General features: G+C 62.6%; 54 protein-coding genes and 2 pseudogenes (1 of these 56 running past the window's edge). 10 read left to right on the top strand and 46 right to left on the bottom strand.

Annotated elements, in window-relative coordinates:
* Both JANGC3_RS0120450 and JANGC3_RS0120445 read right to left on the bottom strand, forming a co-directional pair.
* Window positions 1–28 carry the start of a thioredoxin family protein gene (locus tag JANGC3_RS0120450; protein ID WP_017878357.1) on the bottom strand. The gene continues 473 nt to the left of window position 1, outside the view, so only the first 28 of its 501 coding nucleotides appear in the window; its start codon is at window positions 26–28; the stop codon falls past the left edge of the window.
* Between the two features lie 14 nt (window positions 29–42).
* Window positions 43–750, bottom strand: a complete 708-nt coding sequence (locus tag JANGC3_RS0120445) for a cytochrome c biogenesis CcdA family protein (RefSeq protein ID WP_017878356.1) — start codon at window positions 748–750, stop codon at window positions 43–45.
* A 391-nt stretch (window positions 751–1,141) separates the two neighbouring features.
* On the opposite strand from JANGC3_RS0120445, the gene JANGC3_RS0120440 reads away from it, so the two are divergent.
* A complete protein-coding gene (locus tag JANGC3_RS0120440; protein WP_017878355.1) occupies window positions 1,142–1,483 on the top strand; it encodes a proline racemase family protein in 342 nt (113 codons plus the stop codon).
* 9 nt (window positions 1,484–1,492) lie between these two features.
* The gene (locus tag JANGC3_RS0120435; RefSeq protein WP_017878354.1) at window positions 1,493–2,407 is read left to right on the top strand and encodes a delta(1)-pyrroline-2-carboxylate reductase family protein; all 915 of its coding nucleotides are present in this window, start codon (window positions 1,493–1,495) and stop codon (window positions 2,405–2,407) included.
* 29 nt (window positions 2,408–2,436) lie between these two features.
* Here JANGC3_RS0120435 and JANGC3_RS0120430 read toward each other — a convergent pair whose 3' ends face one another.
* Window positions 2,437–2,640 carry a SlyX family protein gene (locus JANGC3_RS0120430; RefSeq protein WP_017878353.1) on the bottom strand — a complete coding sequence of 68 codons (204 nt, stop codon included), beginning with the start codon at window positions 2,638–2,640 and terminating at the stop codon, window positions 2,437–2,439.
* A 228-nt stretch (window positions 2,641–2,868) separates the two neighbouring features.
* Complete coding sequence (locus JANGC3_RS0120420) at window positions 2,869–4,929, bottom strand: UvrD-helicase domain-containing protein (RefSeq protein ID WP_017878351.1); 2,061 nt, start codon at window positions 4,927–4,929, stop codon at window positions 2,869–2,871.
* 249 nt (window positions 4,930–5,178) lie between these two features.
* On the opposite strand from JANGC3_RS0120420, the gene JANGC3_RS0120415 reads away from it, so the two are divergent.
* Window positions 5,179–5,661, top strand: a complete 483-nt coding sequence (locus tag JANGC3_RS0120415) for an SRPBCC family protein (RefSeq protein ID WP_017878350.1) — start codon at window positions 5,179–5,181, stop codon at window positions 5,659–5,661.
* 56 nt (window positions 5,662–5,717) lie between these two features.
* Here JANGC3_RS0120415 and JANGC3_RS0120410 read toward each other — a convergent pair whose 3' ends face one another.
* The gene (locus JANGC3_RS0120410; RefSeq protein WP_081611922.1) at window positions 5,718–6,845 is read right to left on the bottom strand and encodes an HD-GYP domain-containing protein; all 1,128 of its coding nucleotides are present in this window, start codon (window positions 6,843–6,845) and stop codon (window positions 5,718–5,720) included.
* A gap of 159 nt (window positions 6,846–7,004) precedes the next feature.
* A complete protein-coding gene (locus JANGC3_RS0120405; RefSeq protein WP_026133258.1) occupies window positions 7,005–8,444 on the bottom strand; it encodes a dihydrolipoyl dehydrogenase in 1,440 nt (479 codons plus the stop codon).
* A gap of 139 nt (window positions 8,445–8,583) precedes the next feature.
* Here JANGC3_RS0120405 and JANGC3_RS0120400 point away from each other — a divergent pair, with 139 nt between their 5' ends.
* Window positions 8,584–9,483: an ArgP/LysG family DNA-binding transcriptional regulator gene (locus tag JANGC3_RS0120400; RefSeq protein ID WP_026133257.1), complete on the top strand. Its 900-nt coding sequence runs from the start codon at window positions 8,584–8,586 to the stop codon at window positions 9,481–9,483.
* 79 nt (window positions 9,484–9,562) lie between these two features.
* On the opposite strand, the gene JANGC3_RS0120395 is transcribed toward JANGC3_RS0120400, so the two are convergent.
* Window positions 9,563–11,584 (bottom strand): primosomal protein N', encoded by a 2,022-nt coding sequence (locus JANGC3_RS0120395; RefSeq protein ID WP_017878346.1) that lies wholly within the window; start codon window positions 11,582–11,584, stop codon window positions 9,563–9,565.
* A 981-nt stretch (window positions 11,585–12,565) separates the two neighbouring features.
* Window positions 12,566–13,648 (bottom strand): uroporphyrinogen decarboxylase, encoded by a 1,083-nt coding sequence (gene hemE / locus JANGC3_RS0120390; protein ID WP_026133256.1) that lies wholly within the window; start codon window positions 13,646–13,648, stop codon window positions 12,566–12,568.
* Window positions 13,649–13,974: 326 nt separating this feature from the next.
* On the opposite strand from hemE, the gene JANGC3_RS0120385 reads away from it, so the two are divergent.
* The 5 genes from JANGC3_RS0120385 to yiaA all read left to right on the top strand — a co-directional run bounded on the left by JANGC3_RS0120385 (window position 13,975) and on the right by yiaA (window position 23,474).
* The gene (locus JANGC3_RS0120385) at window positions 13,975–15,921 is read left to right on the top strand and encodes a S9 family peptidase (protein ID WP_026133255.1); all 1,947 of its coding nucleotides are present in this window, start codon (window positions 13,975–13,977) and stop codon (window positions 15,919–15,921) included.
* A 48-nt stretch (window positions 15,922–15,969) separates the two neighbouring features.
* A complete protein-coding gene (locus tag JANGC3_RS0120380; protein WP_017878343.1) occupies window positions 15,970–20,139 on the top strand; it encodes a DEAD/DEAH box helicase in 4,170 nt (1,389 codons plus the stop codon).
* A gap of 83 nt (window positions 20,140–20,222) precedes the next feature.
* On the top strand, window positions 20,223–20,708 hold the full coding sequence (locus tag JANGC3_RS0120375; RefSeq protein ID WP_017878342.1) for a hypothetical protein: 486 nt from the start codon (window positions 20,223–20,225) through the stop codon (window positions 20,706–20,708).
* A 136-nt stretch (window positions 20,709–20,844) separates the two neighbouring features.
* The gene (locus JANGC3_RS0120370) at window positions 20,845–22,752 is read left to right on the top strand and encodes a DUF885 domain-containing protein (RefSeq protein ID WP_017878341.1); all 1,908 of its coding nucleotides are present in this window, start codon (window positions 20,845–20,847) and stop codon (window positions 22,750–22,752) included.
* 284 nt (window positions 22,753–23,036) lie between these two features.
* Window positions 23,037–23,474: an inner membrane protein YiaA gene (gene yiaA / locus JANGC3_RS0120365; protein WP_017878340.1), complete on the top strand. Its 438-nt coding sequence runs from the start codon at window positions 23,037–23,039 to the stop codon at window positions 23,472–23,474.
* Window positions 23,475–23,570: 96 nt separating this feature from the next.
* Here the strand turns inward: yiaA and tatC are convergent, their stop codons facing one another.
* The 30 genes from tatC to JANGC3_RS0120215 form a co-directional block, all read right to left on the bottom strand.
* Window positions 23,571–24,326, bottom strand: coding sequence for a twin-arginine translocase subunit TatC (gene tatC, locus JANGC3_RS0120360; RefSeq protein ID WP_017878339.1), 756 nt, complete (start codon window positions 24,324–24,326; stop codon window positions 23,571–23,573).
* Entirely contained in the window at window positions 24,327–24,806 is a 480-nt protein-coding gene (gene tatB / locus JANGC3_RS0120355; protein ID WP_017878338.1) for a Sec-independent protein translocase protein TatB, read from the bottom strand.
* A 53-nt stretch (window positions 24,807–24,859) separates the two neighbouring features.
* Window positions 24,860–25,090 carry a Sec-independent protein translocase subunit TatA gene (gene tatA, locus JANGC3_RS0120350; RefSeq protein WP_017878337.1) on the bottom strand — a complete coding sequence of 77 codons (231 nt, stop codon included), beginning with the start codon at window positions 25,088–25,090 and terminating at the stop codon, window positions 24,860–24,862.
* Between the two features lie 142 nt (window positions 25,091–25,232).
* On the bottom strand, window positions 25,233–25,604 hold the full coding sequence (locus JANGC3_RS0120345) for a histidine triad nucleotide-binding protein (RefSeq protein WP_017878336.1): 372 nt from the start codon (window positions 25,602–25,604) through the stop codon (window positions 25,233–25,235).
* A 12-nt stretch (window positions 25,605–25,616) separates the two neighbouring features.
* Window positions 25,617–25,988, bottom strand: coding sequence for a phosphoribosyl-ATP diphosphatase (locus JANGC3_RS0120340; RefSeq protein WP_017878335.1), 372 nt, complete (start codon window positions 25,986–25,988; stop codon window positions 25,617–25,619).
* Window positions 25,985–26,425, bottom strand: a complete 441-nt coding sequence (gene hisI, locus JANGC3_RS0120335) for a phosphoribosyl-AMP cyclohydrolase (protein WP_017878334.1) — start codon at window positions 26,423–26,425, stop codon at window positions 25,985–25,987. Before hisI ends, JANGC3_RS0120340 begins: the two co-directional genes overlap by 4 nt.
* Window positions 26,426–26,460: 35 nt before the next feature.
* Window positions 26,461–27,222, bottom strand: coding sequence for an imidazole glycerol phosphate synthase subunit HisF (hisF, locus tag JANGC3_RS0120330; protein ID WP_035787857.1), 762 nt, complete (start codon window positions 27,220–27,222; stop codon window positions 26,461–26,463).
* Window positions 27,223–27,333: 111 nt separating this feature from the next.
* Complete coding sequence (gene hisA, locus JANGC3_RS0120325; protein ID WP_017878332.1) at window positions 27,334–28,104, bottom strand: 1-(5-phosphoribosyl)-5-[(5-phosphoribosylamino)methylideneamino]imidazole-4-carboxamide isomerase; 771 nt, start codon at window positions 28,102–28,104, stop codon at window positions 27,334–27,336.
* Window positions 28,105–28,161: 57 nt separating this feature from the next.
* Complete coding sequence (hisH, locus tag JANGC3_RS0120320) at window positions 28,162–28,800, bottom strand: imidazole glycerol phosphate synthase subunit HisH (protein WP_081611921.1); 639 nt, start codon at window positions 28,798–28,800, stop codon at window positions 28,162–28,164.
* Between the two features lie 52 nt (window positions 28,801–28,852).
* Window positions 28,853–29,443 (bottom strand): imidazoleglycerol-phosphate dehydratase HisB, encoded by a 591-nt coding sequence (hisB, locus tag JANGC3_RS0120315; protein WP_017878330.1) that lies wholly within the window; start codon window positions 29,441–29,443, stop codon window positions 28,853–28,855.
* Window positions 29,444–29,463: 20 nt separating this feature from the next.
* Entirely contained in the window at window positions 29,464–30,555 is a 1,092-nt protein-coding gene (gene hisC / locus JANGC3_RS0120310; RefSeq protein ID WP_017878329.1) for a histidinol-phosphate transaminase, read from the bottom strand.
* 13 nt (window positions 30,556–30,568) lie between these two features.
* Window positions 30,569–31,495, bottom strand: coding sequence for a DNA-methyltransferase (locus JANGC3_RS0120305; RefSeq protein ID WP_017878328.1), 927 nt, complete (start codon window positions 31,493–31,495; stop codon window positions 30,569–30,571).
* Window positions 31,492–32,826, bottom strand: a complete 1,335-nt coding sequence (hisD, locus tag JANGC3_RS0120300) for a histidinol dehydrogenase (protein ID WP_017878327.1) — start codon at window positions 32,824–32,826, stop codon at window positions 31,492–31,494. The genes JANGC3_RS0120305 and hisD overlap by 4 nt, the downstream gene beginning before the upstream one ends.
* A gap of 16 nt (window positions 32,827–32,842) precedes the next feature.
* Entirely contained in the window at window positions 32,843–33,523 is a 681-nt protein-coding gene (gene hisG, locus JANGC3_RS0120295; protein ID WP_017878326.1) for an ATP phosphoribosyltransferase, read from the bottom strand.
* A gap of 4 nt (window positions 33,524–33,527) precedes the next feature.
* Window positions 33,528–34,778: a UDP-N-acetylglucosamine 1-carboxyvinyltransferase gene (gene murA, locus JANGC3_RS0120290; RefSeq protein ID WP_017878325.1), complete on the bottom strand. Its 1,251-nt coding sequence runs from the start codon at window positions 34,776–34,778 to the stop codon at window positions 33,528–33,530.
* Window positions 34,779–34,784: 6 nt separating this feature from the next.
* The gene (locus JANGC3_RS0120285; RefSeq protein ID WP_017878324.1) at window positions 34,785–35,021 is read right to left on the bottom strand and encodes a BolA family protein; all 237 of its coding nucleotides are present in this window, start codon (window positions 35,019–35,021) and stop codon (window positions 34,785–34,787) included.
* Between the two features lie 176 nt (window positions 35,022–35,197).
* Complete coding sequence (locus JANGC3_RS0120280) at window positions 35,198–35,959, bottom strand: ABC transporter permease (protein ID WP_017878323.1); 762 nt, start codon at window positions 35,957–35,959, stop codon at window positions 35,198–35,200.
* Window positions 35,956–36,870: an ABC transporter ATP-binding protein gene (locus JANGC3_RS0120275; protein WP_017878322.1), complete on the bottom strand. Its 915-nt coding sequence runs from the start codon at window positions 36,868–36,870 to the stop codon at window positions 35,956–35,958. The genes JANGC3_RS0120280 and JANGC3_RS0120275 overlap by 4 nt, the downstream gene beginning before the upstream one ends.
* 219 nt (window positions 36,871–37,089) lie before the next feature.
* On the bottom strand, window positions 37,090–37,410 hold the full coding sequence (locus JANGC3_RS29705; protein WP_017878321.1) for an STAS domain-containing protein: 321 nt from the start codon (window positions 37,408–37,410) through the stop codon (window positions 37,090–37,092).
* A gap of 16 nt (window positions 37,411–37,426) precedes the next feature.
* Window positions 37,427–38,068, bottom strand: a complete 642-nt coding sequence (locus tag JANGC3_RS0120265; protein WP_017878320.1) for an MlaC/ttg2D family ABC transporter substrate-binding protein — start codon at window positions 38,066–38,068, stop codon at window positions 37,427–37,429.
* 31 nt (window positions 38,069–38,099) lie between these two features.
* Window positions 38,100–38,957 carry an MlaA family lipoprotein gene (locus JANGC3_RS0120260; RefSeq protein ID WP_017878319.1) on the bottom strand — a complete coding sequence of 286 codons (858 nt, stop codon included), beginning with the start codon at window positions 38,955–38,957 and terminating at the stop codon, window positions 38,100–38,102.
* Window positions 38,954–39,424 (bottom strand): outer membrane lipid asymmetry maintenance protein MlaD, encoded by a 471-nt coding sequence (mlaD, locus tag JANGC3_RS0120255; protein WP_026133252.1) that lies wholly within the window; start codon window positions 39,422–39,424, stop codon window positions 38,954–38,956. Before mlaD ends, JANGC3_RS0120260 begins: the two co-directional genes overlap by 4 nt.
* Window positions 39,425–39,478: 54 nt before the next feature.
* Window positions 39,479–40,264: a lipid asymmetry maintenance ABC transporter permease subunit MlaE gene (mlaE, locus tag JANGC3_RS0120250; protein WP_017878317.1), complete on the bottom strand. Its 786-nt coding sequence runs from the start codon at window positions 40,262–40,264 to the stop codon at window positions 39,479–39,481.
* Window positions 40,261–41,064, bottom strand: coding sequence for an ABC transporter ATP-binding protein (locus JANGC3_RS0120245; protein ID WP_026133251.1), 804 nt, complete (start codon window positions 41,062–41,064; stop codon window positions 40,261–40,263). Before JANGC3_RS0120245 ends, mlaE begins: the two co-directional genes overlap by 4 nt.
* A 245-nt stretch (window positions 41,065–41,309) precedes the next feature.
* On the bottom strand, window positions 41,310–42,554 hold the full coding sequence (locus tag JANGC3_RS0120240) for an ROK family transcriptional regulator (protein ID WP_017878315.1): 1,245 nt from the start codon (window positions 42,552–42,554) through the stop codon (window positions 41,310–41,312).
* Between the two features lie 176 nt (window positions 42,555–42,730).
* Entirely contained in the window at window positions 42,731–43,186 is a 456-nt protein-coding gene (locus JANGC3_RS0120235) for an RbsD/FucU family protein (RefSeq protein WP_026133249.1), read from the bottom strand.
* Complete coding sequence (locus tag JANGC3_RS0120230) at window positions 43,179–43,970, bottom strand: ATP-binding cassette domain-containing protein (RefSeq protein ID WP_035788861.1); 792 nt, start codon at window positions 43,968–43,970, stop codon at window positions 43,179–43,181. The genes JANGC3_RS0120235 and JANGC3_RS0120230 overlap by 8 nt, the downstream gene beginning before the upstream one ends.
* Before the next feature lie 5 nt (window positions 43,971–43,975).
* Complete coding sequence (locus tag JANGC3_RS0120225) at window positions 43,976–44,935, bottom strand: ABC transporter permease (protein WP_026133248.1); 960 nt, start codon at window positions 44,933–44,935, stop codon at window positions 43,976–43,978.
* A 94-nt stretch (window positions 44,936–45,029) separates the two neighbouring features.
* Window positions 45,030–46,022, bottom strand: a complete 993-nt coding sequence (locus JANGC3_RS0120220) for a sugar ABC transporter substrate-binding protein (protein WP_017878311.1) — start codon at window positions 46,020–46,022, stop codon at window positions 45,030–45,032.
* 176 nt (window positions 46,023–46,198) lie between these two features.
* Complete coding sequence (locus JANGC3_RS0120215; RefSeq protein ID WP_198292085.1) at window positions 46,199–47,395, bottom strand: carbohydrate porin; 1,197 nt, start codon at window positions 47,393–47,395, stop codon at window positions 46,199–46,201.
* An 871-nt stretch (window positions 47,396–48,266) separates the two neighbouring features.
* Between JANGC3_RS0120215 and JANGC3_RS31815 the strand changes: the two are divergent.
* Window positions 48,267–48,452 (top strand): annotated as a pseudogene (locus tag JANGC3_RS31815) (transposase); the annotation flags it as partial.
* A gap of 147 nt (window positions 48,453–48,599) precedes the next feature.
* On the opposite strand, the gene JANGC3_RS32910 reads toward JANGC3_RS31815, so the two are convergent.
* From JANGC3_RS32910 to JANGC3_RS0120185, 8 genes and pseudogenes are all read right to left on the bottom strand, one after another.
* Window positions 48,600–49,322: a hypothetical protein gene (locus JANGC3_RS32910; protein WP_157406782.1), complete on the bottom strand. Its 723-nt coding sequence runs from the start codon at window positions 49,320–49,322 to the stop codon at window positions 48,600–48,602.
* Window positions 49,323–50,132, bottom strand: coding sequence for a DUF2345 domain-containing protein (locus tag JANGC3_RS33920; RefSeq protein ID WP_017878309.1), 810 nt, complete (start codon window positions 50,130–50,132; stop codon window positions 49,323–49,325).
* Between the two features lie 21 nt (window positions 50,133–50,153).
* A complete protein-coding gene (locus JANGC3_RS33915; RefSeq protein ID WP_017878308.1) occupies window positions 50,154–50,441 on the bottom strand; it encodes a type VI secretion system Vgr family protein in 288 nt (95 codons plus the stop codon).
* 46 nt (window positions 50,442–50,487) lie between these two features.
* A complete protein-coding gene (locus tag JANGC3_RS31810; protein WP_026133246.1) occupies window positions 50,488–51,501 on the bottom strand; it encodes a PoNe immunity protein domain-containing protein in 1,014 nt (337 codons plus the stop codon).
* Window positions 51,502–51,784: 283 nt separating this feature from the next.
* Window positions 51,785–52,897, bottom strand: a pseudogene (locus tag JANGC3_RS29695) (transposase).
* Window positions 52,898–53,064: 167 nt separating this feature from the next.
* The gene (locus JANGC3_RS32900; protein WP_157406780.1) at window positions 53,065–53,787 is read right to left on the bottom strand and encodes a hypothetical protein; all 723 of its coding nucleotides are present in this window, start codon (window positions 53,785–53,787) and stop codon (window positions 53,065–53,067) included.
* The gene (locus JANGC3_RS32895) at window positions 53,788–55,209 is read right to left on the bottom strand and encodes a hypothetical protein (protein WP_157406778.1); all 1,422 of its coding nucleotides are present in this window, start codon (window positions 55,207–55,209) and stop codon (window positions 53,788–53,790) included.
* A gap of 188 nt (window positions 55,210–55,397) precedes the next feature.
* A partial coding sequence (locus JANGC3_RS0120185) for a DUF2345 domain-containing protein (protein ID WP_026133245.1) occupies window positions 55,398–56,204 on the bottom strand: 807 nt, incomplete at its 5' end.

Here is a 56,204-nt window from a genome sequence, read left to right as displayed (position 1 = left end):
GCGCGGCCGTGGTCAGCAGGGTTTTCATCAGGGATGAGCATGTCAAAGTCCTTTCAGGGTCGACGATACGTCGGCGAGCCAGGCGTATGCCAGCACGTCGTATTGGAAATAGATGGCACAGGCGCTTAGCAGCACCAGCAGGCCGAAGAACTGTTGCAGCCGCCCGGTGTGGCGCGCCAGTTGGCGCACCCGGCCGCGCATAAACTGGCCGCCGTAGGCGATGACCAGCATCGGAATGCCGGCGCCTACCGCGTACAGCAACAGCAGCAGGGCCGACCAGCTGACGTCCTGCGCCCGCGCCACCAACGCCAGGATCGAGGCCAGCACCGGGCCGGCGCAGGGCGTCCATACCGCGCCCAGCGACATGCCCAGCAGGAAGCCGCCGGCCTTGCCCGGCCCGGCGTTGCCGCCGCCGGCGCCCAAGCGCTGCAAGGGGCCGTCCACGCGCGCCATCAGCCAACGGTACGGCCGCGGCCACAGTTGGAACAGGCCGGACAGGGCCAGCATGGCGATGCCGACGTTGCGCAGCGCCTCGTGGGCCAGTTCGATACGGCTGGACACCACGCCCAGCAGCATGCCCAGCGCCGCGAACGTCAGCACGAAGCCGGCCACGATGAACAGCGGGCGCACGCGGCTCGATTGCGCCACCGCCGTGCCGAGCAGTATCGGCAGTATCGGCAGTACGCAGGGCGAGGCGATGGTGAAGACGCCGGCCAGCAGGGCCAGCGGCGCTTCGATCAGGTTGTGCATGGTGGAACTCCGTGAATGCGTTGGGATGGGAGTATTGGAACCGGCCAGCGTATCTGCCGTGTGTCTCCCTGCCGCCCCAGTGCAATGTTTTGTATCAGGCCCGCGGGCGGATACACGGTGATACAAAGCGCGCGCCAACTTCGGCTATAACGCAGGCATTGCCAAGCAAGGCGTCCCGTATGTTGAAGCACTTGTTCGGCGTTTTGTTCATCGTGTATCAGTAGTGTGTCAGCCGCAGCCAACGCGCATTCGCCGTGGACGAGCATGTCTAGGCGGCTCCGCCTCGTCATTGGAGCGACGCCCGTAGACGTACAATACGAGCAGATATTTGAACGATGTTCAACTTCCCGCATTCTCTCCACCACTGCGACCGATTGCTTAAAAGACGGCCATGCTCAGCTATACACGGACCATCCACACCATCGACGCGCACACCGGCGGCGAGCCCCTGCGCATTCTCGTCTCCGGCATGCCGCCGGTGCCGGGCGCGACCATTCTCGACAAGCGCGCCTGGCTGAAGGCAAACCGCGACGACCTACGCCAATTCCTGATGACCTTCGTCAACGGCAGTATCGTCGGCAGCAGTGTCGAGGTGCGCGTCACCGACACGCTGCAAGTCGGCGCCATCGACGCCGCAATCACCGAAGTGAGCGGCCACGCCCACATCGCCGGCTTCAACCAGTGGGTGCTGGAAGATTCCGATCCCTTCCCCACCGGCTTCTTCCTACGTTAGGCGCATTCCATGCAACTATTCGATCCCACTCAAACGGCGGCCGCGCTGCCCTATTCCAGACTGGTCCCGGCGCTGGCCCGGGCGGCGCAAGAACTGGCCGCCAGGGCCATCCTGGCGCCGGAACGGCTGGTCGTTCCCGTCGACGCCGCCAGCGTGCTGTTGTGCATGCCCGCCGTCGCCGCCGACATCAGCGTGACCAAGCTTGTGACGGTACACCCTGACAACGCCCGCCACGCGCTGCCGGTGATCCAGGGCGAGGTCGTAGTGTTCGACACCGCGACCGGGCGCCGGCTGGCCCTGCTGGACGGGCCGACCGTGACGGCGCGCCGCACCGCCGCGATGACGCTGCTCGGCATCGCCACCCTTGCCCCGTGCAGACCGGCGTCCGTGCTCATCATCGGCACCGGCGCCCAAGCCGCGGCGCACGTCGACGCGCTGGTACAGTTCTTCGGCGTGGCGCGCTTTTGCGTCGCCGGTACCAGCGCGGCCGGCGCGCAGGCGTTTTGCCAGGCTTTGCGCGGGCGCCACGCCGGCGTCGAGGCCATTGCGCTGGAGGCCGCCTCGCTGCGGCACGAGCTGCCGGAAACGGACGTCGTGATTGCGCTGACGACATCGAAGACGCCGGTGATTCCAGTCGATATTGGCGCGCATACGCTGGCGGTCGGCGTCGGCGCATTCAAGCCCGACATGGCGGAGTTTCCGCCGGAACTGCTGCGGCGCCGGCAAATCGTGGTCGACGACCTCGCCGGCGCACGGCACGAGGCCGGCGATTTGATCCAGGCCAAGGTCGACTGGAACGGCGTCGTCGAACTGGCGGCGCTGCTGTCCGGCCAGCGCCCGCGTCCGGCGCTTGTGCCGGTTTTCAAGACCGTGGGACAGGCGGCGTGGGACTTGGCCGCCGCCCGGGTGGCGCTCGGCGGATAGGCCCGCCCGGCGGCCGGTTACCGCGGTGATTAATAGTGCGGCGGCTTGTCGTTGACGGGGTTCGCGCCGCCGTCGGAATTGTCGCGGATGCGCTGGGCCAGCGCGCCGCACATCGCCTCCAACTTGTCCATGCGTTTTTGCTGTTCGTAGACCAGCTGGTTCAGCGATTCGACCATGTCTTCCTGGTGCGCCAGCTTGATTTCAATGTCGATAAAACGGTCTTCGTTACCCACGGCGTGCTCCTGGCGATAAAGCAGGCATTTTAACGCTACGCGGTCGCGGTAGCTTGCCAATTATGCTGGAAGCAGCCCTCCGCCGGCCTCTGCGCCAGCGCTATTCCAGATAAACGCCGCCGCAGACGATGATGTCGTCGAGCGCTTGGCAATACATGGCTTTCTTGCCGATCATCTTGGCGTTCGCGCCGTGGCACGGTGCTTGCCGGACGGACGGCATGACGTGCGCTACACTTTCGGCGCGGCCAACAGCGCCTTCATGCGCGCCAGGCGCTCCTTCGGCGAAATGGTCTCGGCCTCGGTCGGCACGGCGTCGCCGACGTCGAGCTGCATTTCCTTGATGAAGCGCGAGACGTCGCAATGGACCTGCTCGCCGGCGCGCTTGCGCTTTTTGCACCAGGTGATGCGCAGCGTGCGCTGGGCCCGCGTGATGCCGACGTACATCAGGCGCCGCTCTTCCTCGATGCGCGCGCCCATGCTCTCGGCCGGCGCGTCCGGGTCGCCCTTGTGCGGCAGGATGCCCTCTTCGACGCCAACCAGGAAGACGTGCGGAAACTCCAGCCCCTTCGAGGCGTGCAGCGTCGACATGCGCACCGCGTCGGGCTCCTCGTCCTGGCCCTCCAACATGGTCATCAGCGCCACCATCTGCGTCAGTTCCAGCAGGTTTTTCTCCGGCCCGGACTTGTCCTTGCCGCCGCAGCCGCGCTCCTTGAGCCACATCGTGAAGTCGAGCACGTTCTGCCAGCGGCTTTGCGCCTGGCGGTCGTCGAAGCAGTCGTACAGATACGATTCGTAGTTGATTTCCTTCATCATGTCGTCGAGCACGGCGGCGGCGTTCTCGCCGCTGCCGGACGGGCCGGGGCGGCTGGCGCGCGACTCAAGCTGGTTGATGAAGGTGCAGAACTGGCGCAGCGGCAGCAACTGGCGGTCCGGCAACAACGCTTCCAGGCCGCCCTTGAAGGACGCCTCGAACAGCGAGCAATTCCATTGCTTGGAAAACGCCCCCAACACTTCCAGCGTCGACATGCCGACCCCGCGCTTGGGCGTGGTGACGGCGCGGATGAAGGCCGGGTCGTCGTTTTCATTGGCCAGCAGGCGCAGGTAGCTGATGATGTCCTTGATTTCGGCTTTGTCGAAGAAGCTCTGGCCGCCGGAAATCGTGTACGGGATGCGCTCCTTGCGCAGGCATTGCTCGATCACGCGGGCCTGGTGGTTGCCGCGGTACAAAATCGCATAGTCGGAATACTTGTTCTTGCGCTCGAAACGGTCGGCCGAGATCATGATGGCGACCTGCTCGGCCTCCTGGTCGTCGTTCTGCATGCCCAACACCTTGATCGGCTCGCCCAGACCGTGCTCCGACCACAGCGATTTTTCAAACAGCTTCGGGTTGTTGCCGATGACGGCGTTGGCGGCGTTCAAGATACGCATGGTCGAGCGGTAATTCTGCTCCAACTTGATGACGCGCAGGTCGGGGAAATCGACCTCCAGCGTCTTCAGGTTTTCCACGGTGGCGCCGCGCCAGGCGTAGATGGCCTGGTCGTCGTCGCCCACGGCGGTAAACATCGGTTTTTTGCCGATGCCGGTGACCATCAGCTTGACCAGCTCGTACTGGCAGGTATTGGTGTCCTGGTATTCGTCGACCAGCAGGTAGCGCAGGCGCCGCTGCCAGCGGTCGAGCACCGCGTCGTTGTTGCGGAACAATTCCACCGGCAGACGGATCAGGTCGTCGAAATCCACCGCCTGGTAGGCCGACAGCGTCGCCACGTAGCTGCGGTAGATGCGCGCCGACTGGGCCTCGTCCTCGTCCTTGGCCTGGTGCAGCGCGGTGTCCGGGTCGATCAAGCCGTTTTTCCACAGCGACATGTCGTTCTGTATGCGCCGGATCAACTGCTTGTCGGTGGTAATCGCCAAGTCCTGCACCAGCGCAAAGCAATCGTCGCTGTCCATGATCGAAAAACGGTCCTTCAGGCCGACCCCGTTGGCCTCCTGGCGCAGGATTTTGACGCCCAGCGAGTGGAAGGTCGACACCGTCAGCTGCTTGGCCTGGCGCGGTTGCTTGAGCAGCTTGGCGATGCGCTCCTGCATCTCCAGCGCGGCCTTGTTGGTGAAGGTCAGCGCGGCGATCGAGCGCGGATCGTAGCCGCGGTCCTCGATCAGATGGGCGATCTTCTGCGTGATCACGCGCGTCTTGCCCGAGCCGGCGCCGGCCAGCACCAGACAGGGGCCGTCGAGGTAGGTCACGGCTTCGCTTTGCGGAACGTTCAGGCCGAACTGGGGTGCTGTGGACATCGGGAGGGGTTTTCGGGGACGGAGGACGACGCCCCATTGTATCAGCAGCAAAACCGCGCGCGCCAAGCTGGAGCTAGGTCAAGCGGCACCCGGCCGCCATTGATAAAATCGACGTTGGGCGGATATCCTCTACATTGAGCATGCCATTGAACATGCAAATTGAGCGCTTTGCTAACGGCCCGGCGCGCCGGTGCGTTACCATTGTCCCCGACGGGCGCTGCGCGCTTCCACTTATTTGACGGCAATCCAATGAAATTTGAACACCTGATCGAGATTAACGACCCCATGAACCCGCTGATCGACACCCTCAGCGACCAGCAATTGTGGCGCGGCCTGGTGCTGCGCGCCGAGTCGCCCAAGCTGTTCGTGCCGCATTTGGACGAGTGCGAGATCAGCGCGCGCGACGACAGCGGCTTCAAGCGCAGCCTGCGCTACGGCGAGTTGGTCATCCAGGACCGCGTGCAGCTGTCGCCGCCGCACCAGGTGCGCTACGAGGTGGCGCCGCAGAAGGACATCAGCGCGTCGAGCCTGGTGATGACGATCGAGGCGCCGACCGCCGACACGCTGTGGGTGCGCTTCCAATACGACGACGGCCAGGACGAGGCGACCGACTCGGCCAACGCGATGTACAACGATTTCCGCCGCTCGGCCTACCAGGAGTCCGATATCGACACCATCCGCATCTTGCGCGAGCTGGCCGAGCAGGGCCGCCTGGACGGGCTGCTGAACTAGGCGAAGTGAGCGAGCGCCGCTGCGGAGCATGTCGGATTACGCTGCGCTCATCCGACCTACACGCTGGCCGAGCGCCCCCACAACTGGTCGAGCCGGAAACTGAGCGCCGCCTGGTCGCCGCCCAGCACCTCGCGAATCGCATGGCGGTCGATCTTGGTGTCGCGCCGCAGCGGCACGTCGAGCTTGCCGCCCCAGGGGTTGATCAGCGACAGCACGTGCGGCGTGGTTGAATTGAGCCCCTTGCGCGTGACGATGCCGATCTCGCCGCTGAGCAGCTTGACGAAGGTGCCGATCGGATAGATGCCGAGTTCGCGCAGCAGCACCGACGCCAGTTGCGCGTCCACCGTTTCCTTCCCCTCCAGCAAAATGTCGCGTAGCGCCGCGTTCGGCAGCATGGCCTTGCGGTAGCTGCGCGCCGACACCCGGGCGCAGTAGCGGTCGGCCAGCATGACGATCTTGGCGGCGACGCCGATCTGCGCCGAGGTCTTGCCGTGCGGGTAGCCGGTGCCGTCCTCGTTCTCGTGGTGCTGTAGCACGCAGGCGAGCCAGTCCTCGTCGTCGACGCCGGCCGCCCGCAGCAGCGCGACGCCGGCCTGCGGATGCCCGCGCAGATAGGCCAGGTCGGCCCCGGCCAGCGGCGCCGCGGTGTGCTGGAAGCGCTCGTGGTGTTGCAGCATGCCCACGTTCATCGTCAGCGCGGCCAGGGCCACGCTCGCCACCCGCTCCGGCGGCATTTTCAGCGCGCGCGCCATGACCATCGCCACCACGGCGGTGTCGACGCTGTGGCGCGTCGCGTACTCGCCGACGTCCTGGTTGAGCAGGATGCAGGCCAGCGCGACGTCCTGGTCGACATCGATGGCATCGGCGATCAAGGCGACGACATCGTCGAGCTTCTCGCGCACAGTGGCCTGGCCGTTGAGGATATCGACGAGCGCCACGTGCAACTGCGCGCGCGCCAGGTTGAGCATGCGCAAGGTCGACGGCGGCTCCTGGCAAGTGCTTGGGACGGACCCGTCGTCGACCTCGATGAAGCCGCGTTCGAGCAATAAATCCATTTGCGTGTCGCTGGCCACCACATGGCCCCGCTTCACCAGCAAACCGCCGCTTTCACCGTGCACGTCCCATTGCAGCGGCTGCCCTACCGCGAGCTCGCTGGTGGTAATGCGTCGTATTTGTAGTGTCATCTCTGGTCCCGGCCCCGCCTGCGCTCGTGGCTGCGCTTATTTTTAAGATACGCCGCGGGGCAAGGTGTGCAATGTTTAATGATACTTACCCACAATCAATATTGTGTCGTCTCCAGATGATCGTCGAAAGCGGGGCCGGCGTCTACCCGCCCGTGTGTTTTACGCGCCGGGCGTGCAATCCTGACACAATTGCTCGGCGCCATCCTTGGACAAATGGCTGGCCAGCTCGCGCAGCGCGGTGCGCACGCCCTCCTCCACCACCGGATGGTAAAACGGCATGTCGAGCATGGCCGCCACGGTCAGCCCGGCCTGGCAAGCCCAGGCCAGCAAATGGCCGATGTGCTCGGCGCGCGGACCGACCATCTCGGCGCCGAGGAAGCGGCCGCTGCCGAATTCGCCGTAGACCCGCAGCATGCCGCGGTTTTGCAACATGACGCGGCTGCGGCCCTGGTTCTCGAACGACACAGCGCCAACCGCGAATTTGCCGGCGTGGCTGTCGCACAAGTCCCTGTGGCGCGCGCCGACGCTGGCGATCTGCGGTTCGCAGAAGGCCACCGTCAGCGGCGTGCGGCGCAGGCCGGGCCGCACTTGCGGGTAGCGGGCGGCGTTGTCGCCGGCGATACGGCCCTGGTCGGCCGCCTCCGGCAAGATCGGCAGCTCGTCGTCGGCGTCGCCGGCGATGAAAATGGCGCTGTCGCCGCATTGCATGGTGCCGCCGTCATACAGCGGCACGCCGCGTTCGTCGAGCGCCAGCCCGGTCAATTCCAGGCCGAGCCGGCCGACGTTCGGGCTGCGGCCGATTGCCGCCAGCACATAGTCGAAACGCTCGCTGCGCTGCTTGCCGGCGCTGTCGACGCTGCTTACCAGCGCCGCCGCGCCATCGGCGGCGACGCCGGTGACGCGGGTTTGAAAGCGCAGGTCGAGCTCCTCCGACAGGGTGCGCGCGGCCGTTTGCAGCACCAGCGGATCGCTCAACTGGGCCACGCTGGAACCGCGCGCGAACAGCGTTACGCGCACGCCGAGACGGTGCAGCGCCTGGCCCAGCTCCAAGCCGATGACGCCGCTGCCGACCACCGCCACCGATGCCGGCAAATCGGTCCAGTCAAACACATCGTCGCTGATAATCACCCTATCGCCGGCCTTTTCCCATTCCGGCGGCACGCTCGCGGTGGAACCGGTGGCGATCACCACGCTGCCGGCCTCGACCACGGTATGCTGGTCCACCTGCAGGCGGCGCGCGTCCAGGAAGCGGGCGTAGCCGCCAATTTTATCCTCGGCCGGAATGCCGTCTATGCTCTCCAGCACGAAGCCGACAAAGCGGTCGCGTTCGCTGCGCACGCGCGCCATCACCGCCGCGCCGTCGATCCGCGCCGGGCCGGCATGGACGCCGAAGGCCGGCGCGGCGGCCACGGCGTGGGCCGCCTCGGCCGCGGCGATCAGCAACTTGCTGGGCATGCAGCCGACCCGCGCGCAGGTGGTGCCGTAAGGGCCGCCCTCGATCATGACGACGCGTTTGCCGTGGGCGCGCGCGGCCCGGTACGCCGTCATGCCAGCCGTTCCGCCGCCTATCACGGCGACATCCACTTGTATGGTCTTCATTGCATTTCCTTGTGTCAAGCCGCGTCGTAGCGCCGGTTTCCCCCGATGAATATTACTCTTTTGCGTTACATTACGTTTTACTTCCCGGCAACGATGTATTAGCATGGCTAATCATTAATAAATTTTATAAGCGCAGCTTATGCCACAGTTAGATTATCGGGCGCTCGCCGTATTGGAAGCGGTCGCCGGCCACGGCAGTTTCGAGAAGGCCGCGTTGGCCCTGGGCATCACGCAGTCGGCGGTATCGCAGCGCATCAAGGCGCTGGAAGACGCCAGCGGGCGGCTGTTGATCGTACGCGGCCAGCCGGCCGTACCGACCGGACTGGGCCAGCGCCTGATCGTGCACCACCGCAACGTGAAATTGATGGAGGCGGCGCTCGACATCGACCTGGGCAACAGCGTCAGCATGCCGGAAATCACCCTAGCGCTCGACGCCGACAGCCTGGCGACGTGGTTCCAGGACAGCCTGCCGGCGCTGCTGTCGCCGCCGCGCTGCCAGCTCGACGTGCGCCTGGCCGACAGCGACAGCGCGCTGCGGCTGGTGCGCGAAGGCAGCGTGTTCGGTTGCATCGCGGGCGCGCCCGAAGTGTCGGCCGACAACGCCGCCGGCACCAGCGTGACCGCGCTGGGCCTGATGCGCTACGTCTGCGTGGCCACGCCGATGTTTGCCGGACACTGGTTCGGCGACGGCTTTTCGGCCGAGGCGGCGCAACTGGCGCCGGCCGCCGTCAGCGACCGCCGTCTGCTGGCGCGCTTCCTGCATCAGGAACTCGACATGCGCGGCCAGTTTCCGCACCACACCGTGCCGGTGTCGGCGGCGCTGAGCGACTGCATCCTCGGCAGCATGGCCTACGGCTTGATACCGCAGAAGCAGGCCAACGCCGCGCTGGCCAGCGAGCGCCTGGTGGATTTGCGACCGGGGCGCACGCTGGACGTGCCGCTGAGCTGGCACGCGTGGACGCTGGACGCGCCGTTCACCAAATTACTGTCGGAACAAATCATCGGCAGCGCGCGGCGCTACCTGGTACAGCCGGGGTAAAGTGACGTTCAGTTAGCCTGTCGCCAACGTTGTCGGGTTACGCCGTCCCGGCTCACCCGACCTACGACATCGCGCTAACTTAAATATCGAGGGGGTCCACTTCCAGCGACCACTTGACGCGGCTTTTCATGTCGCGCAGCGCCGCCAGCCATTCTTTCAGGAACGCTTGCAACGCCGGCCGCGAGGCGGACTCCACCAGCAACTGCGCGCGGTCGACGTTGTAGACCCGCGTCATGCTCATCGGTATCGGATCGTTGATCGTAATGGCCGGGTGCGCGACGCAGCCCTGCGCCAGCTTCAAAAACGCGATCGCGGTGTCCAGCTCGGGCGCCTCGGCCCGCAGCAGCGCCTGGAACAGATAAGGCGGCAGCGCCGCCTGGGCGCGCTCCTCCAGCAGCGACGTGGCGAAATGGTCGTAGTCGTGGTTGACCACGGCGTCGTACAGCGGATGGCGCGCGTAGCGGGTCTGGATCAGCACCTCGCTCACGCTGCCGCCCTCAGTCTGCGCGGCGCGCCCGGCCCGGCCCGCCACCTGCATCAATTGCGCGAACAGCCGCTCGCTGGCGCGGTAGTCCTGCGAAAACAGCGCCGTGTCCGGGTTCAAGATGCCGACCAGCGTCAGCTTCTTAAAGTCATGCCCCTTGGCCACCATCTGCGTGCCGATCAGAATGTCGACCTCGCCCCGGTGCACCGTATCGAAGGCTTCCTGCGCGCTGCCCTTCTTGCGCGTCGAGTCGGCGTCGATGCGCAGGATGCGCGCCTCGGGGAACAGCAACTGCAAGCCCTCCTCGACGCGCTGGGTGCCGCGCCCCAGCGGCTGCAGGTCGACGTTGCCGCAGGTGGGGCAATGGCGCGGAATGCGCAGCTCCAGGCTGCAATGGTGGCAGCGCAGGCGGTGCTCCGGCTTGTGCAACACCATGAACGAGGTGCAGCGCGTGCAATTGCTGATCCAGCCGCACGATTCGCAGCAAATCACCGGCGAATAACCGCGCCGGTTGAGGAACAGCAAGGACTGCTCGCCGCGCTCCATGCGCAGCTTCAACGCCGCCACCAGGTGCGAGGTCAGGCCGTCCTTGGGGCGGTCGCGCTCCATGTCGAGCAATTTAACCCGCGGCAACACCGCGTTCTTGACGGCGCGCTCGCGCAGCTCCAGCTTGCGGTAGCGGCCCGACTGGGCGTGGTGCCAGCTTTCCAGCGACGGCGTGGCCGAGCCCAGCACGATTGGAATGCCGAGTTGCCAGGCGCGCCACACGGCCAGGTCGCGCGCCGAGTAGCGCAAGCCCTCCTGCTGTTTGTAGGACGGGTCGTGTTCCTCGTCGATAACGATCAGCTTCAGGTTCGGCAGCGACGCCAGGATCGCCAAGCGCGTGCCGAGGACGATGCGGGCCTTGCCCTGGTGCGCGGCCAACCAGTGCAGCATGCGTTCGCCCTCCGACAGGCTGCTGTGCAAGGTCGCCAGCATCACGCCGGGGAAGCGGGCGCGGATATTGCCCTCCAGCTGGGGCGTCAAATTGATTTCCGGCACCAGAATCAGGATCTGCGCGTCGGCCTCGCGCGCCAGCACCTGGGCGCAGGCTTGCAGATACACCTCGGTCTTGCCGCTGCCGGTGACGCCGTACAGCAAGGTCGGCTGGAAACCGCTGGCGCCGCCGATGGCGTCGGCCGCCAACTGCTGCGCCCCGTTCAAGCGCGGCATGTCGAGCGGCGTGCCGTCGTGCTCGCTGGTGTCCTTGGCCAGCTTCTTGATGGCGCGGTCGAGCGCGACGGTGGTCAAGACGCGCAAATTCTTCGGCAGGCCCGGCAACGCCACCTCGCCCAAGGGGCGCTGATAATAATCGGCGGCAAAGCCGGCCAGCGCCAGCCATTGCGGCGACAGCGGCGACAACTGCGAGCGCACCGCCAGCGCGTCCTTCAGCTTCGCCTCCGGCACCTCGGTGGCGCCGGACACCCCGACGATCAGACCCATCACCTCGCGCCGGCCGAACGGCACCAGCGCCAGTTGCCCCACCTGCGGCCACGCGTCCGCCTCGCACGGCCAGCGATAGTCGAAACAAGCGTTTAGCGGGGTGTCGAGCGCGATTTTAAGAATGCACTGCGCCATCTATGCTACCAATCTGAAAAAGGGCGCGGCAAAGCGCGCGCCGGGGCTGCTTGAATTATCCATGCAGCTTATCCGCCGCGCGGGCGGGCTGGACCAGCGCAGCCATCATACTGCGACTGCTGCTAAAACACCCGCGAACACCCGGCTCTGGCGGCCGGCGGCGCCGCGATTGTAGCAGCAAGGAAATGAAGGTTTTCCTGTTCCGCGTCAACCCCGCCACGCCGGCGCGGGCACCGCCGCCGCCGGCCCGACGGACGCGCCGCGGCGCCGCCCGGCAGCGTTGGCGCCTGTGGATAACTTTGTGGACAAAGCGAAATTGACGCAAGGAAACCATCGTTTGATAACTCAGCTAGAGACGCCGCGGGCCCGAATTGACGAAAAATAAGCGAATAAAATCAACTACTTACAAATCACCTCGTAGGAGACAAGCAATGTCGTGATTTTTCTTGCTCTCTGTGCATAAGTGAGGTATTAGCGGCCATTTTCATACCGGAATCGCATCGATAATGACGCCCGGCAACGCCGGACCGGCGTATGCGCGGCCCCCTGTTATCCACAGAAAGCTTGCGCTCGCGCAAATCAGCGGGCACGACGGCAAAATTGCCACAAAAATATACTTTAGCGCCGCAAGCTCGCGTCGAACCTGCGCTTTTCAGCTAAGTCGCGGTAAACAAAGTACTTTTCATTTTTATCCACAGAATCTGTTGATAACTTTGTGGACAATGAAGTTGTTATCTCCCCGGCATGGGGAACAACCTTGCCGAATACCAAAATAAGAAGCCAAGACGGGTAAATTAAACGCTTACAAATCAACGACTTGGCGCTACGCGCCGGGCGGGTGATTTGGGCTGCCTGTTATTTCCGCAGTAAAAAAAATTGTGCATAAGTCGGTTTTTCTGTATCGCCGCGGAAGGAAAAAAGGGCACGTTTCACAGCGAAACGTGCCCTTTTTCCGGCGCCGGGCGGCGCCGTCCGGCGACATCAGGCGGCGCGCATGGCCCGGCTCTGGCTGTGCACCGCTTCGACCATCGCCGCGACCGACTCCGGCGGCGTGAACTGGGAAATGCCGTGGCCCAGGTTGAACACGTGGCCGTTGCCCTGCGCCGGCGCGCCGAAGGCGGTCAACACCTTCGCCACCTCGGCGCGAATCTGATCCGGGCTGGCGAACAGGATGGCCGGGTCCAGATTCCCCTGCAAGCCAACCTTGTGGCCGACCAGGGCGCGCGCGCGCGCCAGGTTGACGGTCCAGTCCAGGCCGACCGCGTCGGCGCCGATATCGGCGATCTGCTCGATCCACTGGCCGCCGCCCTTGGTGAAGACGATGGCGGGGATTTTCACGCCGTCCTTGTCGCGCTTCAACTGGGCCATCACCTGCTGCATATAGCTGAGCGAGAACTCTTGGTAGGCGCCATCGGCCAGCGCGCCGCCCCAGGAGTCGAAAATCATCACGGCCTGGGCGCCGGCGTCGATCTGGGCGTTCAAATACTGCGCCACCGCGGTCGCGTTGGTCTGCAAAATGTGGTGCATCAAATCGGGCCGGTTGTACAGCATCTTCTTAATGGTGTGGAACTCCTTCGAACCGCCGCCCTCCACCATATAGCAAGCCAGCGTCCACGGGCTGCCGGAAAAACCGATCAGCGGCACCCGCCCGTTGAGCTCGCTGCGAATCTGCGTGACCGCGTTGAACACATAATCAAGCGAGCCCAGATCGGGGGCGCGCAAGGCCATCACGTCCTGCTCGGTGCGCAGCGGACGCTCGAACTTCGGCCCCTCGCCATCGACGAAATACAGGCCCAGGCCCATCGCGTCCGGCACCGTCAAAATGTCCGAGAACAGAATCGCCGCGTCGAGCGGAAAACGGTCGAGCGGCTGCAGCGTCACCTCGGTGGCGTAATCGGGATTCTTCGCCAGGCCCAGGAAAGAGCCGGCGCGCTCGCGCGTGGCGCGGTATTCCGGCAAATAGCGCCCGGCTTGCCGCATCAACCACACGGGCGTGTATTCGGTAGGCTGGCGCAGCAAAGCGCGCAAGAAAGTATCATTCTGAAGCGGAGCGAATTGTGGCATGGAAGGCGATCAATAGCTTGGAGAAAGACGCTATTATCGCACCCAATCGCCGCGGATTCATCATCCGAAATGCCTACGCCCAACAGCCGCGCCAACACAACAACCCTGGGGGGCAGGTCTCAACATGGCGGCTTACTTGCCCATCGAACACAAGAACCTTGCCGAGCGCGAACAAAAACGTTAAATCGAGACCCGACCCCGGGGTTGTTGCGTGCCGCCCGGGAGTTGCTTATAAGTTTGTCTGGATGATTCGCCACGCTTTCATTATGATTAACGCCCCGCCGCCTTCGCGCGCCACGCTGTTTTTTCCTTTTTCGGGAGTTCGTATGACGTCTGCCTCTTCCAGCATTACCGCCCCTTTCGGCGTGTGGCCTTCGCCGATCAGCGCCGCGCTGGTGGCCGCCGGCGCGGCGCCGTTGTCGCAGTTGGCACTGGGCGGGGCCGACGGCGGCGATATTTTCTGGCTGGCCGGCCGCGCCACCGAGGCCGGCCGCAATACGCTGCTGCGCCAGCGCTGCGCCAGCGTCGACGAGTTGACGCCGGCGCCGTGGAATGTGCGCAGCCGCGTTCACGAGTACGGCGGCGGCGCCTACGCGGTGGACGGCGCTACCGTGTATTTCTCGCATTTCGCCGATAACCGCGTGTATGTCCAGCGCGACGGCGCCGATCCGCTTGCGCTGACCCGAGCCGGCACCCAGCGCCACGCCGATTTCGTCGTCGACCGGCAGCGCCAGCGCTTGATCGGCGTGCGCGAGCTGCACCCGGCCGAGGGCCACGCCCATCCAGTCAATTCGATTTGCGCGATCGCCGCGGACGGCGCCGAAACCGTGCTGGCCCAGGGCCACGATTTCTTCGCCGCGCCGCGCCTGTCGCCGGACGGTGGTTTTCTAGCCTGGTTGAGCTGGGACCATCCGCGCATGCCGTGGCAGGGCACCGAGTTGTGGCTGGCCGAGGTCGGCGCCGACGGCGCGCTGTCGACGCCGCGCTTGATCGCCGGCGGCGCGCGCGAATCGGTGTGCCAGCCGGAATGGTCGCCCGACGGCTTGCTGCATTTCGTCTCCGACAGCAGCGGCTGGTGGAATCTGTACCGCTTGCGCGGCGCCGACGTCGAGGCGCTGTGCCCGATGCAGGCCGAGTTCGCCTGCCCGCACTGGACCTTCGGCGTCGCCATGTACGGTTTCCGCTCGGCCGGCGAGATCGTCTGCACGTATATCGAGAACGGCGTCAGCCGCCTGGGCCGCCTGCGGGCCGGCGGCGCCAAGCTGGAAACGATAGCCAATCCCTACCAGGAGATCCGCGAGCTGCGCGTCGGCCCCGGCTTCGTCGCCCTGCTGGGCGGCGGCCCGACCATTCCGCTGGAGCTGGCGCGCATCGACTTCGCCAACGGCGAACTGGAGGTGCTGGCCCGCTCGATCGCCGAGCCGCCCGCCGGCGCCTACCTGTCGGTGCCCGAGAGCGTGGTCTATCCAAGCAGCGGCGGGCGCCAGGCGCACGCCTTCTTCTACCCGCCGCGCAACGACGACTATGCCGGCGGGCCGGGCACCAAGCCGCCGCTGATCGTCATCATCCACGGCGGCCCGACCAGTATGGCGAGCAACACGCTGAAGCTGGCGACGCAGTTCTGGACCAGCCGCGGCTTCGGCGTGCTCGACGTCAACTACGGCGGCAGCAGCGGCTTCGGCCGCGCCTACCGCGACGCCCTGCAGGGTGAATGGGGCGTCGTCGACGTCGACGACTGCGTCGCCGGCGCGCGCTATCTGGTCGAACGCGGCCTGGTCGACCCGGAGCGCCTGATCATCCGCGGCGGCAGCGCCGGCGGCTACACCACCCTGTGCGCGCTGACCTTCCACGACGTGTTCAAGGCCGGCGCCAGCTATTACGGCGTGTCCGACCTGAAGGGGCTGGACCAGGATTCGCACAAGTTCGAGTCGCATTACAATGAGTACCTGATCGCGCCGGCGCCGCGGGCCGAGGCGCTCTACCTGGAGCGCTCGCCGATCCACCATACCGACCGCCTGAAGCGGCCGATGATTTTCTTCCAGGGCCTGGACGACAAGGTGGTGCCGCCGCAGCAGTCGGTGTTGATGGTCGAGGCGCTCAAGGCGCGCGGCGTGCCGGTCGCCTACGTCGAGATCGAGGGCGAGGGCCACGGCTTCCGCAAGGCCGAGAACATCGTGCGCACGCTGGAGGCGGAGTTGTATTTCTACCTGCGCGTGTTCGGCTTGGACGCGCCCGGCGCCGCCGCCGCGGTGCGGATCCACAACCTGCCCTGACGCCCAATACCGACGCGACCACATTGAAGCACAACAGATGGAACCTGCATGATCGACCAGCAACTGCTTACCGAATTTAACGCCCTCGACGAACACGAAAAAATGATCATGGCGCTGTTGGCCATCGTCGGCGAACCGATCGGCAAGCACGCGCTGTGCGAGCACCTGCAGCGCGCCAACATTAACGAACCCGACGGCACCCACTTCCGCCTGGCCGTGGTGCTGGTGGCGCTGCAGCGGCTGGTGCGCCTGGCGATGCTCAGCGAGGCGGTGGGGCGCGGCTTCAGCATCGACTCGACGCTGCGCTGGCCGGCCATCCGCGCGGCGATCGAAGCCTGCCGCTTGCGCGACCTGTGCGACGCCGTCGAAACCATCAGCCCGGTGCGCCGCAGCTGGGACCATTTCGTCGAGCTGCGCAGCTACCGCCAGGGCGTGGCGCGCCTGCGCATCGCCCTGCTGCGCGGCGACGCCCCGCAACAGGTGGCGCCTATCCTCAACGCCTGCCTGGCCTGCTACGAGGCCGGCCAGTTGCATCCGCTGATCGATATCTGCGCCCGGCCGTTCGAGCCGGAGATGATGGCGCGCATCCATCCCCAGTTGCAGGACGAGATATTGGCCATCCTGGTCAACCACAGCCAGCGCGAGCCGGAGACGGCGCCGACGCTGGCGCTGTTCTGCGTCCAGCACCTGCAACGCCAGCTGGAAGCCGGCGAGCCGCCGGCGGCGGCGCTGTGCATGGCGTTGGCCGAGCACGCCATCGTCTGCGGCGCACTCGAACAGGCCGACGCCCTGCTGCGCAGCGCCCAGGGCGCCCTGGCGCAGTTCCTGCGCTGCGCCGCCGCGCAATTGCGCGGCGACCAGGACGGCGCGCTGGCCGGCTACGACGCGGCGCTCAAGCTGCTGCGGCGCGAAAGCGGCAAGCGCAAACTATGCTTCCCCGGCATGGGCGGCCATTTATACGTGCTGGCCCTGCTTCGCAGCAACGACCCGAAGTTGCTGAAGCAAGCCGAAACCTACCTCGACCTGGCCCTGCGCGCCCAGCACAACCACGACAGCACCGTCTACCAGCAACTCAGCATGCTGCGGCAGATCCGCGCCGGCACCTTGCAAGCCGACGCGCTCCCCTCGCGCAACTGGGAAACCCAGTTGCAGGCGCAAATGTTCCAGGCCCTGCTGTACTACTGGCTGGCGCTGCCGCAACTGGAAGAACGCAAGCCGCAGTTGCAGCAACTGGTGCGCCAGGCCAACGCCGGCGGCTTCTATTTCATCGCCGCGCAGGCCGCCGGTCTGTTGGGCCGGATGGGCGACGCCGAGCTGGACGACTATGCGGCGATGCTGCGCAAGCGCCACGGCTTCGTCGACCTGGCGCCGTGGTTCGAGCGGCAGGAAGCCTGGCAGCGCCAGCTCAGCGCGCTGATCAACCTGCAGCCGCAGGGCGGCGCCGGCGCGCCGGCCCAGGTCGACGGCAAGAGTTCGCGGCTGGTCTGGCTGATCGGTTTCAACGAGCGCGACGGCGTCTCCGAGATCGAGCCGCGCGAGCAGAAGCGCGACGCCCGCGGCGCCTGGAGCAAGGGCCGCGCGATGGGCTTGAAACGCCTGTACGAGGAGGCCGCGACGATCGACTTCCTGGCGCCGCAGGACGTGCGCGTGGCCGCCACGATCGGCCCGTTCGCGCAATACTACTCGTCGTCGCCGCGCTATGAAGTCGAGCGCGAAAAGGCGCTGGTGGCGCTGGTCGGCCACCCGCTGGTGTTCCGCCTGGACGCGCCCGAGACCCGCCTGGACTTGCTGGCCGGCGCGCCGGAACTGCTGATCAAGGCCAACGGCGGCGAGCTGTGGATCACGCTGCAGCCGCCGCTGCCCGAGCACGGCGCCGGCATCGTCGTCACCAAGGAAACCCCGACCCGCCTGCGCGTCATCCACATCCTCGACGAGCACCGGCGCATCGGCGCCATCGTCGGCGCCGGCCTGGCCGTGCCGCTGCACGCCGAACAGCAGGTGTTGCAGGCGATCGGCGCGCTTTCCTCGCTGGTCACGGTGCAGTCCGACATCGTCGGCGGCGCCGACAACGTCGAGCAAATCGCCGCCGACGCCCGCCTGCACGTGCATCTGCTACCCTACCAGCAGGGTCTGAAAATGCAAATCCTGGTGCGCCCGCTCAGCGACGGCGGCGCCTACTACGCGCCCGGCAGCGGCGCCGAGAGCGTCTTCGCCGACGTCGCCGGCCGGCCGGTGCAGGCGCGCCGCGAGCTGGACGGCGAGCGCGAGGCGCGGCGCCAGCTGGTCGACAAGTGCCGCGCGCTGGAGGCGGCCGACGAGGAGCACGGCGAATGGCTGCTGGGCCAGCCCGCCACGTGCCTGCAACTGCTGGTCGAGCTGCAGGAGCTGGACCCGGAAACGCTGGTGCTGGCGTGGCCGGAGGGCGAATCGTTCCGCGTCAGCAAGCGCGTCGAGAGCCAGCAACTGCGCCTGGCGATCAAGGGCGAGAAGGACTGGTTCGCCGCCAGCGGCGAGTTGCAGATCGACGAGGGCAAGGTGCTGGACCTGCGCGCCCTGCTCGAATTGATACAAAACGGCAAAAGCCGCTTCGTCGCGCTGGGCGAAAACCAGTTCCTCGCCCTCAGCGACGAGCTGCACCGGCGCCTGTCCGAGCTGGCCGCCTACGGCCAGGCGCACGGCGACGGCGTGCGCGTGCATCCGCTGGCCTCGTTCGCGCTGGAGGAGCTGGCCAACGACGCCGGCGGCGTCAAGGCCGACAAGCTGTGGAAGGAGCACATGGCGCGGCTGTGCGACCAGGCCGGCTACGTGCCGCAACTGCCGAGCACGCTGCAAGCCGAGCTGCGCGACTACCAGTTGGCCGGCTTCGAATGGCTGGCGCGGCTGGCCAACTGGGGCGTGGGCGCCTGCCTGGCCGACGACATGGGCCTGGGCAAGACGCTGCAGGCGCTGGCGCTGATCCTGGCGCGCGCGCCGCACGGCCCGACCTTAGTGGTGGCGCCGACCTCGGTGTGCATGAACTGGCTCAGCGAGGCGGCGCGCTTCGCCCCGACCCTGAACCTGGTACTGTTCGGCGCCGGCGACCGCAAGGAAACCCTGAGCGGCGCCGGCGCCTTCGACCTGGTGGTGACCAGCTACGGCCTGCTGCAACAGGAGGCGCAGCTGTTCGCCGACGTTCAATGGCACACCGTCGTGCTCGACGAGGCGCAGGCGATCAAGAACGGCGCCACCAAACGCTCCCAGGCGGTGATGGCGCTGCAAGCGGACTTCCGCATGGTGGCCACCGGCACGCCGCTGGAAAACCACCTGGGCGAGCTGTGGAATTTGTTCCGCTTCATCAATCCCGGCCTGCTCGGCACCCTCGACCAGTTCAACCTGCGCTTCGCCGGCCCGATCGAGCGGGCCGCCGAGCCCGGCGCCCGGCTGCGCCTGCGCCGCCTGATCCAACCTTTCATCCTGCGCCGCACCAAGTCGCAGGTGCTGTCGGAGCTGCCGCCGCGCACCGAGATTGTGATGCAGGTCGAATTGTCGGCGCAGGAAACGGCGCTGTACGAATCGCTGCGCCGCGCCGCGCTGGAAAAGCTGGCGATGGTCGAGGAGCCGGCGGCGAAAAAGGCGATCCAAATCCTGGCCGAAATCATGAAACTGCGGCGCGCCTGCTGCAACCCGCACCTGGTGGCGCCGGAACTCGGGCTGGCCAGCAGCAAGCTGGCGGCGTTCGCGCAACTGCTTTCGGGGCTGCTGGAAAACCGCCACAAGGTGCTGGTGTTCAGCCAGTTCGTCGACCACCTGAGCCTGATCCGCCAACACCTCGACCAGCACGGCGTGCGCTACCAGTACCTGGACGGTTCGACCCCTATGCTGGAGCGCAAGGTGCGGGTCGACGCCTTCCAGGCGGGCGACGGCGACGTCTTCCTGATCAGCCTGAAGGCCGGCGGCATGGGCATCAACCTGACCGCGGCCGACTACGTGATCCATATGGACCCGTGGTGGAACCCGGCGGTCGAGGACCAGGCCTCGGACCGGGCCCACCGCATGGGCCAGTTGCGCCCGGTGACGATTTACCGGCTGGTGGCCAAACACACCATCGAGGAAAGCATCGTCAACCTGCACAAGCACAAGCGCGACCTGGCCGACAGCCTGCTCGAGGGCAGCGACGCGGTTGCGCGCATGTCGGCCGGCGACATGCTGGGCATGCTACAAGAAGGCTTGCGGCAATAGCCCGCGCACCGGCCGGCCGCGGCTGTGTTGGGCCGGCGCGGCGATCCGTGGCATTATCCGCGCACCACCAGACAAGGAAACTTATGGAAGACAGCAACGAATCCACCATCGGCCACTCGGCCACTCTACTGTGCGGCAAGTCCTGGACCGCCTACATCGGCATCTTTGTCGTCGCGCTGCTGCTGTTCTTCGGCCTGCTGCCGCTGGCGTTCAACTTCAACCAGATGGCGGCGGCCGGCGTGCTGGCCGCGTCGGCGCTGCTGGTCGGCTACCGCGTGCTGCTGATCCGCAGCTACCAGCTCTACTACGACGACGTCGGCGTTTGGCTCAGCTCGGGCATCCTGCCTTGGAGCAAGGGCGTCGCCGGCGTCAAATGGCGCGACATGGACGAAGCCAGCTACGTGCCGAACTTCCTCAGCTGGCTGTGCAAGTCCTACACCATCCGCATCGGCCACCGCTTCACCAAGTCCAGCGAAATCGTCCTCACCGGCATGGCCCGCGGCAAGGACGCCGTCGCCACCCTGAACGGCCACCACCAGGAACTGATACGCCGCGGCGCCATCGCCTGAGGGCCGGCTGGTAAGGCGCGTGTAACAGCGCGATGCAACAACGCCGATTGATGATAATCTGGCGGCCTCGTCGAGGGGCGCTGCGTTCGGACAGGCCACCTCGTCGCCCAGCTTGCTAAATATTCAAGAGACTACGATGATCAAAACCAAAATCGCGCTGGCCGCCATGCTGATGGCGTTTGCGCTGACCCCGGCCGGCGCCGTCCAAAAAACGCAGAAACACGCCAAGGCCACGTCCTCCAGCGCGGCGCCGAAGAAAGCCGCGTCCAAGGGCGCCAAGCCGTCCAAGGTTAGCCAGCCGTCGAAGCTCGCCAAGGCGGCGCCGGCGGCCGCCGCCGTTGCCGCGGTGGCGGCGCCGGTGGCGGCCAGCACCGAACGGCGCCAGGACCGCGCGCTCGACACCCTGAGCGGCCAATTCCTGACGGCGCTGTGGCGCATCGACCCGGAAAGCGCGATCGCCGCCGGCAAGTACGACAACGCCGCCCAACTGAGCATTCCCGACCAGGCCGGCCGCGCCAAACAACTGGCCTTCATCGCCGACTGGCAAACCCGCTTCGCCAAGATCGACGCGCGCCAGTTGTCCGACAAGCAGCGCACCGACCTGGCCCTGCTCAACAACAAGCTGAACTCGGACCGCTGGTATCTGACCACCTTGCGCGAATACGAATGGAACCCGGCCTATTACAACGTCGCCGGCGCGCTCGACTTCATCCTCAACACCGAATACGCGGCCCAGCCGCAGCGTCTGCGCACCCTGCTCAAGCGCATCGCCGGCGTGCCGCAATATTACGCGGCGGCGCGCGAGAGCATCGCCAACCCGACCCGCGAGCATACCCAGCTGGCAATCGCCCAAAGCGCCGGCGTGCTGACCGTGCTGGCCGACGTCGAGCGCGCGGCGCTGGCCTCGATCCTGACGCCGGCCGAGAAGCAGCTCTACAGCCAACGCGTCGGCGCCGCCCGCGCCGCGGTGAGCGGCTACACGGCCTGGTTGGGCGAACTCGACAAGACGCTGGCGCCGAACGGCGGGCGCTCGTTCCGCCTCGGGCGCGACTTGTACGAGCAAAAATTCGGCTACGACATCCAGTCCGCCAGCAGCGCCGAGCAAACCTACTTCAAGGCCCTGGCAGCGCGCGAGCAACTGCTGGTCAATATGGACAAGCTGTCCGACGAGCTGTGGAGCAAGACCATGGGCGAGGCGGCCAAGCCGGCCGACCGCACCAGCAAAATCGGCCTGGTAATCGACAAGTTGTCGAACCAGCACGTGGCGCGCGCCGATTTCTTCCCCGAAATCCGCCGCCAGATCCCGCTGCTGCAGGACTGGGTCAGCAAAAACAACCTGCTGACGATGGACCCGAAAAAACCGCTGGTGGTGCGCGAAACGCCGCTGTACCAGCGCGGCGTGGCCGGCGCCAGCATCGAGGCGCCCGGCCCGTACCGGCCGCAGGACAAGACCTACTACAACGTCACCCCGCTCGACAGCGAAACGCCGGAGCAGGCGGAAAGCAATCTGCGCGAATACAACCACTGGATTTTGCAAATCCTCAACATCCACGAAGCCATTCCCGGCCACTACACGCAACTGGTGTACGCCAACAAGTCGCCGTCTATCGTCAAATCGATCTTTGGCAACGGCGCCATGATCGAAGGCTGGGCCGTCTACGGCGAACGGATGATGCTGGAATCGGGCTACGGCGACAACGCGCCGGAAATGTGGCTGATGTATTCGAAGTGGAACCTGCGCAGCGTCACCAACACCATCCTCGACTACAGCGTGCACGTGCTCGGCATGCGCCGGGAGGAAGCGCTCGACCTGCTGACCCGGCAGGCGTTCCAGACGCCGCGCGAGGCGGCGGAAAAATGGCGCCGCGTGCAACTGACCTCGGTGCAACTGACCAGCTACTTCAGCGGCTACAGCGAAATCATGGAATTGCGCGAACAGCGCAAGCAGGCGCTGGGCGGCAAATTCGTGCTGAAGGACTTCCACGAGCAATTCCTCAGCTACGGCAGCGCGCCGGTGCGCGTCATCAAAGACTTGATGCAATAGTTAAGGTGTCGTAGGTCGGACGCGAGGGCCGCCGAGGCGGACGCGTGATCCGACCATGTTGGCCGGCGCGCAACGCGCCGCGCCGGGCCAACGTTGTCGGGTTACGCCCTCGCGGGCTGACCCGACCTACGCAATGCGCTGCATCGTTTGCGGCCGCGCAAGGCCGGGGGCCGCACCACAGCGCCATTTCCGGGCGGGCTTATACAATGTGCAATAATGCCCAATGGCACCGCAATTCGGTCCTGCACCCGCCCCGCGGGTGCCATTCCTTACACTGGAGAACCATGAAACCGCAATTTCAACGTCCGACCGCCGCCTTTGTCGGCGCATCCTGGATAGCGCTGCTGATCGGCGCGCTGACCTATCTGACCGGCTTATGGAACAGCGCGATGCCGCTCAACGAGCAGGGCTATTACTTCACGATTTTGATGTACGGCCTGTTCTCGGCGGTCTCGCTGCAGAAATCGGTGCGCGACCGCCTCGAAGGCATCCATGTCACCGGTATCTATTTCGGCCTGTGCTGGATCTCGCTGCTGTTGTCGCTGCTGCTGCTGGGTGTCGGCCTGGGCAACGCCACCTTGGCCTTGAGCGAAAAAGGTTTCTTCGCGATGTCATTCACGCTGAGCCTGTTTGCGGCGGTGGCGGTGCAAAAGAACGTGCGCGACATCGCCGGCAGCGAGCCGAGCGAGAACCGCGACGGTATCAAGGACGACGTGGCGTAAGGGCGTTAAGTTGGCGCGTCGTAGGTCGGATGCGGGGGCCGCCGGGGCGCCGCGATGCTCCAGCAAACCACGGGCAAGGCCGCGACGCCCGGCGGTTCAGCTCAGTTCTTCGGGCGCCTGGGTGGCTCTGACGAAGACCGGCGCCACCAGCAGGCCTAGTTCGAACAGCAGGCACATCGGGATGGCCAGCGAAAATTGGCTGACGATGTCCGGCGGCGTGACGATGGCGGCGATGACGAAGGCGCCGACGATGACGTAGGGCCGCACTTCCTTGAGCTTGGCCACGCTGACCAGGCCCATGCGCACCAGGACCACCACCACCACCGGCACCTCGAAGGTGGCGCCGAAGGCCAGGCACATCGACATGACGAAGTCCAGGTAGTTTTCAATGTCGGGCGTGACCGCGATCGAGGTCGGCGAAAATTCGCTGATGAATTTGAAGACCCGGCCGAACACCAGGAAATAGCAGAACGCCACGCCCGCCAGGAACAGCAGCGACGACGAGATCACCAGCGGCGCGATCAGGCGCTTTTCGTGGGCGTACAAGCCCGGCGCGATGAAGGCCCACAACTGGTACAGCACCCACGGCAGCGCGACGATCAGGGAAATCATCAGCGTCACCTTCATCGGCACCAGGAACGGCGAGACGATGCCGGTGGCGATCAGCTTCGAGCCGGCCGGCAGCGAGGCGATCATCGGCGCGGCGATGAAGTCGTAGATCTGCCGCGGGCCGGGCCAGTACATCAGCACGGCGCACACCAGCGCGATGCCGATCGAGGCCTTGACCAGACGGTCGCGCAATTCGATCAGGTGGGATACAAAGGTCTCTTCAACCGCGGGTTTGCTTGTCATTTAGTAAAACGATCCCTGGGATTTTCCGCCGGGGCGGAACTTGGCGACCCGCGCCGCGCCCGACAGCACGTGCATCTTGCCGCCGTTGCGTTGCTTGTACCAGGCCGGCACGGCCGAGCTGCGCAGCAGTTTCTTGCGGCGGAACTCGCGCGCCTTGCGCGCCAGGTCGTCGGTGCTGGCGACCGGCAGCGGCACGTCGTCGCGCCACGCGTGCTCGACGTCGGACAGCTTGTGCGATATCGAGTTTTCGACGTCGTCCTTGATCGAATGGGCCGCGTCCCGCACTTCCTTCTGCAGGCTCTTCAGCTCGTCGAGTTCAATCTCGCGGCTGACCTCGGCCTTGACGCTGTTCAGGTAGCGCTGGGCGCGGCCGTACAGCGAGCCCGCCATGCGCGCCACCTTGGGCAGCTTTTCGGGACCGATGACGATCAGCGCGACGACGCCGATGATGGCGAGTTTGGAGAGACCGAGATCGATCATAGGGTATCAAAGTCCAATACCGGCGGGACGCACAAGCCGCCCCGTACCGGTGCTCAGAGCTTGCTTTTCTCTTTCGCGTCGACGTCTATCGTGCTTTTCTCGGCGGCGACCTGGGACGGCGCGGCGCTTTGCGCCGGCTTCTCGTCCTCGCCCTTGATGCCGTCCTTGAAGCCCTTGACGGCCTTGCCGATGTCGCCGCCCATATTGCCAATCTTCTTGGTGCCGAACACCAGCATCACCACCACCAGCACGATCAGCCAGTGCCAAATACTCAATGAACCCATTCTCTTCTCCTTGCCGGACGGTATGCGCCCGAAATCGTCGAACCACCAGCGCACAGTATAAGCGATGCGCGCATGTCATGTGCCTGTCACACTGGGGGCCGCGGCGCTCGCGTCAAGCCCGGCGCCCGCCGCGACGCCGGACTCAGTGCTGGCCGCGCCACGGCCGCGGGCCGCCGTACAGATGCAGGTGCAGATGGTACACCTCCTGGCCGCCGTCGGGACCGCTATTAATGAGGGTCTTGTATCCGCCGTTCGGCGTACCGTCGGCGTCGTACGAGACGGCGCAGCCGAATTCCAGCGCCAGTTTCGGTGCCAGGCTGAGCATTTTACCCAGCACCAGCGTGTGGCTGTCGTCGCACTCGGACAGGGTCGCCACGTGGCGCTTCGGAATCACCAGCAGGTGCACCGGCGCGGCCGGGTTGATGTCCTTGAAGGCCAGCAGGTCGTCGTCTTCGTAGACCACGCTGGCGGGAATTTGTTTGGCGGCGATTTTACAGAAAATGCAGTTGTCCACGGCGGCTCCGGCTTAGTGTTTGTTCGATTCGTCGGCGTCGCGCAGCTCGTCCTTGCGCGCCGCTTTTTCCTCGATGCCCGAGATGCCCTCGCGCCGCGCCAGCTCGTCGAGCACTTGCTGCGGCGTCAGGTTGAACTGCGCCAGCATCACCAGCGAGTGGAACCACAGGTCGGCGCACTCGTAGAGCACCTTGGCGCTGTCGTTGTCGCGGCGCGCGTCCTTGGCCGCCATGACGGTCTCGGTCGCCTCTTCGCCGATTTTCTTCAGGATCGCGTCGTCGCCCTTGGCGAACAGGCGCGCCACGTACGAGGTGTCGGGGTCGCCGCCGTTGATCAGTTTGCGCGACTCGATGATTTCGGCCAGGCGGTTCAGTGTTTCGCTCATTTTGTCTTTGCCGTGTCGGGGTAAATCGTTGCGGGGTCTTGCAGCACCGGCTCGGCCACCTGCCATTCGCCGGTTTTCTCGTCGCCGTCGAACTTCTGGAAGAAGCAGGAGTGGCGCCCGGTGTGGCAGGCGATGCCGCCGGTTTGTTCAATCTTCAGCAGCACCACGTCTTCGTCGCAGTCGAGGCGGATCTCCAGCACCGTCTGGGTGTGGCCCGATTCCTCGCCCTTGTGCCACAATTTCTTGCGCGAACGGCTCCAGTACACCGCCTCGCCCAGTTCGACCGTGCGCGCCAGCGCGTCGCGGTTCATCCAGGCGAACATCAGCACGTCGTTGCTGCCGGCCTCCTGGGCGATCACCGGCACCAGGCCGTTCTCGTCCCACTTGACCTTCTTGAGCCATTTGGCATTGCTTGCGCTTGTCGTTGGGTTCTGCATCTGTGTTCCTGTTCTTGTTGCAATCGACCGCAGGCTTACGCCAGGCGCATCGGTATGCCCTGTTGCGCCATGAAACGCTTGGCCTCCTGCACCGTGTGCTGGCCGTAATGGAAAATGCTGGCCGCCAGCACGGCGTCCGCCTTGCCTATCTTGATCCCATCGGCCAGGTCTTGCAAGCCGCCCACGCCGCCGGAGGCGATGACGGGGATGCCGACGGCGTCGGAGACGCCGCGCGTCAAGCCCAGGTCGAAGCCGATCTTGGTGCCGTCGCGGTCCATGCTGGTGAGCAGGATTTCGCCGGCGCCCATCCGTTCCATTTTCTTCGCCCACTCGATGGCGTCCAGGCCGGTGGCGGTGCGGCCGCCGTGGGTGAACACTTCCCACTTGCCGGGCGACACTTGCTTGGCGTCGATGGCGACGACGATGCATTGCGAACCGTGTTTTTGCGAGGCGTCGAACACCAGTTGCGGATTCGTCACCGCCGAGGTGTTGATGCTGACCTTGTCGGCGCCGGCGTTGAGCAGGCGCCGCACGTCTTCGACCACGCGCACGCCGCCGCCGACGGTGAGCGGAATGAAGACTTGCGAGGCGACCGCCTCGATGATGTCGAAAATCAAGCCGCGGTTGTCGCTCGACGCCGTGATGTCGAGGAAGGTGATCTCGTCGGCGCCCTGCTCGTCGTAGCGGCGCGCGATCTCGACCGGGTCGCCGGCGTCGCGCAATTCGGTGAAGTTGACGCCTTTGACGACGCGGCCGTTGGTCACGTCGAGGCAGGGGATAATTCGTTTAGCAAGCATGATGGAACCAATATAAAGCCGGGGCGCGCTGGCCCCGGATAAGCCGCCGCCCGCCGCCGCCCGCCGCCGCACCCGCTTGGGGCGGCGCGGCGGGCGCGTGGGCGGCCGCTGTTAGGCGGCGTCGCTCAGTTCGTCGGCGCGCAGTTGCGCCGACGCCAGGTCGATCGTGCCCTCGTAGATCGAGCGGCCGCAGATGACGCCCTCGATGCCTTCGGCTTGCACCGCGCACAGCGCTTCGACGTCGCCCAGGTTGTGCAGGCCGCCGGAGGCGATGACCGGGATCTTCACCGCTTGCGCCAGCTTGACGGTGGCCTCGATGTTGATGCCGCCCATCATGCCGTCGCGGCCGATGTCGGTGTAGATGATGGATTCGACGCCGTAGGCCTCGAATTTTTTGGCCAGGTCGATCACCTCGTGGCCCGACATCTTGCTCCAGCCGTCGGTGGCGACCTTGCCGTCCTTGGCGTCGAGGCCGACGATGATGTGGCCCGGGAAGGCGCTGCAGGCGTCGTGCAGGAAGCCCGGGCTTTTCACCGCGGCCGTGCCGATGATGATGTAGCTGATGCCGGCGTCGAGGTAGCGCTCGATGGTGTCGAGGTCGCGGATGCCGCCGCCCAGTTGCACCGGAATCTCATCGACGCCGTTTTCGACGGCGAACTCCTGCACCGCCTTCAGGATCGCCTTGACGGCGCCCTCGTTCTTCGGCTTGCCGGCGAAGGCGCCGTTCAAGTCGACCAGGTGCAAACGCCGCGCGCCTTGCCGCAGCCAATGACGCGCCATGTCGGCGGGGTTGTCGGAGAAAACGGTGGCGAGTTCCATATCGCCTTGTTGCAGGCGTACACAGTGACCGTCTTTCAGGTCGATGGCAGGAATAAGCAGCATGGTCAGGTTTGATTTATGAGTGGAAAGGGGAAGAAACGGCAAACACCGGCGCCCGGGTTACGGTTGCCAGTGGACGAAGTTCTTGTAGAGCTGCAAACCCGCGGCAGCGCTTTTTTCAGGGTGGAACTGGGTGGCGAAGATATTATCACGCGCCACGGCGCAGCTGAACGGCGCGCCGTACACGGTCTGGCCGACCGTGTGCGCGGCCACTTCCGGCTGGGCGAAATAGCTGTGCACGAAGTAAAAATACGCGTCGTCCGGAATGCCCGCCCACAAAGGATGAGACGCCGTTTGCCGAACTTGGTTCCAGCCCATCTGCGGCACCTTGAAGCGCGAGCCGTCCTGCTGCACCTGGCCGTCGAGCTGGAAACGCACGACCTTGCCGGGCAGCAGGCCCAGGCCGGCGGCGTCGCCCTCCTCGCTGGCGTCGAACAGCATCTGCTCGCCGATGCACACGCCCATCAGCGGCTTGCTGGCGGCGCCGCGCAGCAGCGCTTCCAGCACGCCCGATTCGCGCAGGCTGCGCATGCAGTCGGGCATCGCGCCCTGGCCGGGCAAGACGATCCGGTCGGCGCTGTCGATATCGGCAACGCTACCGGAAATGATCACGTCGGCGTCCGGCGCGACCGCGCGCAGCGCCTGCGCCACCGAGCGCAGGTTGCCCATGCCGTAGTCAACCACAACAATTTTATTCATAGTGCCAATCAAAACTAAAGACAATCCGGAAGGGCGCGCCCCTCCGGCGCGGTTAAAGGCTGCCCTTGGTCGACGGAATCGTGCCGGCGGCGCGTTCGTCGAGTTCGGCGGCCATGCGCAGCGCCCGGCCGAAGGCCTTGAACACCGTTTCGCACTGGTGGTGGGCGTTGCTGCCGCGCAGGTTGTCGATATGCAAACTCACCAGCGCGTGGTTGACGAAGCCGCGGAAGAACTCCAGCGTCAGGTCGACGTCGAAGCCGCCGATCATCGCGCGGGTGAACGGGATGTGGTACTCGATGCCTGGGCGGCCGGAGAAGTCCAGCACCACGCGCGAGAGCGCCTCGTCGAGCGGCACGTAGGCGTGGCCGTAGCGGCGGATGCCCTTCTTGTCGCCGATGGCCTTGGCCACCGCCATGCCGAGCGTGATGCCGACGTCTTCCACCGTGTGGTGGTTGTCGATGTGCACGTCGCCGGTCGCTTCGATGTCGAGGTCGATCAAGCCGTGGCGGGCGATCTGGTCGAGCATGTGGTCGAGGAAGGGCACGCCGGTGTTGAGCTTTTGCAAGCCCGTGCCGTCGAGGTTGATGGCGACGCGGATTTGCGTCTCGTTGGTCGTGCGCGTGATTTCAGCGGTGCGGTTCATGGGGAGGCTCTGGCGATTGGCTATGCGAGCGATGCTGTTATGGCATCGAGAAATACGGAATTTTCTTCCGGGGTGCTGACGGTGACGCGGACGCAATTGGCCAGCACAGCATGCATTTTACCCATATTTTTGACTAATACCTTGTGGGCGTGCAGTTTTGCGCACACTTCTGCCGAATCGGGCACCCGGATCAGGAGGAAATTCGCCGCCGACGGGAATACTTCGACGCCCGGCAGCGCCGCCAGCCGCGCGCTCAAGTCGCTGCGCGCGGCGCGCAGCGCGGCCGCCTGTTGGTTCAGCACGTCGATGTGGTCGAGCGCGAACTCGGCCGCGGTCTGCGTCAGCACGTTGACGTTGTACGGCGGACGCACCTTGTCGAACTGCTCCAGCAGTTCGGGCGCGGCCGACATGTAGCCGAGGCGGATGCCGGCCAGGCCCAGCTTGGACAGCGTGCGCATCACCACCAGGTTGGGGAACCGCGGCAGGCGGCCCATGAAGCTGTGCTGGGCGAACGGCTCGTAGGCTTCGTCGACGACGACGATGCCGTGCTCGCCCATGGCCTCGATCAGCGCGACCATGTCGTCGGCGTCGTACAGGTTGCCGGTCGGGTTGTTCGGGTAGGCCAGGAACAGCAGCGCCGGCTGGTGCTCGGCGATGGCCGCCAGCATGGCGGCGCGGTCGAGCGTGAAGTCGGCCCGCAGCGGCACGCCGACGAAGTCCATGCCGGCGAACTGGGCCGAGCGGGAGAACATGACGAAGGCCGGCACCGGCGCCATCAGCACGGCGCGGCGGTCCTGGCGCGCGGTGGCCGTCGCCATGATCGAGATCAGCTCGTCGGAGCCGTTGCCGAGCAAGACGTCGTAACCGGCCGGCACGCCCAGGTGCCGGCAAATCTTCGCCTTCACCGTCGCGTAGTCGGCCACCGGGTAGCGGTTCAGCATGGCCGTGGCCAGGCGCCGGCCCAGCTCGGCGCGCAGATGCTCGGGCAGCAGGTACGGGTTTTCCATCGCGTCGAGTTTGATGTAACCGCTCGCGTCAGGCACGTGGTACACGCCGATCTCGCGGACGTCGGCGCGAATCGTGTTGCTGATGAGGTTTTCGATGAAAGACATGCTGCAAACGCTCCTAAAGTGAGACTTCTTCGGATATGGAATTCTTGGCTGGCTTGGCGGCGGCTTTCTTGGCGCGGGGCGTGGCGACCTTTTTGGCGACTTTGGCCACTTTCGCGGCCGGCTTGGCCGCGGCCTTGGCGGCGCGCTTGACCGGTTTTTTCTTCTCCGGCTCGGCCTGGTCCAGCGCCAGCAGGCGGGCGTTGATGATGTCGCAGTAGTCCTGGTTCAGCTCGAAGCCGACGAACTGGCGCCCGCAGCGCTTGGCCGCCAGCGCGGTGGTGCCGCTGCCCATGAACAGGTCGAGCACCACGCCGTCCGGCGGGCAGGAAGCCTTGACCATGCGCTCGATGATTTCAAGCGGCTTCTGGGTCGGGTGGTCGGCCCGCTCCGGGTGTTCCTTGTGCAGCCGCGAGACGCTCCACAGGTCCTTGGGGTTGTAGCCCACTTCGAGCCACTTGGCGCCGACGAAAATCGAGCGCGAGCGGGCCTTCTTGGTGGCGGCGTCGTAGGCGATGCGCACCGAGTCCAGGTCGAAGTAATAGTCCTTGCGGTTGACGAAAAAGCCGATGGTGTCGTGCACCGACGAAAAGCTGCGCACGCTGCCGCCCATCGACGGCACCCGGCGGTCCCAGATGATTTCGTTCATCATCGTCATGCGCTGCTTCAGCATGACGAAGATCTCCGGCGAAAAACGCCAGGTCAGGAAGATGTACAGGCTGCCGTTCGGCTTCAGCTTGGGCAGCGCGGCGCTAATCCACTGCTCGGTCCAGCGCAGGTAGTCTGCCACCGTCTGCTGGTCCGAGGCGTTGCCGTAGTCCTTGCCCAGGTTGTAGGGCGGATCGGTGAGGATCAAGTCGATGGACGCGTCCGGGATGCGCGCCAGCCCGGCCAGCGCGTCCTCGCAGAACACCTGGTTGATCCAAGCCGTACCGTCGCTCATGGCGCCGGCGGCGTTGGCGTCAAGCGCAATTCGGCGCTGCGGGCGTGCGCCTGCAAGCCTTCGCCGTAGGCCAGTTCGGCCGCGACCTTGCCCAGCGTTTGCGCGCCGGCTTCGCTGACATAAATGATCGACGAGCGCTTCTGGAAGTCGTACACGCCCAGCGGCGACGAAAAGCGCGCGGTGCGCGAGGTCGGCAGCACGTGGTTCGGGCCGCAGCAATAGTCGCCCAACGACTCGGACGAGAAGCGCCCCAGGAACATCGCGCCGGCGTGGCGGATCTGGTCGGCGTACTGCTGCGGCTCTTCGGCGGAAATCTCCAGGTGCTCGGCGGCGATGGCGTTGGCGATGGCGCAGGCCTCGGCCATGTCGCGCACCTTGATCAGGGCGCCGCGGTCGCCCAGCGAGGTGCGGATGGTCTCTTGCCGCGGCATCGTCGGCAGCAGCTTGTGGATGCTGGCCTCGACCCGGGCGATGTAGTCGGCGTCCGGGCACAGCAAGATCGCCTGCGCCAATTCGTCGTGCTCGGCCTGCGAGAACAGGTCCATCGCCACCCAGTCCGGGTCGGTAGTGCCGTCGCAGATGATGAGGATCTCGGACGGGCCGGCGATCATGTCGATGCCGACGATGCCGAACACGCGGCGCTTGGCGGCGGCGACGTAGGCGTTGCCGGGGCCGACGATCTTGTCGACCGCGGCGATGGTCGCGGTGCCGTGCGCCAGCGCGCCGACCGCCTGCGCGCCGCCGATGGTGATGACGCGGGTGACGCCGGCGATCGCCGCCGCCGCCAGCACCATCTGGTTCTTCACGCCGTCCGGGGTCGGCACCACCATGATGATTTCGGCGACGCCGGCGACCTGCGCCGGAATCGCGTTCATCAGCACCGACGACGGATACGCCGCCTTTCCGCCCGGGACGTAGATGCCGACCCGGTCCAGCGGCGTGATCTTCTGCCCCAGCACGGTACCGTCCGGCTCGGTGTAGCTGAAGCCCTGCAGCTCCCGCTTCTGGCGTTCGTGGAAGGCGCGCACGCGCGCGGCGGCCGTTTGCAGCGCCTCGCGCTGGGCCGCCGGCAGCGCCGTCAGCGCGGCCTGCAACTCTTCCTGCGAAACGTCGAAGGCGGCCATGCCGGCGGCGCCGCCGTTGGGGATGCGGTCGAAGCGGTTGGTGTATTCCAGCACGGCGGCGTCGCCGCGCGCCTTGACGTCGGCCAGGATGGCGGCCACCGCGGTTTCAATCGCCGCGTCGGTGCCGGCTTCGAACGCAAGCAGCGCGTCCAGTGATTGTTTGAAATCGTCTTGGGTTGAATCGAGCTTGCGTATCGTAATCGACATAATGGGTTCCAGCGGACTAGCCTTGGTTTTTTGAGGCGCGTTCAAATGCTTCGATGATCGGCTGCAGACGCTCGCGTTTGAGCTTGAGCGCGGCCTGGTTGACCACCAGGCGCGAGGAGATCTCCATGATGTGCTCGACCTCGACGAGGTTGTTGGCGCGCAGCGTGCTGCCGGTGCTGACCAGGTCGACGATGGCGTCGGACAGGCCAACCAGCGGCGCCAGCTCCATCGAGCCGTACAACTTGATCAGGTCGACGTGCACGCCCTTGGCGGCGAAATGCTCGCGCGCGGTCTGCACGAACTTGGTCGCCACGCGCAGGCGCGCGCCCTGGCGCACCGCGGTGTCGTAGTCGAAGCCGGCCTTGACGGCGACCGACATGCGGCAGGCCGCGATGTTCAGGTCGATGGGCTGGTACAGGCCCTCGCCGCCGTGCTCGAGCAGAACGTCCTTGCCGGCCACGCCGAAGTCGGCGGCGCCGTATTGGACGTAGGTCGGCACGTCGGTGGCGCGCACGATGATGACGCGCACGTTCGGATCGTTGGTCTCCAGGATCAGCTTGCGCGAGGTTTCCGGATTGTCCAGCACCGTGATGCCGGCCGCTTCCAGCAGCGGCAGCGTGTCGTCGAAAATGCGGCCCTTCGACAGCGCCAGGATCAGCTGGGAGGTGTCGCCGTGGTTCGATCGGTTCATGGTCATCCCCTTATTTCACGCGCACGATGTCGGCGCCCACCGCCGACAACTTCACTTCCATGCGGTCGTAGCCGCGGTCGAGGTGGTAGATGCGGTCGATCAGGGTTTCGCCCTCGGCGGCCATGGCGGCGATCACCAGCGAGGCCGAGGCGCGCAGGTCGGTCGCCATCACGGGCGCGCCGCGCAGGCGCTCGACGCCGGCGATGATGGCGGTCTTGCCTTCGATGGTGATGGCCGCGCCCAGGCGGTTCATTTCCTGCACGTGCATGAAGCGGTTCTCGAAGATGGTCTCGGTGACGCGGCTGGCGCCGCCGGCGACGGTGTTGACGGCCATGAACTGCGCCTGCATGTCGGTCGGGAAGCCCGGGTATTCGGTGGTGCGGAAGCTCACCGGGGTCGGCCGGCGCGACATCTGCGCGCGGATCCAGTCCGGCCCGAAGGTCATCACCAGGCCCATGTCGCGCAGCTTGTCGAGGGCGGCGTCGAGGATGTCGACGCGGGTGTTTTTCAACGTGACGTCGCCGCCGGTGGCCGCGACGGCGCACAGGAAGGTGCCGGTTTCGATGCGGTCGGCGATGACGGCGTGGCTGGCGCCGTGCAGTTCGGCGACCCCCTGGATGACCAGGCGGTCGGTGCCGATGCCTTCGATCTTGGCGCCCATTTTCACCAGCAGGTTGGCCAGGTCGCTCACTTCCGGCTCGCGCGCGGCGTTTTCCAGGATGGTTTCGCCGTCGGCCAGGGTCGCCGCCATCAGCAGGTTCTCGGTGCCGGTGACGGTGATCATGTCGGTGACGATGCGGGTGCCCTTGAGCTTTTTGCACTTGGCGTAGATGTAGCCGCCCTCGATGGTGATCTCGGCGCCGAGCGCCTGCAAGCCCTTGATGTGCTGGTCGACCGGGCGCGAACCGATGGCGCAGCCGCCCGGCAGCGACACCTTGGCCTGGCCGAAGCGCGCCAGCAGCGGACCGAGTACCAGGATCGAGGCGCGCATGGTCTTGACCAGCTCGTAGGGCGCTTCCAGGGTGTCGATGGCGGCGCCGTTGAGCACCACGCGGTCGTCGTCCCGGGCGACCTTCAGGCCGGTCTGGCCGAGCAGCTTGAGCATGGTCTTGACGTCGTGCAGATGCGGCACGTTGCTCAGTTCCAGGTCGCCCGCGGTCAGCAGGCCGGCGCAGAGGATCGGCAGGGCGGCGTTCTTCGCGCCGGAGATGGCGATGTCGCCGGACAGGCGCTTGCCGCCTTGAATGAGGAGCTTATCCATGCTTGCTTATCCTTGGTATTCTTCTGGGGTCAGGGTTTTCATCGACAGCGCGTGGATTTCCTCGCGCATGCGGTCGCCCAGGGCCGCGTAGACCAGCTGGTGGCGCTGGATCAGGCGCTTGCCGGCGAAGGCCGGCGAGACGATCACGGCGGTGAAGTGCTGGCCATCGCCTTCCACTTCCAAATGGGTGCATTCGAGGCCGGCGGCGAGATAGCCGTGAATCAGTTCTGGGGTGGTGGTCACGATTTTTCCTTGGTGCGTAATAAGTGGTGTTGAATCAGGTATTCAGGGGCCGCTGGCCCGGACAAGAAACCAGAGGCGCGAACCCGGGGTCAGACCTTCTCGCCTTGGCGCTGGGGATCCGACCCCGGCTCCATGCCTGTGGTTGTAATGTATTCCCCGGCATCTTAACTTAACGGCTAGTGGCGCAGCCGGTAGCCGCTTTTCAGCAGGCGGATCGACAGCAGCGCCAGCACGATCAAAAAGCCGCCGACGATGGCCAGGCTAAGCAGCGGGTTGACGTCGGATTTGCCGAAAAAACCGTAGCGAAAGCCGTCTATCATATAAAAGAACGGGTTCAAATGCGAGACCGATTGCCAGAACGGCGGCAAGGAGTGGATCGAATAGAACACGCCCGACAGGAAGGTGGCGGGCATGATCAGGAAATTCTGGAACGCCGCCAGCTGGTCGAACTTCTCGGCCCAGATGCCGGCGATCAAGCCCATGGTGCCGAGCATGGCCGCGCCCAGGAAGGCGAACAGCAAAATCCACAGCGGCGCCTCGAACGACAGGTCGGCGAACCAGACCGTGACGGCGAACACGCCGCCGCCGACGGCCAGGCCGCGCAGCACCGCCGCCAGCACGTAGGCCGAAAAAATCTCCCAATGCGACAACGGCGTGAGCAGCACAAACACCAGGTTGCCGGTGATTTTGGACTGGATCAGCGACGACGAGGCGTTGGCGAAGGCGTTTTGCAGCACGCTCATCATCACCAGGCCGGGAATCAGGAAGGCGGTGTAGCTGACGCCCGGGTGCACTTCGACGTGGCCTTCCAGCACGTGGCCGAACACCAGCAGGTACAGCATGGCCGTCAGCACCGGCGCGGCCACGGTCTGGGTCGCCACCTTCCAGAAGCGCAGCGTTTCTTTGTAGACCAGGGTGCGGAAACCCGTCGATATCATAATGTTCCCTTGTCCATGATCTGCAGGAAGATGTCTTCCAGATCGGCTTGTTGCAATTGCATTTCGTCGATCACGGCGCCGCTCTCGCGCAGGCGCGCCAGGATCTTCTCCACTTCGGCGTATTCGTTGACGCGCAGGCTGAACTTGTTCGGCGGCGCCGCCTCGTCCGGATGCGTGACCAGGTGGCGCAGGTCGGCCGGCAGCGCGCCGCTCTTCAGGTGCAGCACCAGTTGCGAGCCGGAGATGCGGCGGATCAGCGCCGACATCGTGTCCAGCGCCACCACCTTGCCGCTTTTGAGCATGGCGACGCGCTGGCACATGGCCTGCGCCTCTTCCAGGTAATGGGTGGTCAGCACCACGGTGTGGCCCTCGCGGTTCAGGCGCGCGATGAACTTCCACAGCGTCTGGCGCAGCTCCACGTCGACGCCGGCGGTCGGCTCGTCGAGCACGATCACCGGCGGCTTGTGCACCAGCGCCTGGGCCACCAGCACGCGCCGCTTCATGCCGCCCGACAGCGCGCGCATATTCGTGTCGGCCTTGCCGGTGAGGTCGAGGTTTTCCATCACCTCGTCGATCCAGCGGTCGTTGTTGTTCAGGCCGAAATAACCCGATTGCAGGCGCAGCGTCTCGCGCACCGTGAAAAACGGGTCGAACACCAGTTCCTGCGGCACCACGCCGAGCGCCTTGCGGGCGGCGCGGAAGTCGCCGACGACGTCGTGGCCGTGGATCTTGACGCTGCCGCCATCGGGCCGGATCAGGCCGGCGATGATGGAGATCAAGGTGGTCTTGCCGGCGCCGTTCGGACCCAGCAGGCCGAAGAACTCGCCCTCTTCGATGGCCAGCGAGACGCCGCCCAGCGCCTTGAGCGACTTGTAGCTCTTCTCGACATTCGTAATTTGGATTGCTGTCATGCTTGGCTTCTGTATAGGGTGCTGCAATGTGGCGCGCCGGAGCGGCTCGGGTGCATGGGCCGGTCGGGTCAGCGCAACGCGAGCCGACATTGCCGACGCACAGGCGATTGTCCGGCCGTGCAACGTTCAATTATATGGGAAATTCAACTCGGAAGAGTCGAACCGGCAATTACCGGCTTGGAGCGCGGGAGCGGAACAGGGGTAGCGGCGGGGACAGGGTCAATGATGGTGCAGGTCGGCCGGACTGGCGTCGGTCGCCTTCAGCGTGCTCGACACGAGGTCGCAGACGCCGTACAGCCGGGTCAGGCTTTTCAGCTTGGGCGGCAGGTTCTTCAGTTCCAGCTTCAGGCCGGCCGCGTCGGCGGCGCGTTGCCACGCCAGCATCACCGACACGGCGGCCGAGTCGACCTGGCTGACGTTGCGCAGGTCGAACACGGTCTGGCCGGACTTGATCGCGTCGACACCCTGCTCCAACGCCGCCTTGGCGTTGAGCACTGTCAGCGAAGTCAGCGATTGCAGGGTATCGAGCGGGTCTGGCATGGTGGACTTCTCTGGCTTATTTGCTTGCGGCTTTGATCGGCTTGCTGGCGAGCTTCTTGTTCTTCTCGGCCAGGGTCTTGATCAGGCCGTCGACGCCCGATTTGCTGATTTCGCTGGCGAAACTGCCTTTGTAGGTTTCGACCAGCCACGCGCCCAGCACGTTGATGTCGTAGATCTTCCAGCCCGCCGGACCCTTGGCGACGCGGTAGTTCAGCATGACCGGCTCGCCGCGCGCGACGTTGACCTGGGAGCGCACTTCGACTTCGGTGTCGCTAGGCTGGGCGCGCAGGGCCTTGAATTCCACGGTTTCGTTCTTGACCTGCGACAAGGCGCCCGAGTAGGTGTAAATCAGCAGGGTGCGAAACTCCGCCGACAACAGTTTTTTCTGCTCGGCGGTGGCGTCGCGCCAGTGGCGTCCGGCGGCCAGCGCGGTCATGCGCTCGAAATCGACGTAGGGCAGGATTTTGCTTTCAACCAGGTCCATCACGCGGTTCTGGTTGCCGGCCTGGATTTCCTTGTCGGCCTTGGCCACTTCCAGCACTTCCTGGCTGATGCGCTTGACCAGCGCGTCCGGCGCTTCGTTGGCGGGGGCGGCGGCTTGGGCGCTCAGGGCGAAGGCCATGGCGGCGGCGCCTAGCAGTTGTTTCACTAATTTCATGTGTGTTTACCTTCCATATTGGTTGAACGGGTTACAGGCTGGCGTTGTGCCCGGCCGGCGCTTCCATGGTTAACTCTTTGACGGCCGGTTCGGATGACAGCGGCGCGGCGATTTCCGCGGCGACGGGTGCGCCGGCGCCGGTGTCGAGCGCGGCCGCGTCGTCCTTCTTGGCCTTGTTGCGCGGATTGCCGTCGGCGCCGAAAATCTTGTTTTCGCGTTGCTGCAAGTAACCGTCGCGGACGAATTCATAGCGGTCCAGCGCGGCGCCTTCCAGCAGGTTCGAGGCGTCGAGCAGGTAGGCGCGCTTGTCGATCAGGCGCACGCCGCTGCCGATGTTGCGCACGTTGACCGGGTCCTTGTAGCCCCACGGGTCGGCCTTGATGTCGAGCGGCAACGCGACCGCGTCGCGCATCGTCGACGGTCCCAGCAGCGGCAGCATGATATACGGGCCGGACGTGACGCCCCAGTAACCGAGGGTCTGGCCGAAGTCTTCGTCGTGCTTGGTCAAGCCCGCCTCGCTGGCGATGTCGAACAAGCCCAGTATACCGAAACTGGAATTGAGCATCACACGGGTGAAGTCGGACATGCCGGCCTCGCCCTTGCCCTGCATCAGGTTGTTGGCGGAACTCCAGACGTCGGCCAGGTTGCCGAAGAAATTGCCGACCCCGGTTTGCACGAACGACGGCAACACCGCCTTGTAGACCTTGGCGACCGGCTTGAGCGCGACCTTGTCGACGGTGTCGTTGAAGGTGAACACGCCGCGGTTGAAACCCTCGAACGGATCGTTCGGATTGTTGGCGGTGGCGCAACCGCCCAGTGCGGCGGTGGCGGCCAGCGCGAAGGCGAGCTTGCTCAGGTTCATGGCGGTGGTCTTGGTGCTGTGGCTCATTTACTATCCTTTCCTTCCGCAGCCTTGCTGTAGATGAACTGATTGATCAGGTCTTCCAGCACGGTGGCAGATTGGGTCCTGCTGATTTTATCGCCGGTCACCAGATTGTTGGTGTCGCCGCCCGCTTCAATGCCGATGTATTGCTCACCCAGCAGACCGGCCGTCAAAATCTTCGCCGAGCTGTCCTTGGGAAATTTATACCCTTCTTCGATATGCATCGTGACCAGGGCTTGGTATTGCTTGTCATCAAATGTGATATTCGCCACCCGGCCCACCACCACGCCCGCGCCCTTGACTGGCGCCTGCGGCCGCAAGCCGCCGATATTGTCGAATTTGGCGGTCACGGCATAGGTCTTGGCAAACGAGATGGTGCTCATGTTACCGGCCTTCAAGGCCAGGAACATCAGCGCGATCACGCCCAGCAGCACAAACAAACCCACCCATACATCCATTGATTTACGTTGCATAACAATCCTAAATGATTTTCGCCAGCAGGCTTGTTCTGCTGACATACGATTCGACTACTTGCTGAACATCAAAGCCGTCATCATGAAATCCAGCCACCACACCATCAGCGAGGAAATCACGACCGTGCGCGTGGTCGCGCCGGCGACGTCTTCCGGGGTCGGCTCGGCCTGGTACCCCTGGAACAAGGCGATAAAGGTGATGGCGACGCCAAACACCATGCTTTTGATGAAACCGTTGGCGATGTCTTTCCAGATATCGACGCCGCTTTGCATCTGCGACCAGAACGAGCCCTCGTCGACGCCGATCAACTGCACGCCGACCAGGTAGGCGCCGAAAATGCCGACCGCGGTGAAAATCGCCTGCAGCAAGGGCATGGCGATCACGCCGGCCCAAAAGCGCGGCGCCAGCACCCGTTGGATCGGGTTCACTGCCATCATTTCCATCGCCGACAATTGCTCGCCGGCCTTCATCAAGCCGATTTCGGCCGTCAGCGAGGTGCCGGCGCGCCCGGCGAACAGCAACCCGGTGACGACCGGACCGAGTTCGCGCGTCAGCGACAGCGCCACCAGCAGGCCGAGCGCCTGCTCGGAGCCGTATTTGTTGAGCGTGTAATAACCTTGCAGGCCCAGCACCATGCCGACGAACAGGCCGGAGACGACGATGATGACCAGCGAATGGGTGCCGAGGAAATACAGCTGTTCGGTCAGCAGGCGCGGCCGCCGCAGCAGGCCGCCCGAGGCGCCCAGCACGGTGAAGAAGGCGCGCATGGTGAAGCCCAGCGTTTCGACCGCGGTGCGCAGCCAGGCGCCGATGGCCGCCAGGACATCGAGGGCGATCATGCGGACCTCCCCAGACCCAGGTCGTCGGCCAGCGAGCGGCCCGGATAGTGGAAGGGCACCGGGCCGTCGGCCTCGGCGTGCACGAATTGCTTGACGTAGGGGTGGTTCGACGCGGCCATCTCGACCGGCGTGCCATGCGCAACGACTTTCCCCGACGACAGGAAATACACGTAGTCGGCGATGGCGAAGCATTCCTTGACGTCGTGCGAGACCAGGATCGAGGTCGAGCCGAGCGCGTCGTTCAGGTTGCGGATCAGGTTGGCGGCGACGCCCATGGAAATCGGGTCGAGTCCGGCGAAGGGCTCGTCGTACATGATCAGTTCCGGGTCGAGCGCGATGGCGCGCGCCAGCGCGACGCGGCGGCCCATGCCGCCGGAAATTTCGGCCGGCTTCAACTGGGCGGCGTTGCGCAGGCCGACCGCGTGCAATTTCATCAGCACCAGGTTGCGGATCAACTCTTCCGGCAAGTCGGTGTGCTCGCGCAGCGGGAAGGCGACGTTTTCAAACGCGGTCAGGTCGGTGAACAGGGCGCCGTGCTGGAACAGCATGCCCATTTTGCGGCGCAACTGGTATAACTCGTCGGTTTCCAGCGAATGGACGATTTGGCCGTCGACGTTGACCGAGCCCGAGCTGGGGCGCAACTGGCCGCCGATCAGGCGCAAGACCGTGGTCTTGCCGCTACCGGAACCGCCCATGACGGCAACCACTTTGCCGCGTGGGAAATCCATTTGAAGGCCCGATAAAATCGAACGCTTTCCATAGGCAAAGTGTAGATCGCGGATTTCGACAAGATTAGGCACAACGAAGCTCTTTTTTTTTAATGGCGTATTGTAGTGCAGAACTACCAATGTCTGCAGAGGGCGGCCTTTTTTGGACCTCAAAAAGTTAAGAATACAACATTAATGAACGAATAGTCAGATATTCAATTGTAAAAATGTTGCAATGTGCCAATACGCAACACCTGCGCGGCGCCGCTACGGGACGCGGCGGCCCCGCCTGACCCCGGTTTGACGCCTTTGCTTCATTTTATCGCCGCCGCTTCAGCTTACTTGAGAAACAAGTCGCGGTCCGGCGCGAAATGCGCGTACAAGGGCAGGAAGGCGCCGCCGACGGCGCGCGCGTCGGCGCCGACGGTGCCGCCCAGCACCTGCGGGCGGGCGGTGCCCTCCCAGCTATAGCATTCCTGCGCGCGCTCGACCTGGGCCAGCAACTGGTCGAGCAAGCCGCGGTCGAACGAGCCGTCGATGATCACCCCCTCCAAGTCGAGCAGGCAGGTGGCGCTGTTGATGGCCAGCGCGATGGCGCGCGCGGCGTCGTCGAGCCAGGTGACGGTGTGCGTAACGAAGGGTTCCTGCAGCGCGCGCCCGTCGTGGGCGGCGGCCGGGTCCAGCCCGGCCAGGCTGAACAACTGCTCCAGGTTGAACAGCGAGGCGTCGCCCAGCAACTGGCCGGGCGGGTTCCTGGCGCCGGCCGTGGCCAGGCCGAGCGGAAAGGAGCCGACGGCGCCGGCGTTGCCGTGCAGGCCGCCGTGCAAATGGCTGTTGATGACCAGGCCGCCGCCGATGAAGGTACCGACGAACACGTACAGGAAGTTCTTGATGCTGCGCCCGCGCCCGAGCACCAGTTCGGCGACGCAGGCCGCCGCCGTGTCCTTCGCGAACTCGACCGGCAATGGCGTCATCGCCTGGACGCGCTGGCGAATGTCGATGTGGTCCCACTCGTTGGCTTGTTCCGGCGCCATCTCCAACAGGTTTTGCCAGCCGCCCAGTTGAAACGGCGCGGCGATGCCGATGCCGCACAGGCGCGGCAGCAGCTTCGGCCCCAGCAGCACGGCCATGCTCTTCAGTGCCGACTCGATCTGGCCGAACACGGTGTCGGCTGCGGGGAAGGGGTAGGACAGCGAAAAGCGCTCGCGCGTCTTGCCGACGAAGTCGACCAGCAACACGTCCAGGCTGCGCCGGCCTATCTTGATACCGATCGAAAAAGCGCCGTCCGGATTGAGCATGATCGGCACCGATGGCTGGCCGACCTTGCCGCGCACCGGCGCGAGTTTGCTGACCAAACCCTCCTCGAGCAAGCGATTGATAATCAGGGAAACCGTTTGCGTGCTCAGATTGGTCAGCCGGGCCAGGTCGGCCTTCGGCATGCTACCGTGCAAGCGCACCGCCTGCAGCACCACCCGCTCGTTGAACTGGCTCATACCGATCTGGTTCGAGCCGCGCGGCCGCAGCCATTGAATATCGTCGTTGGCCGCTTGCGGCGCGGACGACTCGGTAAAGGTGTCTAACATGATGGGGCTGGGTCCGATTTCTACAGGCGTAAAACACATTCATTTTATTACATATCCAGCGGCCCGCCCCGCCGCATGCCAGAACGGCCAAGGCGCCGCCGGCGGCAAAACAACGCCGCGGCGCCGAACCGCGGTCAGACCCCGCGGGTCCGACCCCCTTGCTTGTCAGCGTAAAGCTAGGCCGCCAACGGCGCGCCAAGCACACCCTTCTTGAACAGGAAGTTCGCGTAAGGCTGCATTTCCCCGGTCTGCACGATAGCGTAGGCGCCCTTGACGCGCGCATAAAAAGCGAAGCGCTCAAGCGCCTCGCACTGCGCCGGCTGGGCCGCGCCGCTGTCGGCGAACTGCGCCAGCAAGTCGCGCTGCAAGCCCGACAAATAGCCGTCGGCCGTCTCGCACACCTTCATGAAGGCGACCGGCTGGCGCACCTTGTCGTCCAGCGGCAACACCGACAACACCGCCGCGCAGGCGCGCGCCAGGTCGACGCCCGGCAAGCGCACCAGAGGTTTGCCGGCGCCCAAGGTCTGGCCGGTGAAGTTGGCGTCGACCAGCACGACTTCGTCGCCATGGCCCATTTCGCACAAGATCTTCAGCAATTCCGGGCTGAGTAGTGGATCGATTCCTTTAAGCACGGGCTTCCTCCGGTAATTCCTCGACGTTCTTGGCGCCGGTCATCACGGCAACGGTGTCGGACATGCTGATGTGCTTTGGATTGACGACGGCGACGCGCCGGCCGAGCCGCTGGATGTGGATGCGGTCGGCGATCTCGAACACATGCGGCATATTGTGGCTAATTAAAATCACCGGCAGGCCGCGGTCGCGCACGTTGCGGATCAACTCGAGCACCATATTGCCCTCCTTGACGCCGAGCGCGGCGGTCGGCTCGTCGAGGATCACGACATGCTTGGCGAAAGCGGTGCTGCGCGCCACCGCCACACCCTGGCGCTGGCCGCCGGACAGGGTGCCGACGGCTTGCTTCATGGAACGGATGCCGATTTTCAGATCGCGCATATGGGCCTCGGCCTCGGCCAGCATCTTTTTCTTGTCGATGATGCGCAGGAACCTGGAAATCATGCCCGGACGCAGCAACTCGCGGCCGAGGAACAGGTTCTCGGCAATCGTCATCGCCGGGGCCACGGCCAAGTCCTGGTACACCGTCTCGATGCCGTAACGGCGCGCGTCGATGGGCGACTTGAAATGCACCGGCTTGCCGTCGAGCAGCATCTCGCCCTCGTCGGGCACGGTGGCGCCCGACAGGGCCTTGATCAGCGAGGACTTGCCGGCGCCGTTGTCGCCGATGACGGCGAGGATTTCACCCGGCAGCAAATCGAAATCGGTGCCGTCGAGGGCGGTTACACTACCGTAGCGCTTGACCAGGCCGCGGGCCTGGAATACGGGTTGCACATTGCTTGTCATGATGATCAACCTTTCTTATGTGTAAGTTGATCGGTTGCCACTGCCAAGATTACCAGGATGCCCGTCACCAGGATCTGGTACACCGAGGACACGCCCATCAGGGTCAGGCCGTTGCGGAACACGCCGACGATCAGCACGCCGACCAAGGTGCCCATGATGGAGCCGCGCCCGCCGAACAGGCTGGTGCCGCCGAGCACGACCGCGGTGATGCTGTCGAGGTTGTCGGTCTGGCCGCCCTGCGGATCGCCGACGCCCATGCGCGCCACCGACATCAGCGCGGCAATGCCGTAGCACAGTCCGGCCAGCATGTAGACGCCCAGCAAAACCTTATTGGTGGCGATACCGGTCAGCCGCGCCGACTCGGGGTTGTTGCCGACCGCGTAGATGTGCCGGCCCGGCGCGGTGTCGCGCAGGAACAGCCAGGTCAGCACGTACAGCCCCAGCATCAGCACGGTGCCGAAGGTGAAGGTGGCTTGGCCGATTTGGAAGGTGTTGCCGAAAAATCCCATCGATTCCGGCAGGCCGGTGATGGTTTGGGCTTGCGAGTACAACTGTGTGACGGCGAAGGCGATGTTCATCGTGCCCAGCGTGACAATAAACGCCGGCAACTTGATCGAGGTGACCAGGGCGCCGTTGATAAAGCCGATCAGCACGGTGACGGCGATGCCGCACAGCACCGCCAGATAGGGGTTCATGCCGAGGTCGACGGCGAATTTGGTCATGACGACCGATCCCAGCGCCATCGCCATGCCGCACGACAAATCGATGCCGGCGGTCAAGATGATCAGCGTCTGGCCGATCGCGATGATGCCGACGACCATCACTTGCTGCAATATCAGGGAAAAATTCTGGCCGCTGAAGAAACGCTCGCTCTGCGACGCGAAGAACAGGCAGGCGGCGAGCAAGGCGATAACCGGCCCCAGTGTTGCGATCGACGGCAGAAATTTCGGGAGGGAGGAACTCATACATTATCCATATTCAATAGGGGAAAAGGGGGCGCGCCGGCGGCCGCGGTCGGCAGGGCGCTTGGCCCGCCAGAGCGCGGCCGCCGGCGTGGGCTTATTTACCCCAGCAAGAGCTCAGGCCGAACACCGTGTCGCGGCTCTCGACGCCTTTTTGCGCCTTGTCGCTGATCAGGGTAACGCCGGTGTCGACGTAGCCGCTGGCCTTTTTCCCGCTCTTGGCGTACTCGACGCCGGCTTCGACGCCCAGGCCCGCCATGTTCAGCGGATACTGTTGCGAGGTCGCCGCGATGACGCCGGCCTTGACGTCGCGCACGCCGGCGCAGCCGCCGTCGACCGAGACGATCATCACGTTCTTTTCCTTGCCGAGGGCCTTGAGCGCCTTGTAGGCGCCGGCGGCGGCCGGTTCGTTGATGGTGTACACCAGGTTGATGTCGGGATTTTTCTGCAGGCAGTTTTCCATCGCCGTCTGGCCCTTGCCCTGGTCGCCGAAGCTGTCGGCCATGCAGACCACGTCGGCGGTTTTGACCAGCTCGATCGTCTTGGCGCTGACGCCCGGCGCGCCGAAGCCCGCCAGGAAACCGTTGTGGCGGGAAATACCCACAGGATGGCCGGGGAACAAGTCCAGCGTGGCGATTTTGGCGGGCTTGCCGGCGAAGGCCGCCTTGGCGTATTGGCCGATCAGCAAGCCGGCCTTGTAATTGTCGGTGGCGAACAGCGCGTCGGTGGCGTCCTGCGGCTCGGTCGGGCTGTCGAGGGCGATCACCAGCACGCCGGCGGCGCGGGCCTTCTTAATGGCCGGCACGATGGCCTTCGAATCGTTGGGCGTGATCATGATCGCCTTGGCGCCGGCGGCCACCATGTTTTCAATCGCCGTGACCTGGCCGGCGTTGTCGCCGTCGGCGCGCCCGGCCGCCGTCAACAGCTTGGCGCCCTTCAGTTTGGCGCGGTGCTGCGCGCCTTCCTTCATTTTCACGAAGAAGGGATTAGTATCGGTCTTGGTGATCAGGCCGACGATCGGTTCCTCGGCCAGGGCGACGCCGCCGGTTGCCGTTAAGATAGCCAGTGCGATGCAGTGTTTGACGTTCATGTTGCTGTCTCCAGAATCTATTTGTTTTACCGGGAGGGCGAGTGCCTCGGCCTGGGGCGCCACCGCCAACGGCGGCACCCAAGTTCAATATACCCCCGGATAATTAATAAAACAAGTGCTTTTATATATTTTGCGGGCCAAAAAAATTGGCCTGTGCGGCCCGCTTGCGACCGGGTTTAAAACCAGGTTTCAACCTGCACGCCAGCCGAGGCGCCCTCGGTCTTGCCACCGAACACGCCGGTGCTCGACAAGGCGCTGCCGGCCGCCGCGGCTTGCTGCGCCGCCTTATTCCACTTCGCGTAAGTAAGGAACAGGCGCAACTCCGGACGCGACCAGAAATTCTTCGCCAGCGCGACCGTCGGCGCAAACGTCACCTTGCTCAATTGCTGCGCCGCGCCGCCGCTGCGCGAGGTGATGCGGTCGTGGCCCACTTCCAGTTGCAGCTTGAAATTGTCGGTCAAGGCGTAGACCGGGCGCACGCCGGCCGAGGTCCAGGTCTGGCTGCCGGCGTCGCTCTTATCCTTCTGCACCAGGACCACGGCCGAGCCGCCGAACTCCGGCGTTACCTGCCAGTACAAGGTGTCGAACACACGGGTGCGGGTGACGTCCGAAGCGAAGGCCAGGCTGTCGGTGCCGCCGATCTTGATACCCGGGCCGACGCCGTATTGCACGCCGAACACGTTGTCGCCACCCAGCACCTTGTTCTGCTTGTGCACCGCCGACAGCGACCAGCCATTGTGCGTATTTGCCACCGAGCTGTCGGCCTTGATCAGGGTCAGGTCGAACTTCAGCGTGCCGTCCGTGTTCACCGGCAATTCCTCGTAGCTGAAGATGTGACGGCTGGCGTCGGAATCGCGGTCGTTGTTGTTGCGCATCAAGGCGTAGCTGAACTTGCCCGGGCCGGCCGGAATCGACTGCACGCCGGCGCCGATGCCGTCGCCGTGGATGTACTTGAAATCGATGATATGGATGTCCGGACGGTCATAGAAACGCTTGCCGAGCCACAAGATGGCACCGTTGAGGAAATCCAGGTTCTTGGCTTCCATGAACACCTCGCCCAGCTTGAAGCTCTTGTCCGAATCGGATACGCCGACGCCGTCCTGGAACACCGTGCGCACGGTGCCGACGAAACTGGCGCCGTTGGCGGCCTTGGCCAGCTCCTTGGTGTAAGCCAACTCGCCATAGGTCGTGCATTCATTGCCCAGGCGGTAGTCGCCGGCGCCCGGCAGGCTATAGCACGCCTGCGAACCGTCGGACGAATTGGTACCCGCGCCGGTGCGGAAGTAGCCGTGGAAAATGCCTTCCGCCTCGCCGGCCGAGGCATGCCCCATCAGCGTGCCCAGCACGGCCATAGCAACTGCGCATTTGTTCATCGTTTTCATTGATTTCATCTCCGTTTTTATCGGTGCGGCCTTCAGACCGCACGGTTTTTTTCCGGGCGCCGCTGTGGGTGCGACGCCTCGTTTGCCGAGGGCAAATTTCCCCAGTTCCACGGTGCCGTTGCCAGCTCCGTAAATTAATAAATCGCTTTGATTTATTAACGTAAACAATAATCCTGTTTGAGCTGGGCAGTAAAGACCTAGTTTGCAGCAAGGCAAAAAAACAACAAACGCGGGTGGAAGAGGGAGAGGAGGCCGGCGCCCAAGCGCACCCTTGCTTGCGGCGCGCGAGAGCCACACCGTCAGTTCTTATGCGGACTACCGGTTCGGCGACGCCAAGGAAGAGCAGGAGTAACTTGCGTTGATAGGAGGTGATCTGGGCTGAATGCCAGGCGATTGCCCTTTGGCCCGCCCTGCGGCTGGGTTAGCCTGCTCAGGCGCGCAGCCTGCCGAGAGCAACTTGCGGCCTACCGCCAGAGCGACGGTGACCTGTTCGTTACTGATAGGCGTCTTGACCGACGTAGCCGCCGGCGTCGACGTCGATGCCGGGCAGCGCGGCCGGTCGATAACTCGGGCGGCGATACGTTCAAAAACACATTGCAAATCAACGGATTGTGCGCGCTAAATCATGGCCAAGCCACTTGCGTCAGATGGCGGATTTCAACATCATATTTCTGGTCTTTTCCGTTGTTCTCACTTTACACGCTTGAGCAAAATGATATGCGCGCGATTGCGGGAAAAAAGACGTAGTAACAATAAAAAGTAGAATATACAATCGCTATTTTTTTATATTTAGTCTTAAATTAAATTTTATGATTCTTCAAAACCAATTCACAATTAGTCACCCCATAGCCATGGCTAGTATCAGGCCCGCGTACGTGCGAAGGTTGAGCATCCATTTCATGTCATCAAGAGCCTGTTTCGTCATCGTAAGACACGCTATCGCGCCTTAGCAAAGAACACTGCGCAGTTGTTCACGCTGTTCGGCTTCGCCAATTTGGTGCTCGCTGACAGGCGTTTGATACTCACTAAAACCCGAAGTGCGTCCTGAACGTCGAAAGACGTGGAAACAGAGCAAAATTCGCCCAAAAACACTACTTTCTAACTCAGCGAAACGCATTTTCCTTGATAGCGAATTTCGCCGCCGAAAAATCGACGACAGACCAGAAATCATGAATTGATCAGTGCTTCTCTTGTGTCATGCGGTGGATTTCAGCGTCAAACTTCTACTCTTTTCCAATGCTCTTATTTTACACGCTTGCGCAAAAAGATAACCGCTCATTTGCAGGAAAAATGCTGCAGTAACGGCAAAAGGTATCCCCCAAGCAAAAGCACTAAATACGGGATAGGCGGTTCGTAGACTCATGCCCACAAACATGAGTACCACCAATAGTATCGATATTGCTGGATACCAACTTTTTGGGACTCCCGGCAAATATAGCTCTGGCGTTATTTTCATTTTTTCCACCACTTTATCCCAATCCACAGTAGAGTCCGCCGGCCTAAAGCGATTTTCGAACTCGACTGCTCCGACGGTGTTCCATTTTCTATCTAGCGTACGCAAAGAAATTAAAATGTTTGCAATGCAAATGATTATGGAAATTGAAAAGAATACTATTTTTGACATAATTCCTATAGAATTTACCCAGAACAATGGGATAAATAAAGAAAACATTAGCCAGCCCATAGTAAAACCAAAGCTTCCAAAGTAAATTAATTGAGATAGCAATTTCTTTTGTGCACTTCGAAAAATTAATGCTTGACAAATAAATATAGCTGATGCGACGCTCATACTAAGATAAAGAAAACTAATTCCAGCTTCTGTGTCAGCTAATTTCAAGGTTATAAGCCATCCACCCAGTGTACTTAATGATAATGTAACAAAAGATAAAAATAAAGAATTCAATGTAACCTTATTCATTTAACGCGCCCACTCAGCAACTGAATTTTTGATATCGAAAGCGCTGTCAATTTTGTCGACAATCGTAGCAGCCAAAATATATCCACCCACGACCACGGCCACCGCAAAAAATACAGGGAGCCCAGCAGTACCGACGATAATCGTGGCAGTTCCTACGAACACAGCAGCTATGACACTACCGATTGTCGCAGTAGCCCCGGCTTTCGCGAGAGATACTCCTGCGCGCCCAAAAAATTCGCTGAGATCTCCGCTTCCTTTTTCGTCGACGTATACCGTGTTTGCATCACCGATAAAATCAATGACTGTTCCAATGATTTGCATTTTCATGCCACCCTTATAATTTTCCGAGACAGTTAACATCACGCGCTTGATTCCCCCGTAGCCCGCCCTACCTGTTTTTCCAAATTTACCGTCAATGAAAGCGCTCCGACCAGACTTGTCGGCGGTGATGCTGGTCTTGTCCGACTGGCTCTGGCTGCTGACCTTGCCGGTCGCCGCGTGCAGTTTGATGCCGGTTTCCTGGTTCGGCTTGTCCTTATTGCCGGCCTTGCCGTAGGTGAACAGGCTGACGCCCGCCTTCACCAGATAGTAGCTATTGCCTTGCGCGGCGAAGTTGATGTCCTGCCCGGCGGTGACGCTGCCGGTGTTGCCGGCGGCGAGGATGGCGTTCGCCGGCGTGGTCGCGCCGATGCCCGCCGGGCTCGACAGTTGCAACTGCGCTGCCGTGTAGGCCGTCACCGGAGTATGCCCGCCGCCGCCGTCCATGCCCTTGAGCACCTCGACGCTGTTGGCCAGGGCGATCGCCGGCAATGTGTCCGGTGCCAGCTCGGCCTAGCGCTTGTCGTCCTTGAGGCCGGCGTTGTGCTTTTGCGCGGTGCCGGCCATGCTCAGTTGCAGTTCGTGGCTGCGCTCGATCTGCGCCTGCGCCTCCTTCGAGTCGAGCTGGCTGCCGCTGGCGCCGTTGCGGGCGTCGCTCGACAGCAGCATCCCTTGGCCGGCGCGCAGCGCGGCGGCGTGCTCGGTTTTCAATTCGGCGCCGAAGCCGGCCTTGGCCAGGCGCTGGTTGTCGCTCTGGTGGCGCAGGTGGCCCAGGTTCAGCTCGTCGGTGCCGCCGTGCATCCTGGCGTGGCGCCGCAGCGACGGGCGTGACTGGCCAAATGGGCTTTCAACCGTCCATGTAACGCCACACCGTTAAGCCGTACGCGGAACCAAGATTGAGCATCAATTCGTCTTGTTGGTACGATTTTACTTGCGGCGGAATATCAAGCGCTTCCCACCGGCCCGCCTTGGGGCAGGACTGACCCGCAGTCGCGCGAAGCTCCCCGTCAGGCGGCGCCGCAGTGCCTGAAGCGGTCGGATCAGCCTGCATGTTTCTGGCGAAATCCACCAAGTCCTTCGGATAGAATTGCGCGTCGCGAAAGCTGCGGTCGTCAATGTCTAGCAAGTAGGTGATGGCGGCGGCTTCCCACGACCAGTATCCAAAAAAATTCATTCCCCGTTCATGACTGTCATGGTACGCCTCGCGACGACTCGCGTGGTACCACTGTTCCAGATATGTTGCCATCATTTCCGCTCGCTTCTCTTTTTCCGCGGAAAATATTTTTAGTGTTTTAAAATATGGGAGATGACGAGTACATTCATCGGGTGGCATTCCACGATCAGTAACGTAAAAGGAAACAAGACGCTCCAATAATCCATCTTTTTTAGGATTTTTAAAATCAATTATTGGCATTAATTTTTTAAGATGTTTTTCGTGTCCTAATAAAATAGTGAAGCATACTAAACGATTCGCTTGCTCGTAACCATCGCCAAACAAAGGAAGTAGCGCTACATAGGCGCCCTCAGATTCCGCGCTGTTGTCGTATTTGATATAACGTTCTGAATACGTCATCCAACGTTCTAAGACCGTCTGGTAAAATTCACGTAACTCAGTTATCTCATGGCCAGCGCTATAGGCTAAAGTCAACTGGTTTAATGCGTCCCAGGCTCTTTCCTGCGCCGTCACCGCGAAATTATACAATGGAATTTTTTCTAATTTTTCTTTTGGCAAATTTAAAATTTCTTTAAATATGTCATCCCCTTCTTTGTAGAAAAAAAACTCTGCCCCATAATATTTGTAATCAAGTAAATTTTCTCGTTTAAGATTTCTAAATTCTTCGATTGTAAGTATATTTCTCATTGACTACTAGCGTAAAATATTATTCGGGAAATTAATTATTATCTAAATTTCATGTTTTTTTGATTTTTTATGTTTTTCGAGCTACTTGCAAAATGCCCCAGCCGGCGGGTCCGCGCACGCCGCTGATCGCTGCGCCAAGCGGTTTTTATGATTGATGCAGTCGAATTTCTGTCCTGTAGCGCTTTACGTCGTCATTCATTGCCCTGCAAAGTTATTGCGCGCATGGCGCCGCCGACCGCGCCTTGCGATTCCATGACCTGCCTGCTCAATTGCCCACCGTGCGCTACGTCAGCAGGCGCATCAATTGATCCGCCGTCAACACCAGCATGCCGAACATCAAATGCGTGATGACCTTGTCGGGGCCGCGCACCCGGACGCTGCGCCCGCCGAATTCATCCTTCAAGCGCCCGTTGATTCGGTTTGCCTGGGTGCGTTCCTTGTAGCGCTCGGCGTCGGCGGGGTCGAACTTGTCCTTTGCCGCGCCGCGCGGATTGTGGTCGATCAGGGGAACGTGGCCCAGGCTACGGCTGTGTTCCTGCAATTCCACGCTGCAGTAGGCGGCGTCCATCAGGTCGTACAGGTTTGTCACGCACGCCGCCGTCATCGTCGCCAGCGGCACCGCCGTCTGGCTGTCGTGCGCCGAGGCGCTGGTCAGCAGCGCGCTCACCGGCACGCCGCAGTCGGCGGTGTCGATATGCAGTTTGTAACCGGTCCAGGAATTCTTGTAGCCCTGGAAGTTGCATTTCGTGCCGCGGTCGCAGGCCTTGGGCCACTCCTCCAGCATCGCCGGCAGCCTCTGCGAGCGCTGCCGGCATATCTTTGTTTTGCTTCGCAGGCGGCGCTTCATCCTTGCGTGGCCGGCCCCGGCGCGCCTTCGCGCCCTCGTCCTTCACCGGGGCATCCGCCGCCACTTTTTTCTCCGCTTTTTCGCGCGCCTCGATCGCCGTGCCGTCGCGGCTGATGTGGCCGATCAACTGCTCGCCCAGGTAGGTCTTGACCGGTGCCTCGTGCACCCGCTCGGGCAGCCTGCCTTTTGTGAATTGCGCGAACGCCCGGGAGAACGTCGCCTCGTCCGGAATCGCCTTCCACATCGGGAAGCCGCACAGCCGCTTCAAGGCGCGGTCCATCAACAGCCGCTCGATTATGCCCCGCGTCGTGGCCAGGTTCAGCACCGCCTTTGCCACGAAGGTGTCGGCCAAGGCGCGCGCTCGTGCGGCTTGCGCCCGATCCCCTGCCAGACCTACGTCCATTCTTCGATACGGACCCAGTCCAGAATATGCACCAGCTTTTCCAACTTGGGCGTCAGCGCGCCGCAGTCGTGCCTCAGTTCCGGCATCAGTTCGTGCTGGATCACATTCCAGCGTTGCAGTATCAGGTCGCGTCGGGTAGCATCCATGGTGTGGGCGTTACGGTGTTGACTTAGAAACTACATCATGCCAGCAATGGGCGCTCACACCCTTCATATTCCCGCGTCACGCGATCAAATCCCCACGCACCAGTAGTTTTGCAAGTACCTCTAACACTATGGCCATAGCTGGGTTGGTTTTTCGAGGTGCCCTTCCGTCAAATGGTGGATTTCACCGTCATATTTTTATTTTTTTCGAATGTCCTTACTTTACACGCTTGAGCAAATATATAGGCGCCCACTTGCAGAAAAAATGCCGCAACAATGGAAAAAGGTATGCCCCAAGCAAAAGCACTAAAAATGGGATAGGAAACTCGTAATATCATTCCTAAAAATGCTAACACCACCATTAGTATAGATACAGCATTAGTCCAACTTTCCGGAACCCCTGGCAAATATATTTTTGGTCGTATTTCCATTTTTTTTACTACTTTATCCCACTCAACCGTAGAATCCGCCAATCTAAAACGATTCTCGAACTCAGTCGCTCCGACGTCTTTCCATTTACGATCCACAATGCGTAAAGCAATTAAAATGTTTGCCCCGCAAATAATTGCAATAATTCCAAAGAAACTTGTTTTCGTCAAGGTTGCAATGGAATCCGCCCAAAACAACGGGATGAAAAAGCAGAACATTAACCATCCTAGAGTAAAGCCGAAGCTTCCCCAATACATTAGATAGGAGAATAGTTTTTTTTGCGCGCCACGAAAAAATAATGCTTGATAAATAAATATTGTTAAAGTGATGGGTATACCAATATAAAGAAAGCTAGCCCCTGCTTGTGGTGTAGCTATTTTTTCGGTTAGGAGCCATCCGGTCAAATTGCTTAATGACAGTGCGAACAAGGATAAAAATAGAGAATTCAATGTGGCCTTAGTCATTTAATTCGCCCATCCAGCAACTGAATTTTTTATATTGTAACGATTGTCAATTGTATCAACAACCGTGGCGGCCAAAATATACCCTCCTACGACCACAACTAGTACGCCAAGTACAGGGAGCACAACAGTACTCGCAGCGGTACCCATAGCGATAGCAACCAAAGACGTGGCAAGTGGAATTAACCCAGCAGCGATCACGCTACCGATTGCCGCGGTAGCTCCTGCTTTCGCGACAGATACTCCTGCTCGCGCTAGAAATTCGGTAAAATTTTGGCTTCCTTCTTCGCCATACACGGTGTTTGCATCACCGATAAAATCAATGATTGTTCCTATTATTTGAATCTTCATGCCTTTCCCAAAATTTTTCGAGACGGTGAGCATCAGACGCTTAATTCCCCCATAGCCTGCCTTACCTGTTTTTTCAAATCCACCGTCAAGGAAAGCGCTCCGCTCGGCACCTAAAGGTGATCTTTGATATGTCGTTTTTGCTTTTGGGCCTCTAAATACCTGCGCAACAACTCTTGTTATGGGAATCCCTTTGAATAACACTCTATATTTCCCAATCGCTTTTTTTTCGATGCGGACCGACATTAGGACCTTATTCAACTGCCTCCAATTTTCCTGAAAAAACCCCGCAGTCTCTTTAACCGAATTCGCTGTTAAATACTCGTTTCCAGAGATATAGGAAAATGCCGCAGCTATTGCCTTGTATAAGTTTGATTTTGATTCGCCGTTTGGGGGAGGATTAAATATCTTTTGAGTGGCTCCTTCAACCGCCTGCCCGCTATCCAGTTGCTTGAGTACCTGAGGTTGAATTTCACTGGATAAAGCATCGGTAACACAAACATACTCCCCGATTTCGGGCTGTTGTTCAGTATATTGATAATCAAAATCAGTACCGTAGCTTTTTAGAAACGACATTTTCGGATCAAACATTGGTTTGAAAAGTTCTTGTGTGGCAGACACTCCAAAAGGATCGTTGACGGTACAAGACAGCGATGAGGAAAGCTCCTTCGTGCCCATAACAACCATTAGCGGTTCTGGCTTCGTCTTGGGATTGTCATCATACTTTTTTGAATCAAGTTTATTGGCTTCAAAAGTTGCCATGACCGTGACATCTTTCTTAAGTACCAGATATCCTTTAAACTCGCGACCAATCCAAAGATGGAGGCGCTCGCCGTCTTGAAAGATCGTTTTTTTCAAAAGTTTCTTATCACGCGGACAGTAAAATTCGGATAGCGACTCAACCGTATAAGATGTCCCTCGTTTCAGATTAATGTCAAAAAATACATCACGATGTTTACGTAGAATCACTTTTATATTATCGTTCGAGCGCCAACATTGTACAGCCTCGCCCGGCAAATCGATACAGACTTCTTGCGATGTTTTGGCGTTGTCCCTAGCTGCGATTTTTTCGTTCATTTTCTATTCCTTCATTCTCGCTTAGCTTTTACCGGCGTATCTTATTTAGATAAATACAAATAACATATTGCATCACGGCGCTTTAGGCGAATTATTTTATGTCATTTTTTGACCGAAATTCTTTAATTAATTTAACAAAATAAATAAATAAAATGTCTTTTATTTTATTTTTTTACTTTACATTGTTTTTATTTTCGTTTTGGCTGATTAGCTCGAAGTGGCCCAAACGGAGCATTTTTAATTACGGCCTTACCGCTTGCATCCAATGTTACTTGTGTCCTATTTTTCGAAAATAGACTTAGATCGATGGACTCATTTTTCAATGGATTTCCATCCGCATCCACATACTCGATTTCCAAATTTCTTTTTATATTTAGCTCATGTATTTTATTGGCGACTTCAAGGTTGGGCACGCTTACCGGCCCCGCCAACTCCTTCATACTGGCCTTGAAATCCATCTTTCCCGGCCCGTGAATCATGATATTGCCGCCCTCGAGCTTCAAATAGGCGCCTTGCGCCGTCATCAGCAGGTGCTCTTTCGCGGCGATGTTGACGCTCTGGGTGACGCTGGCCACGGTGACGGCCTTGTCGGCGGTGATGCTGGTCTTGTCCGACTGGCTCTGGCTGCTGACCTTGCCGGTCGCCGCGTGCAGTTTGATGCCGGTTTCCTGGTTCGGCTTGTCCTTATTGCCGGCCTTGCCGTAGGTGAACAGGCTGACGCCCGCCTTCACCAGGTAATAGCTGTTGCCCTGCGCGGCGAAGTTGATGTCCTGCCCGGCGGTGACGCTGCCGGTGTTGCCGGCGGCGAGGATGGCGTTGGCCGGCGTGGTCGCGGCGATGCCGGCCGGGCTAGACAGTTGCAGCTGCGCTGCCGTGTAGGCCGTCACCGGTGCCTGCCCGCCGCAGCCGTCCGTACCCTTGAGCACCTCGACGCTGTTGACCATCTGGGCGATTGCCGGCAATGTGTCCGGTGCCGGCTCGGCCTGGCCCTTGTC

This window comes from Janthinobacterium sp. CG3 (assembly GCF_000344615.1).
GTDB lineage: Bacteria > Pseudomonadota > Gammaproteobacteria > Burkholderiales > Burkholderiaceae_D > Janthinobacterium.
This window is presented reverse-complemented; position numbering and strand designations above follow the sequence as displayed.

What these genes read in the sequence shown, in the direction of transcription:
- JANGC3_RS0120445 (WP_017878356.1), bottom strand. Translation starts at nt 750, where the DNA reads ATGCACAACCTGATCGAAGCGCCGCTGGCCCTGCTGGCCGGCGTCTTC.
- JANGC3_RS0120440 (WP_017878355.1), top strand. Translation starts at nt 1,142, where the DNA reads ATGCTCAGCTATACACGGACCATCCACACCATCGACGCGCACACCGGC.
- JANGC3_RS0120435 (WP_017878354.1), top strand. Translation starts at nt 1,493, where the DNA reads ATGCAACTATTCGATCCCACTCAAACGGCGGCCGCGCTGCCCTATTCC.
- JANGC3_RS0120420 (WP_017878351.1), bottom strand. Translation starts at nt 4,929, where the DNA reads ATGTCCACAGCACCCCAGTTCGGCCTGAACGTTCCGCAAAGCGAAGCC.
- JANGC3_RS0120415 (WP_017878350.1), top strand. Translation starts at nt 5,179, where the DNA reads ATGAAATTTGAACACCTGATCGAGATTAACGACCCCATGAACCCGCTG.
- JANGC3_RS0120410 (WP_081611922.1), bottom strand. Translation starts at nt 6,845, where the DNA reads ATGACACTACAAATACGACGCATTACCACCAGCGAGCTCGCGGTAGGG.
- JANGC3_RS0120405 (WP_026133258.1), bottom strand. Translation starts at nt 8,444, where the DNA reads ATGAAGACCATACAAGTGGATGTCGCCGTGATAGGCGGCGGAACGGCT.
- JANGC3_RS0120400 (WP_026133257.1), top strand. Translation starts at nt 8,584, where the DNA reads ATGCCACAGTTAGATTATCGGGCGCTCGCCGTATTGGAAGCGGTCGCC.
- JANGC3_RS0120395 (WP_017878346.1), bottom strand. Translation starts at nt 11,584, where the DNA reads ATGGCGCAGTGCATTCTTAAAATCGCGCTCGACACCCCGCTAAACGCT.
- hemE (WP_026133256.1), bottom strand. Translation starts at nt 13,648, where the DNA reads ATGCCACAATTCGCTCCGCTTCAGAATGATACTTTCTTGCGCGCTTTG.
- JANGC3_RS0120385 (WP_026133255.1), top strand. Translation starts at nt 13,975, where the DNA reads ATGACGTCTGCCTCTTCCAGCATTACCGCCCCTTTCGGCGTGTGGCCT.
- JANGC3_RS0120380 (WP_017878343.1), top strand. Translation starts at nt 15,970, where the DNA reads ATGATCGACCAGCAACTGCTTACCGAATTTAACGCCCTCGACGAACAC.
- JANGC3_RS0120375 (WP_017878342.1), top strand. Translation starts at nt 20,223, where the DNA reads ATGGAAGACAGCAACGAATCCACCATCGGCCACTCGGCCACTCTACTG.
- JANGC3_RS0120370 (WP_017878341.1), top strand. Translation starts at nt 20,845, where the DNA reads ATGATCAAAACCAAAATCGCGCTGGCCGCCATGCTGATGGCGTTTGCG.
- yiaA (WP_017878340.1), top strand. Translation starts at nt 23,037, where the DNA reads ATGAAACCGCAATTTCAACGTCCGACCGCCGCCTTTGTCGGCGCATCC.
- tatC (WP_017878339.1), bottom strand. Translation starts at nt 24,326, where the DNA reads ATGACAAGCAAACCCGCGGTTGAAGAGACCTTTGTATCCCACCTGATC.
- tatB (WP_017878338.1), bottom strand. Translation starts at nt 24,806, where the DNA reads ATGATCGATCTCGGTCTCTCCAAACTCGCCATCATCGGCGTCGTCGCG.
- tatA (WP_017878337.1), bottom strand. Translation starts at nt 25,090, where the DNA reads ATGGGTTCATTGAGTATTTGGCACTGGCTGATCGTGCTGGTGGTGGTG.
- JANGC3_RS0120340 (WP_017878335.1), bottom strand. Translation starts at nt 25,988, where the DNA reads ATGAGCGAAACACTGAACCGCCTGGCCGAAATCATCGAGTCGCGCAAA.
- hisI (WP_017878334.1), bottom strand. Translation starts at nt 26,425, where the DNA reads ATGCAGAACCCAACGACAAGCGCAAGCAATGCCAAATGGCTCAAGAAG.
- hisF (WP_035787857.1), bottom strand. Translation starts at nt 27,222, where the DNA reads ATGCTTGCTAAACGAATTATCCCCTGCCTCGACGTGACCAACGGCCGC.
- hisA (WP_017878332.1), bottom strand. Translation starts at nt 28,104, where the DNA reads ATGCTGCTTATTCCTGCCATCGACCTGAAAGACGGTCACTGTGTACGC.
- hisH (WP_081611921.1), bottom strand. Translation starts at nt 28,800, where the DNA reads ATGAATAAAATTGTTGTGGTTGACTACGGCATGGGCAACCTGCGCTCG.
- hisB (WP_017878330.1), bottom strand. Translation starts at nt 29,443, where the DNA reads ATGAACCGCACCGCTGAAATCACGCGCACGACCAACGAGACGCAAATC.
- hisC (WP_017878329.1), bottom strand. Translation starts at nt 30,555, where the DNA reads ATGTCTTTCATCGAAAACCTCATCAGCAACACGATTCGCGCCGACGTC.
- JANGC3_RS0120305 (WP_017878328.1), bottom strand. Translation starts at nt 31,495, where the DNA reads ATGAGCGACGGTACGGCTTGGATCAACCAGGTGTTCTGCGAGGACGCG.
- hisD (WP_017878327.1), bottom strand. Translation starts at nt 32,826, where the DNA reads ATGTCGATTACGATACGCAAGCTCGATTCAACCCAAGACGATTTCAAA.
- hisG (WP_017878326.1), bottom strand. Translation starts at nt 33,523, where the DNA reads ATGACCATGAACCGATCGAACCACGGCGACACCTCCCAGCTGATCCTG.
- murA (WP_017878325.1), bottom strand. Translation starts at nt 34,778, where the DNA reads ATGGATAAGCTCCTCATTCAAGGCGGCAAGCGCCTGTCCGGCGACATC.
- JANGC3_RS0120280 (WP_017878323.1), bottom strand. Translation starts at nt 35,959, where the DNA reads ATGATATCGACGGGTTTCCGCACCCTGGTCTACAAAGAAACGCTGCGC.
- JANGC3_RS0120275 (WP_017878322.1), bottom strand. Translation starts at nt 36,870, where the DNA reads ATGACAGCAATCCAAATTACGAATGTCGAGAAGAGCTACAAGTCGCTC.
- JANGC3_RS29705 (WP_017878321.1), bottom strand. Translation starts at nt 37,410, where the DNA reads ATGCCAGACCCGCTCGATACCCTGCAATCGCTGACTTCGCTGACAGTG.
- JANGC3_RS0120265 (WP_017878320.1), bottom strand. Translation starts at nt 38,068, where the DNA reads ATGAAATTAGTGAAACAACTGCTAGGCGCCGCCGCCATGGCCTTCGCC.
- JANGC3_RS0120260 (WP_017878319.1), bottom strand. Translation starts at nt 38,957, where the DNA reads ATGAGCCACAGCACCAAGACCACCGCCATGAACCTGAGCAAGCTCGCC.
- mlaD (WP_026133252.1), bottom strand. Translation starts at nt 39,424, where the DNA reads ATGCAACGTAAATCAATGGATGTATGGGTGGGTTTGTTTGTGCTGCTG.
- mlaE (WP_017878317.1), bottom strand. Translation starts at nt 40,264, where the DNA reads ATGATCGCCCTCGATGTCCTGGCGGCCATCGGCGCCTGGCTGCGCACC.
- JANGC3_RS0120240 (WP_017878315.1), bottom strand. Translation starts at nt 42,554, where the DNA reads ATGTTAGACACCTTTACCGAGTCGTCCGCGCCGCAAGCGGCCAACGAC.
- JANGC3_RS0120230 (WP_035788861.1), bottom strand. Translation starts at nt 43,970, where the DNA reads ATGACAAGCAATGTGCAACCCGTATTCCAGGCCCGCGGCCTGGTCAAG.
- JANGC3_RS0120225 (WP_026133248.1), bottom strand. Translation starts at nt 44,935, where the DNA reads ATGAGTTCCTCCCTCCCGAAATTTCTGCCGTCGATCGCAACACTGGGG.
- JANGC3_RS0120220 (WP_017878311.1), bottom strand. Translation starts at nt 46,022, where the DNA reads ATGAACGTCAAACACTGCATCGCACTGGCTATCTTAACGGCAACCGGC.
- JANGC3_RS0120215 (WP_198292085.1), bottom strand. Translation starts at nt 47,395, where the DNA reads ATGAACAAATGCGCAGTTGCTATGGCCGTGCTGGGCACGCTGATGGGG.
- JANGC3_RS32910 (WP_157406782.1), bottom strand. Translation starts at nt 49,322, where the DNA reads ATGAATAAGGTTACATTGAATTCTTTATTTTTATCTTTTGTTACATTA.
- JANGC3_RS33915 (WP_017878308.1), bottom strand. Translation starts at nt 50,441, where the DNA reads ATGCACGGCGGCACCGACGAGCTGAACCTGGGCCACCTGCGCCACCAG.
- JANGC3_RS31810 (WP_026133246.1), bottom strand. Translation starts at nt 51,501, where the DNA reads ATGAGAAATATACTTACAATCGAAGAATTTAGAAATCTTAAACGAGAA.
- JANGC3_RS32900 (WP_157406780.1), bottom strand. Translation starts at nt 53,787, where the DNA reads ATGACTAAGGCCACATTGAATTCTCTATTTTTATCCTTGTTCGCACTG.
- JANGC3_RS32895 (WP_157406778.1), bottom strand. Translation starts at nt 55,209, where the DNA reads ATGAACGAAAAAATCGCAGCTAGGGACAACGCCAAAACATCGCAAGAA.